The sequence below is a fragment of the Caballeronia sp. GAFFF2 genome (assembly GCF_023631485.1).
Classification (GTDB): Bacteria; Pseudomonadota; Gammaproteobacteria; order Burkholderiales; family Burkholderiaceae; genus Caballeronia.
Window position 1 is genome coordinate 1 of record NZ_JALQDA010000003.1, and the last position, 57,135, is coordinate 57,135.

A 57,135-nucleotide genomic window follows, 5' to 3' on the forward strand; every position below is an offset into this window, starting at 1 on the left:
CCCCACCACCCCCCCCCCCCCCCCCCCCCCCCCCCCCCCCCCCCCCCCCCCCCCCACCCCCCCCCCCCCCCCCCCCCCCCCGCCCGCGCGGGCGCCCCCCCCCCCCCCCCGCGCCGCGCCGATCCATCGCGCGATCGAAGCGGGCGACGCCGAATCGGGCATTACGCTCATGCAAATGGACGCGGGCCTCGACACCGGCGCGATGATCCGCGAGGGCCGCACGGCTATTGGCGCGGACGACACCACCGCCACGCTGCACGACCGCCTTGCGAAACTTGGCGCGGATCTGATCGTCGCGGCTCTCCGCGACCTCGAACGCGACGGCGCGCTGCCATCGACACCGCAGCCTGACGACGGCACGACCTACGCACAGAAAATCGCCAAGAACGAGGCCGCGCTCGACTGGCGGCGTCCGGCGGAAACGCTTGCGCGTCAGGTGCGCGCGTTCGACCCGTTCCCCGGCGCGTTCGGCACGCTCGATGGCGTCGCGATCAAGATCTGGTCCGCGCAGCCGGTGAGCGGCGAGTGGCAAGCCGATCCGGGCACCATCGTGGATGTGTCGGCGGAAGGAATCGTCGTCGCCTGCGGAACGGGCGCGCTCAGGCTCACGCAGTTGCAAAAGCCCGGTGGCAAGCGCCTGCCCGTGCGCGAGTTTCTCGCGGGCGCGCCGCTTACCCGAGGTCAGCGTTTCGCGCTGCAGGAAACCGATTCGGACGCTTGACCCAGGCTTGAAGCACGCGCGACGGACATGTAACGCATGCGTCGCGCGGCGCTAGAATCGTGAATCTTCAACACGCGCACGCTTGGAGTTTCCGATGCTCGGCATTACCGGTTTTGCCTTCTTTCTCGTCGCCGTCTTTCTGCTGAATGTCACGCCCGGCCCCGATACCGCCTATATCGTCGGGCGCAGTGTCGCGCAGGGACGCGGCGCGGGAATCGTATCCGCGCTCGGCATCTCGGCGGGCTGCATCGTTCATACGCTCGCGTGCGCATTCGGATTGACGGCGATTCTCGCGGCATCGGCCACGGCGTTCACCGTCGTCAAGATCGCTGGCGCGATCTACCTGATTTATCTCGGCGTGCGGCTCATTCTCACGAAGCACGACAAGGCCGTAGACGCCCACGCAGCTCGAACCAGCGCGCAAGCCGCGCCAAAATCACTGCATCAATTGTTCGCGCAAGGCTTCGTCACGAACGTGCTGAATCCGAAAGTCGTGCTGTTTTTCGTCTCGTTCTTTCCTCAATTCGTCGCGGCGGACAGCCAGCACAAGACGCTCGCGTTTCTCACACTCGGACTCGTGTTTATCGCCATGAGCACGGTCTGGAACAGCTTCGTTGCGTGGATCGCGGGCAGCGTCACCGAACGTTTTTCGGGCAAACCGGGGATGAAAAAGTGGCTGGATCGCGGTGTGGGCACGGCGTTCGTCGGCCTGGGACTGAAGCTCGCGACGTCACATCGCTGAACGCAACAACCCGATTGAATTTTTCGCGGATGCCCCTATCTAACGATTTGCTTACAATGAGCGTCCTGGCCAGTGTGGCCGGGACCATCGCGCAAATTGCGCACCGTATTAGGGATAGGAGTTCCTGACATGTTCAATTGGGTCAAAACCGCGATGCTGATGGCTGCGATCACGGCCCTCTTCGTCGTGATCGGCGGGATGATCGGCGGGTCGAAGGGCATGATGCTCGCGCTCGTCGTCGCGCTCGGCATGAATTTCTTTTCGTATTGGTTCTCGGACAAGATGGTCCTGCGCATGTACAACGCGCAGGAGGTCGACGAAACCACTGCGCCGCAGTTTTATCGCATGGTGCGCGACCTGGCCACGCGCGCTCAGTTGCCGATGCCGCGTGTCTACCTCATCAACGAAGACGCGCCGAACGCGTTTGCAACCGGTCGCAATCCGGAACACGCGGCCGTCGCGGCGACCACCGGCATCCTGCGCGTGCTGTCCGAGCGCGAAATGCGCGGCGTGATGGCGCACGAACTGGCGCACGTGAAGCATCGCGACATTCTCATCTCGACCATTTCGGCGACGATGGCCGGTGCAATCTCCGCGCTAGCTAACTTCGCCATGTTCTTCGGTGGCCGCGATGACGAAGGGCGCCCGTCGAACCCGATTGCGAGCATCGCGGTGGCTATCCTCGCGCCTATTGCGGGCGCGTTGATCCAGATGGCCATTTCTCGCGCGCGTGAATTCGAGGCGGATCGCGGCGGCGCGGAGATTTCCGGCGATCCACAGGCGCTCGCCAGCGCGCTCGAGAAAATCCACGCGTACGCGTCCGGCGTGCCGTTCCCCACGGCGGAAGCGCACCCGGCCACGGCGCAGATGATGATCATGAATCCGCTGTCGGGCGGCAGCATCGCGAACTGGTTCTCGACGCACCCGGCGACGGAAGAACGCGTCGCGCGCTTGATGGAAATGGCGCGCACCGGGCGCATGTAATCCGGGGCGTCGTTACGACGCGTAACACCGAAGGCCGTTCCAGTCACGCTGGCGCGGCCTTTTTCCTTTTGTGGTGCGAAACGCGCAAGCACCGGGCCACGAAGCCTTGCACGTTACAATCGTCGTTCGAATCGATGTTCACACGAAGTCGCACGACCTTACACATGACCGACAAGCCTTCCCGGCGACCTTCCACCGCGCCGCACTCGGCGCGCGGAGCGACTCATTTGAGCGCGCTGCATCTTGCTCCCGATTCCCTTGCGTTCGCGCTCGACGGCGCGGCGCAGGCGGTCGGCGCCGTGCGCGCGGGATCGGCGTTGCCGGCCGCCTTGCAGACGGTTATCGCCGCGGGCAGACAGCCGGCGGCGCGGGGCGCGATTCAGGACATTGCGTATCGCGCGATGCGCCGTCTCGCACTTGCCGATGCGCTTTTGCATAAGCTCGTCCGCAAGGCGCCGCCGCCGCACGTGGCCAACGTGCTGGTCTGCGCGTTCACGCTGCTCACCGACGACGAAGCGCACGCGGCCTACGCGCCGTTCACCGTCGTCGATCAGGCGGTGACCGCCATCGCCACGCGCCGCGAGTTTGCTTTCGCGAAGGGCCTCGTCAACGCCGTGCTGCGCGGCTTTCTGCGCGAACGCGATGCGCTCCTCGAAGAAGCGCGTGTGAGCGAAGTCGCGCGCTGGAATTATCCGCAATGGTGGATCGACGCCGTGAAGCGCGGTCAGCCGGACGCGTGGCAAGAGATTCTCGATGCGGGCAACGTGCAGGCGCCGCTCACGCTGCGTGTGAACGCGCGTCACGCCACCGTCGATGCCTATCTCGAACGCTTGCGGCAGGAACATATCCAAGCGGAAGCCGCCGGTCTGCACGCGGTGCGCCTTGAAACACCGCTGCCGGTCGAGCGTATTCCGGGCTTCGCGGATGGCGTCGTGTCCGTGCAGGACGCGGGCGCGCAACTCGCGGCACAAGCGCTCGACGCGCGTGACGGCATGCGCGTGCTCGACGCGTGCGCCGCGCCTGGCGGCAAGACCGGTCATATCCTCGAACGCGCGAATGTCGAACTCGTCGCGCTGGAAAGCGATGCGACTCGCGCGGGACGTATCGGCGAAAATCTCGCGCGCCTCAAGCTGCACGCCGAGATTTGCGTAGGCGATGCCGGCGATCCTTCGCAATGGTTCGATGGCGCGCCGTTCGATCGCATTCTCGCGGACGTGCCGTGTTCGGCCTCGGGCATCGTGCGGCGTCATCCGGACATCCGCTGGTTGCGGCGGCCCTCGGACATCGCGACGCTCGTCGAAGAACAGCGGCGCATTCTCACGGCGCTCTGGCCGCTCGTCGCCAAGGGTGGCGAGTTGCTCTACGTGACTTGCTCGATCTTTCCCGAGGAAGGCGAAGAGCAGGCTCGCTGGTTTGGAAGCACGCATGAAGATGCGGTACGATTGGACGCGCCGGGCCAGTTGCTGCCGACCAGGGCGCGTGCCGGTGCGGGCGCGGGCGCGGCAAACGGGTCACGGGACAGCACACAAGTGGCCGGCCAGCCATCGAACGGGAACGCGGAAGCTGCATCGAGTTACCGCGCGGACCACGACGGATTCTTCTACGCGCGCTTTCAGAAACGGTGACGATCAAACGCCTTTTTCCGCTTCGGCTCGCGCTCGTCGTCTGGACCGCGCTGACGTTCTGCCTGTATTTCGCGGCAGCGGATTCTGCCTTCGCCGAAACCATTTCCGTGCAGCGGGCTTCGTTGCAGTCGGACAATAACGGCTGGAATCTCGATGCCCATTTCGACTTCGACCTCAACAGCAGCCTCGAAGAAGCCGTGAACCGCAGCGTGCCGCTCTATTTCACCATCGACTTCAACTTGTCCCGGCCGCGCTGGTACTGGTTCGACGAGGAGCCGGTGAATGTTTCGCAGAGCATCCGGCTGTCTTATCAGCCGTTGACCAATGAATATCGCGTGTCGACAGGCGGCCTGCAATTGCGCTTTGCATCGCTCAACGAAGCCATGGCGGTGATCAAGCACGTGACATCGTGGCATGTCTTCGACCGCAATCAGGTGCATCCCGGCGAAACCTATAACGCATCGGTGCGCATGCAACTCGACATCGCGCTGATGCCCAAGCCGTTCCAGATCGACGCGGTGAACAACCGCGACTGGAACCTCTCATCGGACTGGAAGCGTTTTACTTTTACGGCGGCAGAACGTGCGAAATAGATTTCGACGCGGCCGCACGGACATGAAAAGTCTCGTCGTCCGGTTGCTGGTCTCGACAGTGGCGGTCACGGCGGTTCTGCTGCTCGTGATGCTCGCGCTCGCCAGCGCCAATACCGAATTCTTCGACCGCTATTACGGCTGGCTCTACGCGGCGAACGTGGCGATTGCGCTCATCTTCATGCTGATCGTGATCAGCCTCACGGCGATCATCGTGGCGCGCGTGCGGCAGGGCCGCTTCGGCACGCGGCTACTGGCCAAGCTCGCGTTGATCTTCGCGCTGGTCGGCGTGCTGCCGGGCGCGATCATCTACGTCGTGTCGTATCAGTTCGTGTCGCGCAGTATCGAATCTTGGTTCGACGTGAACGTCGAGACCGCGCTCACGTCGGGTCTCACGCTCGGGCGCGGCATGTTGCAGACATCGCTCGCCGACTTCAAGGCGCGCGGCCGGCAAATGAGCGATCAGCTTGCTAGCGCGGATCAGTCGAGTCTCACGCTTTCGCTCCTGCGGTTGCGCGATCAATACAACATTCAGGACGCGGTCGTGTTCGAGCGTCCGCGCGATCAGTACAACCGCGAGGATCTGTCCGCGAATAACGGCACGCAGCGCGTGTCGGGATTGCGCACTATCGCGCAGGCCTCGGGCAACTACTATTCGCTGTTGCCGACGAACGAGCCGACCGGCTCGATGCTGAAGGAGGCGCAAGATCATCCATATGGCGCGATCGAAGGCGAGATCGACGGCGATCCATCGTCCACCGGGCCGAAAGGCGCGTTGCGATTGCGGGTGATCACGAAGATCCCCGATCCCACGACGACCACGGAGTTTCAGCACGTCGATCGCTTCCTGCAGATCGAGCAGCCGGTGAGTCAGGAACTCGCGCGCAACGCGGATGCCGTGCAGCGCGCGTATCGTGAATATCAGGAAAAGCGGCTGGGGCGCACGGGCTTGCGCAAGATGTATATCGGCACGCTGACGCTCGCGCTCTTTCTCGCCACGTTCATCGCGATGATGCTCGCGCTCGCGCTTGGCAATCAGCTCGCGCGACCGCTGTTTCTGCTCGCGCAAGGCACGAAGGAGGTAGCCGAAGGCGACTACACGCCAAAACGCGAGATTAATTCGCGCGATGAACTCGGCTTTCTCACGCAGTCGTTCAACGCGATGACGCGGCAGCTTTCCGAGGCGCGCGCGGCGGTGGAAAACAACCGCATCGCGCTGGAGCATTCGAAGGCGTATCTGGAAAGCATTCTCGCGAATCTCACGGCGGGCGTGTTCGTGTTCGACCGGCAGTTTCGGCTCACCACTGTCAATCGCGGCGCGGAACGCATCTTCCGGCAGCGCTTTATCGGCTTGCTGAATCAGCCGCTCGATCAGATCGATGCCCTCGGCGAGTTCGGCGCGATGGTCAAGAAAGCCTTCGCCGAACGCGATGCCGCCGCTGTCGGCAGCGGGCATCCCATTGGCGATCGTGGACACTGGCAGCAGCAAGTCGCGGTGACGGTGCCTGGCGAGAACGAGCCGCTCACCTTGCTCGTGCGCGGCACGCAGTTGCTGAGCGCCACCGACGCCGACTCCGACGACGCGGAAACCACCGGCTATGTCGTCGTGTTCGACGATATCTCCGACGTGATCTCCGCGCAGCGTTCCGTGGCTTGGGGCGAAGTGGCGCGGCGCCTTGCGCATGAGATCAAGAATCCGCTCACGCCCATTCAGCTTTCCGCCGAACGTCTGCAAATGAAGCTCGCGGACAAACTTGCCGCGCCGGACGCCGAAGTGCTGAGGCGCGCATCGACGACCATCGTCAATCAGGTGCAGGCGATGAAGCAGATGGTCGACGATTTCCGCGAATACGCGCGTACGCCGCCGGCCGTCCTCGGTAATCTGCAATTGAACGAACTGGTCGCCGAAGTGCTGACCTTGTATGGCATCGAGGAAGGCAAGAGCGCGATCAAGGTGGACCTCACGAAACTGCCGGTAATTCGCGGCGATGCCACGCAGATAAGACAGGTGATTCACAACCTGTTGCAGAACGCGCAGGACGCCGTGGCCGATGTCGCGGAGCCGCGCGTGCTTCTCGAAACGAGAACAGTAGAATATGGCGAGCCTGACGCATCGGGCCATGCGCGTGTCGCGGTACGGCTCACGGTGTCGGACAACGGTTCGGGCTTCCCGGCGCGCATCTTGTCACGCGCTTTCGAGCCGTACGTCACGACGAAAGCAAAGGGCACGGGACTAGGACTTGCAACGGTGAAGAAGATCGTCGACGAGCACGGCGCGCGCATCGACATTCGCAATCGGTCGAAGAACGCGGATGTCATCGAAGGCGCGCAGATATCGATTCTGTTTCTTCAACTCGCGGACGATACCGCCGCTCCCGGCGCGACGACGCGGGGAACGGGCACGGCAGCGAATCACGGAACGACAAAAGCAACAGTGCAGACAAGGGCAGCTTAAATGGCGACCATCCTGGTAGTAGACGATGAAATGGGGATCCGGGAACTGCTCTCCGAGATCCTGAGCGACGAAGGCCACGTGGTGGACGTGGCGGAGAACGCGCAACACGCGCGCGACTACCGCTTGCAGCAAACGCCCGACCTCGTGCTGCTCGACATCTGGATGCCCGACACCGACGGCGTAACGCTGCTGAAGGAGTGGGCCGCGCAGGGCAAGCTCACGATGCCGGTCATCATGATGTCGGGGCACGCGACCATCGACACGGCCGTCGAAGCGACGAAGATCGGCGCGCTCAATTTTCTCGAGAAGCCGATCGCGTTGCAGAAACTGCTGAAGGCGGTCGAGCAGGGCCTGGCGCATGGAAGCGCGGCGCCCGCGGTCGTGTCATCGACCAAGCCGCTGACGAGCGCGGGGGCATCCGGCGTGCCGGTGGCCGCTGCGCTGCCGAGCGCGTCGGCGTTGAACGCCACACCCGGCGACGCGGCTTCGGGCGGGGCATCGCCGAACGCGGGACAGACGGCATCGATCTCGTTCGATATTCCCTTGCGCGACGCCCGCGATGCTTTCGAGCGCGCGTACTTCGAATATCACCTCGCGCGCGAGAACGGCAGCATGACGCGCGTCGCCGAAAAGACGGGGCTCGAACGTACACACTTGTACCGCAAGCTCAAGCAATTGGGCGTCGATCTCGGAAAGAACAAGAACGACGTTTGACCCGCGGCATCGAGCCGATTGCGTCGAATTGGAGAAAAATTCGGCTCAAGGCTTGAGCCTCGTGCATCACTCTGATATAGTCTCACTTCTCCGATGGCCCGGTAGCTCAGTTGGTAGAGCAGCGGATTGAAAATCCGCGTGTCGATGGTTCGATTCCGTCCCAGGCCACCAGAATTAAGAAGCCCGAGAGTGTCATCACTCTCGGGCTTTTTCTTTTGCGGTCGGGCTTTCGTCAGGCTCGGTATCTGCACGAAACAAGCGAAAAAGCGGACAGGCGTTTGATTTGCCTGTCCGCTTTTTTTTGCTTCATGCGACCCCGACTGCGAGCCGCTTGGAAGAACATCTTTACTTCGGGTTTGCCGTGACGAAATTCTTGAATGCCGTGTAAGCCGCCTTCACCGTCTTGCCGTCGTTCTTGATCAGACCGTAAGCACCTTCGCCGCCCGCCGGATCGTCGTACAGTTCGTACGTCTGGATAGCCTGAATGTTGTACTTCGTCGCCACCGAGACGAACTGCGCCATCATCTTGTTGCCAACGAGGTACGACGCGATCTGTTGATCCGTGCCCATGTTCGGACGCACGCCAAATTCGTTAATCCAGATCGGCTTGCCCATTGCCTGCAGCGTCGCGAGGATGTCGTGGCAACCCGTGCCGCCGCATGCGTTCGTGATGTCGCCCTGGTCCGAGTACCAGTGCCATGCGGTGACGTCCCAGCTCACAACAGGGTGACCCGTCGTGCCGTCCGGCTGCGTGCCGGCCGCGAGCATCTGGTCGAAGCCGTAGTGCATCCACGCGCCGCCGCCCATGATGATCTTGCCCGCCGTATCCACCGACTTCACGCCGGCGATCATGCCGCGGATCACGCCACGCGCAATCTGGAACTTCTTGTTGTCGAAGTGCTGGGGATAGACGCCATCCACGTTGCCCGTAAGGCAGTCCGCTTCGAGTTCGTTGCTGACTTCATAGTACGGATACTTGCTCGCGGCGGCCGTCTGCTGGCCAAGCGCGAAGCCTGCGTTATAAGCATCGGTTTCGCTGTTGAAGTCGATACCCATCAGCATCACCGGATACACGGTCACGCCGCCTGCCGCCATCGTCTTCGCAATGCCCGCGAGCTTCGTCGCCGCCGCCTGGCTATAGACCTCGTTGCGGTACAGCTTCACGCCGAGATCCTGCAGTTGCGACAGTTGCAGCGCGGGGCTGGAAATGTCGTATGCGCCGCCTTCGTTATTGTGGCCGTTCGCGCCGTAGAAGATCTTGGTGGTGGTCGGCGTGGCAGGCGTCGTGGCCTTCGTGTTCGACACCGTCACGCTGACGTTTTGCACCGAGCGCACGCTGTTCGATGCATTCGCCGCCGTGATCTGCCACGTATGCACGCCGTTGACCTGACGCGTGGTATCGACGGTCGTCGAGAATGCGCCGCTTGCGGGTACGGCATCGCGCGCTACCTTGTTGCCCGTCGTCATGTCGACGACGGAAACCGTGGTCCATTTCGATCCGGTCGTGCCTTTCACGGTCACGGTGCCGGTCGCGGTTGCGTTGACCGTCGGCGCCGTCACGACGAATGCCGATGTGTTGCGCTTCGAAGCTTCCGCGGTCGATGCGAGGTCGAAGGCGTCGTTGCCGGCCCCGCCGCACGCGGTGAGCAGCACGCTGGCGACGATCGTGGCGGCAATCAGACTTGCCTTGGGAGCGGTGAAGGCGAAACGGGCAGGGGTATGGGTCGAATTCTTCATATTATTAGTTAGCGTTACTAATGATGTGTTGTGCGTCGGCTCAGAAAATGAGTGCGTTGACCAAAGCGCCGGAAATGAATCGGCAAATCGGTTACGGACCTGCGTCCCGCTTAACCCTGCGGATGGGTGCCGGGAGCGAGTTCATTCGGATGCCGAATGAAATTGCCCCGAAGGGTGGGCAGATCAGTCCAACGGCAATGCCGGACGCTGCCAGACAGCCGGACCCGCGCCGGTCGTCCACACGTTTCGAGCGCCTGGAGCGATTGCGGCGTATTACCTAAGGGCCGGCACGAAGAAAAAGCCACGCGCTTGCTGCGTTTGAACGTTTGCGCGTTGAATTCGCCTTCAGGCGCGAATTCTGTTAAGGCGGAACTTGTTACTTAACGCAAACCGTCTTTCTAGACGATTACCTAGAATTACGGCTCCTCGGCGCAAACCTTTAAGCTTTTAAAGACAGTTTTGCCGATGTGATTTTGGCAAGTAAGTATATATTGCCGAATTTGAGTGTGTCGTACGCAGTTGCAACGGGCAACCGGAAGGTCATCCACGACCGCGTGTGTGGAGAGATGATTTATTCAAGTGACGGCATTTTCATCAAAGACGAATGACCTGAGCCGCGTGGTGGGATGTCTCCAACAACCACAATTCGGTGCGTATCGCCGGCTTTTACCGATAATCCGTGCTGAATCTTCGGAGCGTTTTGGGTGACTCTTCGCTCGACGCAGCCTGCCTAACGATCGGCAAACAATCGCGCTGCGTGATAAAATCCGCATCGAATTAAGGACTTGCCTGTCCTCGGACCGCAGGTCCTTTTTGTTTTTCGACGTTGTGGCTCACAGGTGCGGCCGGTCAAAAGCGTGCGAATTCTGGCGACGCCTTCGTATATGGGACATAAGAGTCGCCGCACGTGGGGAAAGGGTCGTCGGCCTATACTGAAACGTCGGGGTAAAAAGCATGTCTCTCTTACCGACCGGCGACATGGCCCGCAGGCCAATCTCAAACACGGAGTTTCACGGTGACTCGTACAGACGCTAAGGACAGCGCGCTCGTGCTGTTTTCCGGCGGACAGGACTCGGCCACATGCCTTGCCTGGGCGCTCGAACGCTATAAGACCGTCGAGACGCTGGGTTTCGACTACGGTCAGCGGCATCGCGTCGAACTCGAGTGTCGTGACGGTTTTCGCGCCGCCGTGCTGCGCGATTTTCCGCATTGGGCTGAGCGGCTCGGCGAAGACCACACAATCGATCTATCGGTTCTCGGCGCCATCAGCGATACCGCGATGACACGCGAAATCGAGATTCAGTCGACCGCAAGCGGCCTGCCGAACACCTTCGTGCCCGGACGCAATCTGTTGTTCATGACGATCGCGGCGGCGGTGGCATATCGGCGCGGATTGAAAGTTCTCGTCGGCGGCATGTGCGAGACGGATTTCTCCGGCTATCCCGATTGCCGTGATGACACCATGAAAGCGCTGCAAGTGGCGCTCAATCTCGGCATGGAGACGCGTTACGCGCTGGAAACGCCGTTGATGTGGCTCGACAAGGCCGACACGTGGCGTCTAGCTGAAACGCTCGGCGGCGACGCGCTCGTCGAATTGATCCGCGTCGAAACGCACACGTGCTATGTAGGCGAGCGCGCCGAGCTACACGACTGGGGCTTCGGCTGCGGCCAATGCCCGGCGTGCAAGCTGCGCAAGCGCGGTTACGAGGCATACCGCGCGGGCGAGCAAGTCACTATCGCGCCGGTTTGAACTTCAATTGATCACAGAGCAGTCATGACGTACGCAGTGAAGGAAATCTTCTACACGTTGCAAGGCGAGGGCGCGAACGCCGGGCGTCCGGCCGTGTTTTGCCGCTTTGCCGGCTGCAATCTGTGGTCGGGTCGCGAGCAGGATCGCGCTGAAGCCGTCTGCCAGTTCTGCGATACCGACTTCGTCGGCACCGATGGCGAGAACGGCGGCAAATACCGCACGCCCGCCGAACTCGTCGCGATGATCGCCTCGCTCTGGCCCGAAGGCGAGGCGAACAAGTTCGTCGTCTGCACGGGCGGCGAGCCGATGCTGCAAATCGACCAGCCTTTCGTCGATGCCCTTCACGGCGCCGGCTTCGAAATGGCTATCGAAACGAATGGCTCGCTGCCGGTACTCGACAGCATTGACTGGATTTGCGTGAGTCCGAAAGCCGACGCACCGCTCGTCGTGACCAAGGGCCATGAGCTGAAGGTCGTCGTGCCGCAGGACAACCAGCGCCTCGCCGATTACGAAAAGCTCGATTTCGAGTACTTCCTCGTCCAGCCAATGGACGGCCCGTCGCGCGACATCAACACGAAGCTCGCGGTCGACTGGTGCAAGCGGCATCCCAAGTGGCGGCTGTCGATGCAGACGCATAAATATTTGAACATTCCCTGACAGACGGTCCCGCCGACGTGCAGACGATTACCCGAAAACTCGAATTCGATGCGGGCCACCGCATCCCCGATCACCGCAGTCAGTGCCGCAATTTGCACGGGCATCGTTACGTGCTCGAAATCACGCTGCAAGGCGATCTCGTGGATGTCGAAGGCGCGCCCGATCGCGGCATGGTCATGGACTTCGCGGATGTGAAGTCGCTCGCCATGGAGCATCTCGTCAACAAGTGGGATCACGCTTTCATCGTCTACGAAGGCGACGTGAAAGTACGCGATTTCTTGCAGTCGATGGCCGATCACAAGACCGTCGTGTTCGACCGCATTCCGACGGTCGAGAATATGGCGGCGGTCGCGTTCAAGATTCTCGCGGAAGTCTACGACGCGCATTACGGCGTCAATCTCAAGCTCAAGCGCCTTCGCTTGTACGAAACGCCCAATTGTTGGGCCGACGTGGAACACGCCTGACGCATCCGGCGGCGCGGCCCACGCCTGCGTCGCCGTCACGGTATCATCGCTCGTTGAATCGCCCGTCTTCCGCGGCGACACAAACGGAGCGCGAGTAATGCCGTCATTCCTTCCGCCGTTTTTCTGCTTCTCGAAGCGCGCCCAACTTACAGGAGCCGCGCTATGAGCACCTTCACGAATCCCCTCAAGCAACGTCTCGCCGAACCCGGCGCGCTCTTCGGCCTGTGGCTGTCGCTCGGCAGCGCCGATGCCGCCGAAGCGCTCGCGCACGCGGGCTTCGACTGGCTGTGTATCGACATGGAGCACTCGCCGAACGATAGCCGCGACGTCGTCGATCAGTTGCGCGCGATCGCGGCGGCGCATCTGCCGAGCGAGCCGATCGTGCGCGTGCCGTTCTCGGATGGCTGGCTCGTTAAGCGCGTGCTCGACGCGGGCGCGCGCACGCTGATGTTCCCCAACGTGCAATCCGCCGACGATGCCGCGCGCATCGTGCAGCTCACGCAGTATCCGACCGAAGCCCAGCTCGACGGCTTGCGCGGCGTCGCGGGCATGGTGCGCGCGGCTGCGTACGGCATGCGGCGCGACTACGTGACCGGCGCTAACGCGCAGATCGCGACCATCGTGCAGATCGAATCGGTGGCGGCGCTCGAAGCCGTCGACGAGATCGCGGCGACGCCGGGCATAGACTGCCTCTTCATCGGGCCCGCGGATCTCGCGGCAAGCCTCGGCCATCTCGGCGACATGAAGCACCCGGATGTGCAGGCAGCCATCGACAAGGTTGCGGCAGCCGCGAAGCGCGCGGGCATCGCGAGCGGCATTTTCGCGATCGATGTCGCTGGCGCGCGGCAATATGCGCAAGCCGGCATCAACCTGATCGCGCTCGCCGCCGATGTCATGTGGCTCCTGAAGGCGACGCGTCAGGCTTTGCAGGAGGCGAGAGCATGAACACGGCTTGGCGTGGCGGCATCGCTGCGGCCTGTTTGATGTTCGGCGTGGCGTTCGCGGCCAACGCGCAGTCGCAGACGATGCCAAAGCCGACGGACCTCGCGACGCAAAACGCCGTCGCCGATTACAACGCGGGCAATCTCGTCTCAGCGCGTTCGCAGTTCCGTCGCGCCGCGCAAAAGGGCAGCCGCCTCGCCGAATTCAATTACGCGATGATGCTGCTGAACGGCGAAGGCGGTCCCGCCAATGTCCCCGAAGGCAAGAAGTGGTTGCGTAGCGCCGCCGACGCCAACATGTCTCATGCGCAGTTCGTGTACGGCAAGATGTACGACGACGGCCAGTTCGTGGACAAGGACCCGGCGGAAGCGCATCGCTGGTTCTTGCGCGCCGCGAGTCAGGGACACGTGCAGGCGGAACTCGCGCTCGCCAACCAGTTTCTCGATGGACGCGGCACCACGCGCGACAACGAGCAGGCCTTCAACTGGTACAAGAAGGCGGCGGAAGGCGGCGACATGACCGCGCAATACGTGGCGGGATCGTTCTACGAACGTGGCGGCGATGGCGTCGAGCGCAATCTCAACGTCGCGCGTGCTTATTACGCGGCGGCGGCCGCACAAGGCGATCCGGCGGCGAAGCTCAAGTACCTGCAACTGAGCGCGGAGCTGGAAAAGCAAAAGCCGCAGTGAACATGACACTGCGGCTTTTTCGGGACACGAGGATTGAGGCTAGCCTTGCATCAATCGCTTCTGTCGCGCGACGCTCATGATGAGTCCAACAGCGACGCCGAGCGTGGTGAGCGCCGTCCCGCCGTAACTCATGAACGGCAACGGCACGCCGACCACGGGCAGAATTCCGCTCACCATGCCGATATTGACGAACGCGTAGGTGAAGAACGCGAGCGTGAGCGAACCGGCCAATAATCGCCCGAAGAAGGTGGCGCCGTTTGCCGCGATGAACAGTCCGCGCGCGATCAGCGCCATATAGAGAAAGAGCAGCACGAGCCCGCCCGCGAGGCCGAATTCCTCGGCGAACACCGCGAAGATGAAGTCCGTGTGCTTTTCGGGGATGAATTCCAGGTGCGCCTGCGTGCCCTTCAGCCAGCCCTTGCCGAGCGTGCCGCCGGAGCCGATGGCAATCACCGCCTGAATGGTGTGAAAGCCTTTGCCGAGCGGGTCTGAAGTCGGATCGAGCAGCGTGCAGATACGATGCTTTTGATAGTCGTGCATCATCGGCCAGTTCACTTCGGGCTGGCAGATGCGGTTTTGGAACACCGCTACGCACGCGATGACGACCACGGCCGCCGCGAGCACCGGCACGATCAGCTTGAAACTGAGCCCGGCGAAATAAATCACGAACATGCCCGCGGCGAACACGAGCACTGCCGTCCCGAGGTCCGGCTGCTTGGCGATCAACGCAACGGGCAGCAGCAGAATGACGAACCCGGCAACGTAATCCCACCAGCGAATGTTGCCTTCACGCCGCTGGTAATACCACGCGAGCATGAGCGGCATCGCTATCTTCATGATTTCCGACGGCTGGATCACCACGCCGACATTGAGCCAGCGTTTTGCACCCTTGCGCGTGAGCCCGAACGCCGCGACCGCTATCAGCAGCGCCACGCCGACGGTGTACAGCGGGACGGCGAAGCGCATCAGCGTTTGCGGCGGGATATTGGCGAGCACCCACATCAACCCGAAGGTCAGCATGATGTTGCGCAGTTGGTCTTCCACGCGGCCCGGCATGTCGATACTCGCGCTATACAGGGTCACGATTCCCACGCACAGCAACAAGAAGACGATCAGCGCGAGCGGCTTGTCGAAGCCCGCGAACATGCGCTTTGCGTGCTCTTTCCAGACGTGCTTGTCGAAGGTGAGTTGCATGCCGGTCATCCTTTATTCGTCGATACCGCCGGACGGCGCTAGCGTGCGCACGGCGTCGTTCGGGTTGCTGCGGACCATCGTCGGCGTGGGCTCGGCGGGTCGTTTGTTCGGCGCGGGCTTGCGGCCCGGCGCGGACGCGGGCAACGCCGCGGCAGGCGCCGAAGCGACGCGCGCGTTCGCGGCCCGTGCTGCAGACGCCGCCGCTGGCGCCGAAGCGATGCGCGCGTTCGCTGCTCTCGGCGATGATGCAGGCAACGCCGGCGCCGATGCAGCCCGAGCCACCGCCGGATTCGACGCCGCCAGCGGCGAGAACGCCGGCGACGCGTTCACCACCGAGGCCGGCAGCGCCGCCGCGACGGGCGATTGCGTGCCGCCGATCATCGGCAGGCCGGCGTCCGTGGTCGCGGATGCGGCGGCTTCGATCGCGGCCGCCTCGGCGCCAGGCTTCATACGATCGACCAGATAATAGTCGAGCACCTTGCGCGCGACCGGCCCGGCCGATTCCGCGCCCCAGCCGCCGTTTTCGACGATCAGCGCAAGCGCGATCTTCGGCTGCTCGGCCGGCGCAAACGCGATGAACAACGCGTGGTCGCGCAAATGCTCGGCCGTCGCGTGACCGTGATAGTTCGCGCCCTGCAGCGAGTAAACCTGCGCGGTTCCGGTCTTGCCCGCTGCCTGATAAGGCGCGCCCACGAAGAGCTTCGCGGCCGTACCGTTCGTGATGACGCCTTCCATTGCGCGCTTGATGAAGTCGACGTCTTGCTGGCGCACGGAAATCTTGTCGCTCGGGTCGCGCACCACGACGCGCATGGCCTTCGTCAGCGGATTCTCGATGTCGCGCACCAGGTGCGGCTTCATCACGACGCCGTTATTGGCAAGCGTCGCCGTGGCGTGCGCGAGCTGCAGGATGGTGAACGAGTTGTAGCCCTGCCCGATGCCAAGGCTGATCGTTTCGCCCTCGTACCAGCGTTGCTGCTCCGGCTTGCGATACGCCTTGCGCTTCCATTCCGTCGACGGAAGAATGCCGCGCGCCTCACCCGAAATGTCGATCCCGGTAATTTGGCCGAATCCCCACGGCTTCATGAAGCCGGCCATCGCGTTCACGCCGAGGTCGCGCGCGAGCATGTAGAAGTACGTGTCGTTCGACACGACGATCGCGCGATTCATGTCCACCCAGCCCTGACCCGAGCGCACGTCGTTGCGGAACGTGTGACCGCCGAACGTGAAGAACCCGGGGTCCTGAAAGCCCCAGCCGGGCGTGCGCTTGTGCAGCGTGAGCGCGGCGAGCGCCATGAACGGCTTATAGGTCGAGCCCGGCGGATACGTGCCATGCAGCGGACGATTCAGCAACGGATGATCGGGCGAGTTGTTGAGCGCGTCCCACGTCTGCTGATCGATACCATCGACGAAGGAATTCGGATCGAAGCTCGGCGCGGACACGAACGCGAGCACGTCGCCCGTCGATGGCTCGATTGCCACGAGCGCGCCGCGCTTGCCCGCGAATGCTTGCTCGGCGACCTGCTGCAGCCCGATATCGAGCGACAGTACGAGGTTGTTGCCGGGCGTCGCCTGCGTGCGCGACATCGTGCGGACCGGGCGGCCGCCCGCCGTGACTTCGACTTCCTCGAAACCTGTCAGACCATGCAGCTCGGTTTCGTAACTCTGCTCGACCCCGATCTTGCCGACGTAATCCGTCCCCTTGTAGTTGTTGGCGTCGAGACGCGGATCGTAGTGATCGGAGGCTTCGTCGTTGGCGTCGCTCGCGTCGTCGATACGCTCCTGATCGCGCTGCGAAATTCGCCCGATATAGCCGATGACGTGCGCGGCCGTCATGCCGAGCGGATATTGCCGGAAGAGCCGCGCGCGCACTTCGACGCCTGGAAAGCGGTAATGCTGCGCGGTGAACTTGGCGACTTCGTCGTCGGTGAGACGCGTGCGGATTGGCAGGCTTTCGAAGTTCTTCGAGTCTTCCAGCAGCTTCTTGAAACGCCGGCGATCGCGTGAATCGATAGGAATGACTTGCGAGAGTGCGTCGATAGTGTCGTCGAGCGACGCGGTGATCTTGGACGGCGTGATTTCGAGCGTGTAAGCGGAATAGTTCTTCGCCAGCACCACGCCGTTGCGATCGGTGATGATGCCGCGGTTCGGCACGATCGGCGCCACGGAGATGCGGTTCTCGTTTGCCTGCAACGAGTATTTGCTGAAGTTCCAGACCTGCAGATAGAGGAAACGCAGGCCGATCAAACCGAAGCAGACGAACACGAACATTCCCGCCGCCGCGACGCGCAGGCGGAATCTGGACAACTGTTGCTCGGTGTTCTTTATTTCGGTCATGCAGCTTTCGCGGTGGGTCGCGATTCAAGTGTAGTCCGCGCGCGTTCGCATCGGGGGCGGCACGCGCGCGGTGGCGCTCAGATCGGGCGCGTATCGTCGGGATCGGCAGCGCGTCGTTGCGGTATCAGCAGCAGAAAACTCGTGACCGGCCAGAGCGCGGCTTCGACAAATCCGTTGACGAGATAACTCCAGCCGGGAAACGCGGCGCCCGTCATCAGGCGGATTACGAACGGCACGAGATGCGCGCCCACCAAAAGCGGCGCGACGACGAAGGTTTGTACAGGCAGGGACATCCACAGGACACGCCTGTGAATGGTAATCGCGCCATAAGACAACAAGGTATAAGCCAGCGCATGTTCGCCGAGCAGATTCGCGTTATGCACGTCCATCAACAGCCCAAGCAGAAACGCGATGCCCATGCCCACCTTGCGCGGCTGATGGACGTTCCAGAACAGCAGCACGAGCGCGACGAAATCCGGTATGCCGATAAGCCGGCCCCAAGGCACCAGATTCAGCAGAAACCCTGCAGCGAGGCTGAAGGTGATGAAGTACGGATTGACCGGCTGAAGAATGTATTGCGGGCGGTTCATTGCGCGGCCCTCGCGGATGCGGGCTTAGGCATATGCGCTTTTCGCGATGGCCGGGCGGTAGCGGCCGAGGCGGCTTTCGGCGCGGCAGGTTTCGCGCCGGGCTTTTCCACGGCAGCGGGAGCGGATACCGGAGCGGCAGCCGACGCGGCCGACGTCGCCGATGCGCCGCTTGCGCCTTCGACGGAGACCGTGGCCTTCGCCGTAGGCTTCTTCTTGCCCTTGTTCTCTTTCGCTTCCTTTGCAGCGGCGGCGGCTTCGACTTCGATCGGATTCGGCGGCACGTTCACGTTGTAATGCAGTACGAGCAACTGACGCGCGCCGCGAACAGCGGCGATAGGCACGCAGACGACGCGCGCGAATGCCGTATCCGCCTGCTTGTCGACGCGCAACACTTTGGCCACCGCGAGTCCCGGCGGATAGATGCCATCGAGACCGCTCGTCACGAGCTCGTCGCCAGCTTGGACGTCGGCGCTGATCGGCACGAAGCGCAGGTCGAGCGTGTCGCCTTTCGGCGTGCCGTAGATCACGCTGCGCAAACCCGTGCGCGCGATCTGCACCGGCACCGCTTGATCCTTGTCCGTCAGCAGCGTGACTTCCGATTGCAACGGAAACACGCGCGTGACCTGACCGATCACGCCGTCTTCTGTCACGACGGGCGCGCCATCCTGGATGTTTTGCTGCGAACCCTTGCCGATCACGACTTTCTGCGTGAAAGGATCGCGCGTGTCGTATTGGATTTCGACGGGCGTGGTTTGCGTCGTCGCGCGCGATTGCAGATTCAGCAATGCACGCAGATGCGCGTTCTCAGCCGAAAGCTGAGAGGCATCGCCCGCCTTGACGGACAGGTCCAGATTCTTGTCGGAGAGCTTGCGGTTCTCGCTGCGCAGGGTAGCGCTCGTAACCGCGAGGTCGGCCGCGCCCATGAAGATGTCGCGTGGCACGAGCGCCGCGCGTTGCAGCGGATAGAGGCCGGCGCCGAGCATGCCGCGCGCAATTTCCAGCGTATTGAACCGCGCATCCGAAACGAGCAATGCGATGGCGAGCACCACAAAGAAGATCAGTCGCGCGAGCGCGGAAGGGCCTTGCTTGAAAAGTGGCGGCGGACTGTATTCCATGGTCGGCGCCGAGGGCGTGAGCGGGTGGATCGATGCTGCAGGTTTGCCGGTTTCGGCTGAGCCTGCCCTACGCTGTTTCAACAACGGCCCGGACATGAGCCGGGCCGTGTGCGCGTCGCGTTACGCGGGTGCGTTCAGACTGCGCGTTGAAGACCGTGAGGTCGTGGAACAGCAAAGTCTGAAGGTCACGGCCGTATCACTCGTAGGAGAAGATGCTGCCGAGCTTGTCCATGCGTTCGAGCGCCATGCCCGAACCGCGCACGACGCAGGTCAGCGGATCTTCCGCGACTAGCACCGGCAAGCCGGTTTCTTCCGCGAGCAGACGGTCGAGATCGCGCAACAGCGCGCCGCCGCCAGTCAGCATCATGCCGCGTTCGGCGATATCCGCGCCGAGTTCCGGCGGAGTTTGTTCCAGCGCGATCTTCACCGACGAGACGATCTGATTCAGCGGGTCGGTCAGCGCTTCGAGAATTTCGTTGCTGGAAATGGTGAAGCTGCGCGGAATGCCTTCGGAAAGATTGCGGCCCTTGACTTCCATCTCCTTCACTTCGGAGCCGGGGAACGCCGAACCGATTTCCTTCTTGATGGCTTCAGCCGTTTGCTCGCCGATCAACATGCCGTAGTTGCGACGGATGTAGTTGACGATGGCTTCATCGAACTTGTCGCCGCCGACGCGCACCGAGCCTTTGTACACGATGCCGCCAAGCGAGATGACGCCGACTTCCGTCGTGCCGCCGCCGATGTCGACGACCATGGAACCCGTGGCTTCCGAGACCGGCAGACCCGCGCCGATGGCAGCGGCCATGGGTTCTTCAATGAGATAAACCTGCGAGGCGCCCGCGCCGTGCGCTGCTTCCTTGATGGCGCGGCGCTCGACTTGCGTGGACCCGCACGGCACGCAGATGATGATGCGCGGCGACGGCGAGAACATGCGGGATTCATGTGCAGTCTTGATGAACTGCTTGATCATCTGCTCGGTAACGGTGAAGTCGGCGATCACGCCGTCCTTCATCGGGCGGATGGCCTCGATGTTGCCCGGCACTTTCCCGAGCATCTGTTTGGCTTCCTTGCCGACTGCCTGAATGGTCTTCTTGCCGTTCGGGCCGCCTTCCTGGCGAATTGAAACGACCGATGGCTCGTCGAGAACGATGCCCTTGCCGCGCATGTAGATCAGCGTGTTGGCGGTGCCGAGGTCAATCGCCAGGTCGTTGGAAAAGTAGCTGCGCAAAAAACCGAACATTCAAAAATCCTGTCTCGCTGGGTGGCCGTGCGTCGCTATGAGCGCCGGGGACGGCAGCGGAAAAAATAACGGTTTGCCGGGGCGGCGAAGGTTCGCCGTGAAGTGCAAATCCGCGAGGAAATCTACCGCAGGATGAGACGTGTCGCGTAAACGTTTCTCGCAATTTAACGATTCAAGGAGAAAGCCGCTGGCAGGTCAATCCAGATGTGAGTCGAACGTGTAATGATACCTTATAATTTGGGCGTATCTATAGGAAAAGGATGGCACTTTTTGCCGTCGCCAGTCTGCTTTTTAGCGCTTTTCCCAGGATCGCAACGCGCGCCGCAAACGATCGCGGCGCAGTGTGTTTTCGAGATTGGGAAGTCCACGCTTATCTCCGGTGATTTTCATGTCTTTGACCCTGACCGACGTAAAACGTATCGCGCATCTCGCGCGGCTCGAGTTGCCCGAACACGAGGCAGAACCCACGCTCGCGCGCCTGAATGACTTCTTCGGTCTCGTCGAACAGATGCAGGCCGTGGATACCTCCGGCATCGAACCGCTTGCGCATCCGATCGAACAGATCGAGGAAGTCGCGCTGCGCCTGCGCGACGACGCAGTTTCAGAGCGCGTCGAGCGCGAAGAGTTCCAGCGCAGTGCGCCAGCCGTTCAAGACGGGCTGTATCTGGTGCCGAAGGTCATCGAATAACGCAATCGAACAAGTAACGCGTCGGGCGTATCCAGCGCCGAAACGACACTCCCGCGCGGCGTTCACCGCCGCGCTCATCAGGGAACTGCAATGCATCAAAAAAGTTTGACCGAACTGCGCGCCGCGCTCGACTCCAAGGAAATCTCCGCGGTCGAGCTGGCGCAGTCGTATCTGCAGCGCATCGAGGCCGCGAAGAATCTGAACGCCTTCATCGGCATGGACCGCGACCTCACGCTCGCTCAGGCTAAAGCCGCCGACGCGCTCATCGCGGAAGGAAAGGCTGGCGCGCTCACCGGTTTGCCGATTGCGCACAAGGACGTGTTCGTGACGCGCGGCTGGGCATCCACGGCCGGTTCGCACATGCTCGAAAACTACGCAAGCCCGTTTGATGCCACCGTCGTCGATCGCTTGAAGCAAGCGGGCATGGTCTGTCTCGGCAAGACCAACATGGACGAGTTCGCCATGGGTTCGTCCAACGAGAATTCGTACTTCGGCGCGGTGAAAAATCCGTGGGACTTGAAGGCCGTGCCGGGCGGTTCGTCGGGCGGTTCGGCCGCTGCCGTCGCCGCGCGTCTTGCACCCGCCGCGACCGGCACCGACACGGGCGGCTCCATTCGCCAGCCCGCGTCGTTCACCGGCATCACCGGTATCAAGCCGACTTACGGCCGCGTGTCGCGTTACGGCATGATCGCGTTCGCGTCGTCGCTGGATCAGGGCGGGCCGATGGCTCAGACCGCCGCGGACTGCGCGCTCTTGCTCAACGCAATGGGCGGCTTCGACGAACGCGACTCCACCAGCCTGCAACGCGACAACGAAGACTACACGCGCCATCTCGGCCAGACGTGGAATGGCGGTGATGCGCAAAAGCCGCTCGCCGGATTGCGTATCGGCATGCCGAAGGAGTACTTCGGCGCAGGGCTTGCCGACGACGTGCGCGCCGCCATCGACGCCGCGTTGAAGCAATACGAAGCGCTCGGCGCGACGCTCGTCGAAGTATCGTTGCCGAAGACCGAGCTTTCCATTCCCGTGTACTACATCATCGCGCCGGCGGAGGCCTCGTCGAATCTGTCGCGTTTCGACGGCGTGCGCTACGGGCATCGCGCGGCACACTACACGGACTTGCTCGACATGTACAAGAAGTCGCGCGCGGAAGGCTTCGGTCCCGAAGTGAAGCGGCGCATTCTGGTTGGCACGTACGTGTTGTCGCATGGCTACTACGACGCGTATTACCTTCAGGCGCAGAAGATTCGCCGCATCATCGCGCGCGATTTCCAGGAAGCGTTCAAGCGGTGCGACGTCATCATGGGACCGGTCGCGCCGTCGGTCGCGTGGAATCTTGGCGAGAAGGCCGACGATCCCGTGCAGATGTATCTCGCCGATATCTACACGCTCTCCGTGAGCCTCGCGGGTCTGCCCGGCATGAGCGTGCCGTGCGGTTTCGGCGCAGGCCCGAATGCGAATCGGCCGGTCGGTCTGCAGATCGTCGGCAACTATTTCAACGAAGCCCGGATGCTTCAGGTCGCCGACGCGTTCCAGCGCGCGACCGACTGGCATGCCAAGGCACCATCGGCAGCGGGAGTATGAGCATGCAGTGGGAAGTCGTCATCGGTCTGGAAACGCATGCGCAGTTATCCACCGTTTCCAAGATTTTCTCGGGCGCGGCAACGCAGTTCGGCGCGGCGCCGAACACGCAAGCCTGTCCCGTCGATCTCGCGTTGCCGGGCGTGCTGCCCGTGATGAATCGCGGCGCGGTCGAACGCGCGATTCGCTTCGGCTTGTCGATCGGCGCTCATATCGCGCCGCGCAGCGTCTTCGCGCGCAAGAACTACTTCTATCCGGATCTGCCGAAGGGCTATCAGATCAGCCAGTACGAGATTCCTGTCGTGCAGGGCGGCCAGCTCACCATCCAGGTTCCGGCCAATGAAAAGGCCGGCAAGGACGCGTACGAGAAGACCGTCAATCTTACGCGCGCTCACCTCGAGGAAGACGCGGGCAAGTCGCTGCACGAAGACTTCGCGGGCATGACGGGCATCGATTTGAATCGCGCGGGCACGCCGCTGCTCGAGATCGTCACCGAGCCGGAAATGCGCAGCGCGGCGGAAGCGGTTGCGTATGCGAAGGCGTTGCATGGTCTCGTCGTGTGGCTCGGCATCTGCGACGGCAACATGCAGGAAGGCTCGTTCCGTTGCGATGCCAACGTGTCGGTGCGCCCGGTTGGTCAGAAGGAATTCGGCACGCGCGCGGAGATCAAGAACCTGAACTCGTTCCGGTTCCTCGAAGAAGCGATTCAATATGAAGTGCGCCGTCAGATCGAACTGATCGAAGACGGCGGCACCGTCGTGCAAGAGACGCGTCTTTACGATCCCGACAAGCGCGAAACGCGCTCCATGCGCAGTAAGGAAGACGCGCACGACTACCGCTATTTCCCAGACCCGGACTTGATGCCCCTGGTTATCGAGGAAAGCTGGGTGGCGCGCGTGAAGTCGGAACTGCCGGAGTTGCCAGCCGACATGCAGAAGCGTTTCGCCGAAACGTACGGCTTGACGCCTTACGACGCCGGCGTGCTCACGTCGTCGAAGGCAATGGCTTCATATTTCGAAGCCATCGTGCAGGCGGCGGGCGCGGCGCAGGCGAAGATCGCCGCCAATTGGCTCATGGGCGACGTCTCCGCGCAACTGAACCGCGAATCGCTCGACATCGGCGAGTCGCCGGTCGCGGCGGCGCAACTCGCGCTGCTTCTGCAACGCATTGCGGATGGCACCATCTCCAACAAGATCGCGAAGGACATTTTCCAGGCGATCTGGGACGAGAAGGCGACCGATGTGGGCGCGGCGGACCGCATCATCGAGGCGAAGGGGCTCAAGCAGATTTCCGATACCGGCGCGCTCGAAGCGATCATCGACGAGGTGCTCGCGGCGAACCAGAAATCGGTGGAAGAATTCCGCGCGGGCAAGGAAAAGGCGTTCAACGCGCTGATCGGCCAGGCAATGAAGGCGACCAAGGGCAAGGCGAACCCGCAGCAGGTAAACGAGCTTCTGAAGAAAAAGCTATCCTGAGCGAGCACTTGGGCGAACTCCTCCGCGTCGACGGAGAACCGGTCGCCTGGAAGTAGCACGACGAACGGGCTGTTGCCGTCTAGCTTGGCAGCGGCCCGTTTTCATTGGCGTTTCGGGATAGAACAAAAGGTTGGCGACATGGCAAAGAAACCGTCTCTGGACGACTTCCTCGTCCCGTATTTCGATGACGACAAGAAGCTCAAGCCTTTCGATCTGAGTTCGATCGATCCATCCGGCAAGCCGTTTTCGAACGGCTCGAAAGACGAAGACCGCGACCGGCTCGCGGCAATCGGCGCGCAGCTCGACGACCTGCAGGAGAAGCTGCACGCGCAGCGTCTTCGGCGCGTGCTGCTCGTGCTGCAAGGCATGGACACGAGCGGCAAGGACGGTACGGTGCGCGCGGTGTTCCATGACGTCGATCCGCTCGGCTTGCGCATCGTGCCGTTTCGCGCGCCTTCCGAGCGCGAGGCCTCGCACGATTTCCTCTGGCGCGTGCACGCGCAGGCGCCAATGGCCGGCGAGTTCGCTGTCTTCAATCGCAGCCACTATGAAGACGTGCTCGTGCCGCGGGTGATGAAGTCTATCGACGATGACGAATGCGAGCGCCGTTACCGGCATATTCGCGAGTTCGAGGCGTTGCTCGCGGATAGCGGTACGACCATCGTCAAATGCTTTTTGCATATCTCGAAGGACGAGCAGCGCGAGCGCTTGCAAGCGCGTATCGACGATCCGACCAAGCACTGGAAGTTCGATGTCTCCGATCTCGACGCGCGCAAGCTGTGGGACGAATATCAGCGCTCGTATGAGCTGGCGTTAGGCGCGACCTCGACCGAATACGCGCCGTGGTACATCATTCCCGGCGATTCGAAACCGCATCGCAACGTGATGGTCGCGGAGCTTTTGCTGCGCACCATGCAGGGCATGAAACTCGAATTTCCGGCCGCCAAGGAATCGCTCAAGGGCGTGAAGGTCGAATAAACAAGGAAAGAGGACAAGTATGTTTCGGGTGATTACCGCCAATCTGAATGGCATCCGTTCGGCGGCCAAGAAAGGTTTCTTCGACTGGTTTGGCGAGCAGAAATCGGACGTCGTGTGCGTGCAAGAAATCAAGTGTTCGCAGGACGATCTCACGCCGGAGTTTCTCGCGCCGCATGGTTTCAAGGGTTATTTCCAGCACGCGGTGAAGAAGGGTTATAGCGGCGCGGGTTTGTACACGCGTCACGAGCCGGACGATGTCGTGATCGGCTTCGGCAGTGCGGAGTTCGATCCCGAAGGACGTTACGTGGAAGCGCGTTTCGGCAAGCTGTCCGTGGTGTCGGTGTATGTCCCGTCCGGGTCGAGCGGCGAAGAGCGGCAGCAGGCGAAGTATCGTTTCATGGACGAATTCATGCCGCATCTCGCCGGGCTTTCGCAAGAGCGTGAGGTGATCGTGTGCGGTGACGTGAATATCGTGCACAAGGAAATCGACATCAAGAACTGGAAGAGCAACCAGAAGAACTCGGGTTGTCTGCCGCAAGAGCGCGAGTGGCTCACGAAGCTTTTCGACGATGTCGGTTACGTCGATGTCTTTCGCACGCTCGACCAGCGTGCCGAGCAATACACGTGGTGGAGCAATCGCGGGCAGGCGTACGCGAAGAACGTGGGGTGGCGTATCGACTATCAAATCGCGACGCAGGAAGTCGCGGCGACCGCCAAGAAGACTTCCATTTTCCGCGACATCAAATTCAGCGATCACGCGCCGCTGACTATCGATTACAACTGGAAGATTGGGAAGAAGTAGGCTAACGCCCACCCTTCTTAAACCGCCCCAAACCGCCGTAATTCGGCAACTGGTCGATGCTCTTTCCCACCGCTTTGGCATACAGCGGCATCATGTCCGGCAGGCGCTTGAGCAAGTCCTGCCGGCGCTCCGGCCCATACGGATGCATCCAGATGAAACCGTTGTCGGAGTGTCGCGTGGCGGTATCGATCTTGTTCCACAAGGTGACGGCCGCGCGCGGATCGTAACCTGCGCGCGAAGCAATCTCGCTGCCGATGACATCCGCTTCGGTCTCGTCGGCGGGGGCGTATTTCATGGCCAGCAACTGATCGCCGATGCCAAGCGGCTGCGAACCGTAATCGGTAAAGCCGAAAAGCTGCGGCATCGTACCCGACGACAACTGCTGCGCCTGCTGCCGCCCGAGCCGCTCGCGCGCATGTTCGCGCAGCGCGTGCGCGATTTCATGGCCGATCATCATGCCGATCTCGTTGTCGTTCAGATGCAGCTTGTCGATGAGCCCGCTATACACCACGATCTTGCCGCCCGGCAAACAGTACATGCGCACTTCGGGCGACTTGATGACGTTGATTTCCCACTTCCAGTTCTTCGCGCGGTCATTCCACTTGAGCGCGAACGGAATCTCGTGAGTGGTGATATCGCGCACGCGCTTGACGAGCGGATTGTCATTGCCGAGCAGTGTCTTGTTGCGCTCGGCGTCGTGGATAATCTGCGCATATTCATCGCTCGCCTGCTGTTCGAGCGTCGCGGGCGGAATCAGATTGCGGAACAACGCCGAGTTGCCGAAGCGGATCTGGCTGTTCGGCGCCGTGTAAGGCGGCGCGCGCTCTTCGTCCTGCGCGCGCGCGGACATGGGCGCGAGCGTCGCCAGCATGAGCGCGCAGATGAGCGCGCCAAGCGTGGGCCGGGCCGGCATCGATACCGTCATCGTGGCGTTCTCCATGGCGCGATCTTCGGCAACAGTAGCATGCCGGGTATGGACAGCGCGACGCACACCATGAAGTACGGAAACCATCCTGTTTCACTCACGATAAAGCCGCTGCCCGCCGCCGCGAAAGTCCGTGGCACGGCGGCGAGGCTCGTGAAGAGCGCGAACTGAGTCGCGGTGTAGCGCGGATCGGTCGTGCTCGCGATATACGCCGTGAATGTGGCGAGCGTGAGGCCCGTCGCGAACGTTTCGAAGCCGTAAAGCACCGCGAGCGCGGCGGGCGACGGCCCGATTTTCGTGAGCCACGCAAAGCCGAGCGTCGCGATGATCTGCAAGAAGCCGAAGACCCAGAGTCCGCGCGCAATGCCGATCTTTACGAGGCAGATACCGCCGATCAGGCCGCCCGCGATGCTCGCCCAGAACGCCACCGCTTTCGCTATCACGCCGATCTGCGTGAGCGTGAAGCCTACGTCGATGAAGAACTTCGTGGCAAGCGCGGTCGCCATGGTGTCGCCGAGCTTGTAGAGGAAGATGAAGCCCAGCACCAGCAGCGCGGATTGCCAGCCATTGCGCGTGATGAACTCGTGGAACGGCTCGACGATCGCCTCGCGCAACGTCTTGGGTGGCGCGCCGTGAATGGCCGGCTCCTTGACCACGAGCGTCATGATGAGGCCCGGCAGCATGAACGCGGCGGTGATCAGAAACACGGTCTTCCACGGAAGAACGTTCGTGAGAATCAGCGAAAGCGAGCCAGGCACGAGCCCCGCCACTTTGTACGCGTTGACATGAACCGCGTTGCCGAGACCTTGCTCGGTATCGGCGAGCAGCTCGCGGCGGTAGGCATCGATGACGATATCCTGACTCGCGCTGAAGAACGCGACGAGCGCGGCGATGGCCGCAACCGCCCACAGGTTCTGCGCGGGCGAAAAGAACCCGAAGGAGCCGATGGCCACCATCACGAGCACTTGCGTGACGAACATCCAGCCGCGCCGCCGGCCCGGACGCCAGCCCGGAAAGCGCGGAATGAAGCGGTCCATCAGCGGCGACCAGACGAACTTCCACGTATAGGGAAGCCCGATCAGCGCGAAGAGGCCGATCTCCTTGACGTTGACGCCCGCAGTCGAGAGCCACGCCTGCAACAGGCTATAGAGCGTGAAGAGCGGCAGTCCGGACGTGAAGCCCAGAAAGACGCAAATGAGGATGCGCGCGTTGAGGAACGCGTGCAAGCCGGGATCTTCTTCGTGAGCTGTAAGAGCGGGCGCCTCGCGTGGCGTTTCGGGCATATCGATGTGGGTAATACGTCGTGGTGGTGCGTTTCGATGCGTGACGGGCCGATTCGAACTCAACGGCGCTTCACGCGATAGACCGCAAGACTACCACGCCAGTTCGCGCCCCAACGGACCGTTTGCCCGTCGTGCAGCACCACGCGGTCCAGTATCTCGATGCCCACTTCGGGCGCGAGCGCCTCGAAGTCCTTGATGGTCAGAACGCGCACGTTCGGCGTGTTATGCCATTGATACGGCAGCGATTTCGAAACCGGCATGCGCCCTTGAATAACCGAGAGCCGATGCTGCCAGTACCCGAAGTTCGGGAACGAGACAATGCATTCGCGACCCACGCGAACGGTTTCACGCAGGATCGCCGCAGTCTGATGAATGGTCTGCAGCGTCTGCGAAAGCACGGCGAAATCGAAGCTGTCGTCTTCGAAGAGACGCAGGCCGTCTTCGAGATTCTGCTGGATCACGTTCACGCCTTTTTGCGCGCATGCGAGCACGCCGGCGTCATTGATTTCGATGCCGTAACCATGCACTTCGAGTTCTTCGCCGAGCAGCGAGAGCAGCGAACCGTCGCCACAACCGAGATCGAGCACGGAGGAACGCGGTTCGACCCAGCGCGCGATGGCGCGAAAGTCCGAACGCAGCGCGAGGGAATCGAGAGTGTGCTGGTTCATGCGCCGATCTCCGTGGCAATTCGTTCGTAATAGGCGCGCATCAAGTTGTGATAGCGCGCGTCGTCGAGTAGGAAGGCGTCGTGGCCGTGCGGCGCGTCGATCTCCGCGTAGCTCACGGTGCGCTTGTTGTCGAGCAGCGCTTTGACGATCTCGCGGGAACGCGCGGGCGCGAAACGCCAGTCGGTCGTAAAGCTCGCGATCAGATACTTCGCCGTGGTGTTGGCGAGCGCGCGGCGCAGGTCGCCTTCGAAGGCCTTGGCGGGATCGAAATAGTCGAGCGCGCGCGTGATGAGCAAGTACGTATTGGCGTCGAAGTATTCGGCGAACTTGTCGGCCTGATAGCGCAGATACGACTCCACTTCGAACTCGACGTCGAAGTTGAAGTTGTACGCGTCGAGCGCGCCTTCGGCACGGCGCAGCGCGCGGCCGAACTTCACGGCCATGTCGTCATCCGACAGATAGGTGATATGGCCGATCATGCGTGCCACGCGCAAGCCGCGGCGCGGCTTCACGTCGTGTGCGTAGTAGTCGCCGCCGTGGAAGTCGGGGTCGGAGAGAATCGCCGAGCGCGCCGTTTCGTTGAACGCGATGTTCTGCGCCGAAAGCTTCGGCGTCGATGCCACCACGATGCAATGCCCGAGCCGCTCCGGATACATCGTGCTCCAGGCAAGCGCCTGCATGCCGCCGAGACTGCCGCCCATCACCGCCGCGAAGCGTTCGATGCCGAAGCGGTCGGCCACGCGCGCCTGCGCATGCACCCAGTCTTCCACCGTCACCACGGGAAAGCTCTTGCCGTAGGGCTTACCGCTTGTACGGTCGATGCTCATCGGCCCGGTCGAGCCGAAACACGAACCGAGATTGTTCACGCCGATCACGAAGAAGCGGTCGGTATCGAGCGGCTTGCCCGGACCAACCATGTTGTCCCACCAGCCTACGTCTTTCGGGTTGTCGGCGTAGACGCCCGCCACGTGATGCGACGCATTGAGCGCGTGGCAAACGAGCACGGCGTTCGAGCGCGCGGCGTTAAGTTCGCCGTAGGTTTCGACGACGAGTTCGTAGTCGTTGAGCGTCGAGCCGCTTTGCATGACGAGCGGCTCGGTGAAGCGCAAGGTTTGGGGAGTGACGATGCCGATTGATTCCATTCATTCCGCCTTGAAATAGCGGCTAAACGGGTGTCGGCGATGCGCGTGTGGATTGACGGCGCGGCTGACGACCTCTTTAGCCGCATTTGTATTGAACCTCCCCGCAATACCGCTTGGGAAGGTTCGCGCGCCCGCAATCGAGTCAGCAAATCGGCGCGTGTTCGAATTTAGATTGAGCGAAGAAGTATAGCGGAAAACGTAATAAAGCCGCCAATAGCGGTGCCCGCGCGTTCTGGATATGGCCCGAGTTTGTGTCTATATTGTCTAATCTGCGCGTGGGCCCTGGAGCGGAAATGAAACCGAGTCGTGTGAGGCCGCTGAGCCATCTCAAGAGCCGCGCGGCCGAAATGATCCGCAACGTCGTCGAGAGCCGCGAGCCCATGCTCATCACGCAAAACGGCGAAGGCCGGGTGGTCGTGCAGGACGTGCAGTCTTATGAAGACCTGCATCAGACCGTGGCTTTGCTCAAGATTCTGGCGATGGGGCAGAAGTACATCGAGGCCGGGCATTGCATAGACGCAATCGACCTCTTCGGCGAACTCGAACGGCTCGACAGGGAAGAAGGCGTCAAGTGAAAACCGTCTTTCTCGATCCGGTGCAGCAGGAGTTGCGCGACTACAGACGCTATGTCATCAACAAGTTCGGCAAGATGGCATGGAAGGCCACGCGCGACGGCCTGGCCGACACCATCGCCGAGATAGAAGCGTCACCGCGTCGTGGCGCGACGCCGCCCGAACTGGTCGACTTCCGCATGACGGGATACTACGAAGTGGCGAGCGGCACCAACCGCGTCATCTACAAGGTGGATGGCGAAACCATCTACGTGCATCTCGTCGTCGATCAGCGCTCGGACCTCGAAGACATGCTCGCGCGGCGCCTCTTCAGGATGTAGCCGCTTTCGCCGCTCGAAAGCCGCCGCCGCGCATGCCGAGCGTGAGCGCGCGCAACGAACGCACGGTGCGATCCACGTAATGCGGCCGGCCCGAGCCGGGCAAGCGCTGCGAAATGCCGCCACTTGACGTGCGCGCCATCGGCAAATGGCCGACGATCCACACCGTGCGAATGCCGAGCCGCCGGTAACGCTTCAGATGCCCGCGCGTGTCTTCCACCAGAATCGCGTCTTGCAGATGCACGTGCGCGCGGCGCATCGCGCGACGGAGCATGGGCGCATCGGGCTTGGCGCGCCAGCGTTCGCCGTCGCGCATGTCCTCGATGGCGATCACGCGCTCGAACAGCTTGCCGATACCCAGTTCCGCGAGCACCGAGCGCGCGTAGAGCGTCGGTCCGTTGGTGAGCACGATCTTGCGGCCCGGCAGCGCGCGCACGATGCGCTTCAGGCCGCGCTCGGCGCGCAGCATGGACGGCAGATCGGGGAAGGTGTGGACTTCGCGCAGGAAATCGGCGGGATCGATGCCGTGATGCCGCACGAGTCCGAGCAAGGTCGCGCCGTATCGCACCGTGTAGCCGACGCGCAGCCGGTTCGCTTCGTCGATATCCACGCCCAGCCGGTCGATGATGTACTGCGTCATCGCGCGATTGATCGCCGGAAAAATCTCGTGCGACGCGTGATGCAGCGTGTTGTCGAGATCGAAGAGCCAAACTGGGCCGCGCGTTTTGACATGACGGCGGCGAGCACTGCGAGATGAACTCATGCGCGATTACGTTCGGCAAATAAAAACGCCCGCGCGGAGCAAACCGCAGCGGGCGTTGGAGGAAGAGTGACGAAGCTCAATGCGAGCGGATCATCGTGCCGAACGGCTGCTCGGTCAGAATTTCGAGCAACACCGAATGCTCGATACGCCCGTCGATGATATGCACCGAACGCACGCCGCTTTTCGCCGCATCCAGCGCGGAGGAAATTTTCGGCAACATGCCACCGGAGATGGTGCCGTCGGCGAAGAGGGCGTCGATCTCGCGCGCGGAAAGGTCGGTGAGAAGATTGCCTTCCTTGTCCATCACGCCGGGAATGTTGGTCATCATCACGAGCTTTTCGGCGTTCAGGACGACCGCCAGCTTGCCCGCGACCAGATCCGCGTTGATGTTGTAGGAGAGTCCGTCTTCGCCGAAACCGATAGGCGAGATGACCGGAATGAACGCGTCGTCCTGCAGCGCCTTCACCACCGCCGGGTTGATGGACTCCACTTCGCCCACCTGACCGATGTCGATGAACTGGCCCGGATTATCGCGATCCGGCATCATCAGCTTGCGCGCGTGGATGAGCCCGCCGTCCTTGCCGGTCAAGCCGACCGCCTGACCGCCGAAATGGTTGATGAGCGTGACGATGTCCTGCTGTACCTCGCCGCCGAGCACCCATTCGACCACTTCCATGGTCTCTTCGTCGGTGACGCGCATGCCCTGAATGAAGGTGCCCTGCTTGCCGATCTTCTTGAGCGCCTGGTCGATCTGCGGACCGCCGCCGTGCACGATCACCGGATTGATGCCGACGAGCTTCAGGAGGATCACGTCGCGCGCGAAGCCTTGCTTGAGGCGCTCTTCGGTCATTGCGTTGCCGCCGTATTTGATCACGACCGTCTTGCCGTGATACTGACGGATATAAGGCAGCGCCTCGGCCAGAATTTCGGCTTTCAGCGTAGGCGCGATCTGCGTGAGGTCAGGTAGCTCGGACATGGCGGCAAATGAGGCGAGGAGCGTTTAAACACGCGGATTGTACAGGAGTGACGCTACACGACAGGTCGTTTTTCCCCGCGCGCCGTCTCGTTTTCCGGCATGGCGGCCGGGCATGCGATCATCGCTTATCAATGTCGATGACACGATGATGAACGTATCGCTTCAATCAGGCTCCGACGCGACGCAACGGTGCACGCGCTGCGGCGCGGCGTTTCATTGCGGCGCGCTCGCCGGCGCTGCGACGTGCTGGTGCGCAACCTTGCCCGCGCTGCCGCGCGAACGCTTGCGGCCGGACTCGACTTGCCTGTGCCGCGCATGCCTGGCGGCCGAGATGGGCCAAGCGTCACGCTGATATTAGGGTGCGACAAATCGCGCCACGTTCGGTTTCACTATAGGCGCAAGCGGGATAATGTCGCATGGACCGCACGCACTCAATCACCCGATGCATCGCATAACCAATACCGGACGGGTCAACCTCGGTCACCTCTTCTGGCTTCGCTCGCTGGCGATCATCGGCCAGTTGACGACCATCGCCGTCGTGCAGATTTTCTACAGCGCGAAGCTGCCCTTGCCGGCCATGCTCCTCGTCGTCGCGCTCGAAATGTTTTTCAACGGGCTGACGTGGCTGCGCGTGGCGCGGGCGCAGCCGGAAACCAATGTCGAACTCTTCGGCCAGATGTGGGTCGACTTAGGCGCGCTCTCCGCGCTTCTGTTTCTCTCGGGCGGCTCGACCAATCCGTTCGTCACCTTGTATCTGCCGTCGCTGGCCATTTCCGCGGCCATTCTGCCGTGGACCATGACCGCGTGGCTCGCGCTCTTCGCGGTCTCTTGTTATGCGCTCCTGAGCTACAACTACGTGCCGCTCAACATAGAGAATCCATCGAATCTGTTCGACTACTTCCGCACGGGTCTGTGGGTGAACTTCATGGTGAGCGTCGGGCTGATCGGCTGGTTCGTCGCACGCATGTCGCGGGCGCTGCGCGTGCGTGACGCTGCGCTCGCCGACGCCCAGCAACGCCATCTGCGCGACGAACGCGCCGTTGCGCTTGGCGTGCAGGCGGCCACGGTTGCGCACGAAATGGGCACGCCGCTGTCCACCATTGCAATGCTGAGCGAGGAATTGCGCGATTCCGCTGCGCACGACCGCAACCTCGCGCCTTACGCGGCCGACTTCGAATTGCTCGAACAGCAGATGGCGCTGTGCACCTCGGCGCTCGCGCGCTTGCGCAGCCGCGCGACGGGGCCGTCGAATCGCCAGCCGCTTCGCGAATGGCTCGCGAGCTTCATCGAGCAATGGCGGCTGCGGCATCCGCAAGTGAAGTTCGAGCACGCGGGCAAGACGCCGGAGTCCATGTCCATCGACGATTCCGTTGCCATCGGTCAGATTCTCACGATCTTGCTGGACAACGCAGCGCGCGCGAGCAGCGAGCTCGTGACCTTGCAGGCATCGGCTGAACGGGTGGAAGGCGTGCAGATGGTGCGCTTCGATATCTGCGATCGCGGGCCGGGCATTCCGCCCGCGCTGCGTTCGAGCCTGGGCGCCGCGCCAGTGGACAGCACGCAGGGCGGCCACGGCGTCGGGCTATACCTTGCGTTCGCGGCGGCGGCGCGCCTGCAGGGATCGATAGAACTCGCGGCGGATCAGCCACGCGGCACGCGCGCGATCTTGCGCCTGCCAAATTTCGGCGCATCGCCCGCCGATGAAGCACGAACCGAATCAAGCGGCGCGGCGTGAGCACGACGCCGGCCAACATTGGAGAAAGAAGCATGAGCGACATGAATTTCCTGATCATCGACGACGACGAGGTTTTTTCGGGCATTCTCGCGCGCGGCCTGGTTCGGCGCGGCTACACCGCGCATCAGGCGCACGACGCGAGCGAAGCGCTGAAGCTCGCCAATCAGCACAAGTTCGGCCAGATCACGGTCGATCTTCACCTCGGCAACGATTCCGGTTTGCGTCTTGTCTCGCCGCTGCGCGACTTGCAGCCGGACGCGCGCATTCTCGTGCTGACGGGCTACGCGAGCATTGCGACGGCGGTTCAGGCGGTAAAGGACGGTGCGGACAATTATCTGGCGAAGCCCGCGAACGTCGAGTCCATTCTCGCCGCGCTGCATGAACAGGCGAGCGAGCAGACGGCGGAAGAAGCGATTGAGAATCCGACTTTGCTTTCCGTGGCGCGGCTCGAGTGGGAGCACATTCAGCGGGCGCTGGCCGAGAACAACGGCAATATTTCGGCGACGGCGCGTGCGCTCAACATGCACCGGCGGACGTTGCAGCGGAAGCTGGCGAAGAAGCCCGTGCGCCAATAAAAAAAGAACCGCCCAAGCCGGGGGAACGAGGGCGGTAATCGGAGAGTTACAACGACTACGTGCATATACAGGGGAATACGCACAGGGAAAGAATACGTCGACTCGTTGCGGCCAAATATACGATTATTCCGAATCTAGGAAGACTCCTAGAAAGCTGCGATTCAGCAGGAACTTGAAGGCGGCGAGCATCCTCGGCGCAGCACTGAACGACAGCGAGCGCGCACGCGCAACGCAAGCGTCCAGCGCTTGCATGACAACGCCAGTTTTCGTCCGCCTTTCGCCTCACATCTCATCCGCCGTATTCTCCGCATTCGATCTCAAGAAGGCCGCAACCCGCGCCGTAAAGCTCTCTATGCGCGAACCTGAGTTCGCACCACGCCGTCCGTGGGCGTCGTCTGCGGGGCGTGGGACCAGACGGACCGGCGCGGAAGCTCGACGCTCGAACGCCGGTCGATGAAGCGCTGGTCGACAGAGGAGACATCGATGAACTGGTTTGACCGCCTTTCCGTGTTTGGCAAGCTCGTGCTGTCATTCGCGGTGGTGATTGTATTTACCGCATGCGTGGGCGTGACCGGCGTCGTATCGCTGGCGAAGATGAACAGCTTGATCGGCGAGATCGGCGCGAAACACATGGACGGCCTTTACTGGGTCGAGGAAGCCAACAAGCACAAGCTGAACACCGACCTCGCCGCCGCGAATCTCACCTTCGCCGACGATGCCGGCAAGGCCAAGCTCAAGGAAGGCATGACCGCCTCGCTCGCAAGCATGCATCAGGCGCTCGACAACCTGCGCCCCACGATGACGACGACGGATGGCCGCGCGCTCTACGACTCGGCGGCGCAGGCTATCGCCGGATGGGAAGACATCGTGCATATGCAGATCGGCACGAAACCCATGCCGACGGACGTCGATCAGATGGGTCTCATTGCCCGTGCGATCGATGCCAGCGAGAAAGCGCGCGCATCGCTCGAACGTCTCGCCGACTTCAAGCGTGAGCGCGCAACCGGCGCACGCAACAACGCGGCGTCCGAATACCAGACGATGCGCGTCGTGATGCTCGCACTCGTGCTCGGCGCGATGGCGGCCGGCGGCTTGCTCGCGGTCTTGATCGGCAGGCGGCTGTCGGCGCAGCTCGGCGGCGAGCCGGGCTATGCGGCGCAAATTGCGAACCGTATCGCGGAAGGCGATCTCACGGCGCGCGTGCAAACGCGTCCGGGCGACGACAGCAGCATGCTTCACAGCCTCGGCAACATGAGCGTGAAGCTGGCGGAGATCGTCGGCGGCATCCGGCATTCGAGCGAATCGATTCTGTTCGCATCGCGTGAAATCGCACAAGGCAACACCGACTTGTCGCAACGCACGGAAGAGCAGGCGGCGTCGCTGGAAGAAACCGCGTCGAGCATGGAGCAGCTCACTGCGACCGTGCGTCAGAACGCCAGCAACGCCGATGAAGCCAGCGGCCTGGCGCGCGGCGCATCGGATGTCTCGACGCGCGGAAGCGAACTCGTCGGCGAAGTGGTGGACAACATGCGCGAACTCGCGGCGGGCTCGAAGCGAATGACGGACATCATCGCGGTGATCGAAGGCATCGCGTTTCAGACCAATATCCTGGCGCTGAATGCCGCTGTCGAAGCGGCGCGCGCGGGCGAGGAAGGACGCGGTTTCGCGGTCGTCGCCGGTGAAGTGCGTTCGCTTGCGCAACGCAGCGCGATGTCGGCGAAGGAGATCAAGGAACTGATCGAAGCGTCGACGGCGCGGGTGGACAGCGGCGCGGCGATCGCCGAGCGCGCGGGTTCGACCATGGCCGAAGTGACGGAAGCCGTGCAGCGCGTGACGGACATCATGGCGCAGATTTCGGCGGCCTCGCACGAGCAGAGCGCGGGCATCGAACAGGTGAATCGCGCGGTGGCGCAAATGGACCAGGTGACGCAGCAGAACGCGGCGTTGGTCGAGCAAGCGGCGGCCGCTGCGGGCGCGATGGCCGATCAGGCCGAGCAACTGAAGGGCGCGGTCGCGGTGTTCGAACTGGACGGGCGCGGGTAATTCGGTTCGCGCTGGCCGCTTGCGATGGGGGCCAGCGTCGAATGTCGCCGACGGCGAGCAGCGGACGCGCTAGCGTTTCGGTGCTCATCGTGCGGTCGCGTTCGAGCGGGCCGCGCATGAATCTCGGCGCCAATGCGCCTTTCGCAACGATGCGTGCGAAGCGCTCATCGCCGCAAGCCTCCCGTAATATCACCTCGCTTGCCACCCTGCATCCCACTCCGTAAACTCGCGCCAGTTTCCAGAACACCCGCGCCGCACGAAACGGCGTCAATGTCGAGAAGGAGTTGTTTCCCATGTCCAATCCCTATTTCCCGCGCTGGCCCGTCCAGCCGGATGCGCAAGGCGGCCGCGTCGTCGGCCCCGATGAGCGCCTGCCCTGGCCGCAGATGTTCGCCATGGGCATTCAGCACGTCGTCGCCATGTTCGGCTCGACCGTGCTCGCGCCGCTTCTCATGGGCTTCGATCCCAATCTGTGCATTTTCATGTCGGGCATCGGCACGCTGCTCTTCTTCGTGCTGGTCGGCGGACGCGTGCCTAGCTATCTCGGTTCGAGCTTCGCGTTCATCGGGCTCGTCATAGCGGTGACGGGCTACAGCGGCCACGGCCCGAACATGAACATTCCCGTTGCGCTCGGCGGCATCGTGGCGTGCGGCGTGGCTTACGCGATCATCGGTGCAATCGTCACGGCGGTCGGCACGAAGTGGATCGAAGCGCTGATGCCGCCCGTCGTCACCGGTGCGATCGTCTGCGTGATCGGACTGAATCTCGCGCCTATCGCCGTGAAAGGCGTGAGCGCCAGCAATTTCGATTCGTGGATGGCGCTTGTCACCGTGCTTTGCGTGGGCGGCGTGGCCGTGTTCGCGCGCGGCATGGCGCAGCGCCTGTTGATTCTGATCGGGCTGGCGATTGCCTACATCATCTACGCGGTGCTGACCAATGGCATGAGCATGGGCAAACCGATCGACTTCTCGATCGTCGCGAACGCCGCGTGGTTCGGCATGCCGCACTTCACCGCGCCCGTGTTCGAACCGCAGGCGATGACCCTGCTCGCGCCCATCGCGATCATTCTCGTCGCCGAGAACCTCGGCCACATCAAGGCGGTCGGCGCGATGACGGGACAGAGTCTCGACCGTTACATCGGACGCGCGTTCATCGGCGACGGACTGGCGACCATCGTCTCCGGTTTCGCGGGCGGCACGGGCGTGACGACTTATGCCGAGAACATCGGCGTGATGGCCGTCACGAAGATTTATTCGACGCTCGTGTTCGCCATCGCGGCATTGTTCGCCATCGTGCTCGGCTTCTCGCCGAAGTTCGGCGCGGTCATTCAAACCATTCCGGGGCCGGTGCTCGGTGGCGTGTCGATCGTGGTGTTCGGGCTGATCGCGGTGACGGGCGCGCGCATCTGGGTGGTCAACAAGGTGGACTTCTCGGATAACCGCAATCTGATCGTCGCGGCCGTCACGCTCGTGCTCGGCGCGGGCGACTTCACGCTCAAACTCGGCGGTTTCGCGCTTGGCGGGATTGGCACCGCGACGTTCGGCGCGATCATTCTGTATGCGCTGCTGCGCCGGCGTGGGTCGGGCGTGGTCTGATGACAAAGCGCCTGCGCGCCCGGTGGAACGCACGCGCAGGCAAGAGAGCATGCTCTCAAGCCGACAACCCCCGCTTCCGATTCACCAGCGCGGTCTCCGCCAGATCGATCTCCCGGATGAGCTTGTTCAACGTCTCGTCGTTGATCGTCTGAGCCGCGCGTAACCTGAACAACTCGGCCCGCTCGGCGCGCATCGCGGCCATGCGCAGCCGTGTCTCGACCATTTCGCTTCTCTTCGCGGCCACGCGTGGCGCTTCCTCATCGCCGAGGGATTCCAGCCTTCGCCGGTAAATGCCCATCACACGCGCGGATGAATCCGTGCAGCGCGCCGCCGCCGTTTCGTCCATCTGCTCGATCAGCGTCTCGTGCGTGTCGTCGATAGCGCGTATCGCCGCCTGCGCGATGCGCCGCCGCGCCATGCGCTCCTCCGCCGCGTAGGGCTTGTCGATGCGCGCGGTGCCGCGCAAGAGAATAGGCAAGCCGATGACCGCGATGACGAGCGAAACCAGGATCACCGCCGACGCGATGAAGATTGCCACGTCGCGACCCGCGAGCGGCGTGCCGTTATCGAGCGTGACCGGCAGCGAGAGCACGCCCGCGAGTGTGACCGCGCCGCGCACGCCGCCAATCGTGGTCATGGCGAGCGTGCGAAAACCGGGCGCCGCGCCAATGCCCTGTTTCGCGGCGTTGCGGCTCGCCACCCAGCGCAGGCAATACACCCACACGAAGCGCAACGCATACAACGCGACGACGGTCGCAAGCACATAGCCGATCAAAAGGCCCACTTGAGCGTCGCCATCGTGATGTGCTTCGATCAGCGCCTGCCCGATCACGTGCGGCAACTGCAGGCCGAGCAGAATGAACACCATTCCGTTGAAGACGAACTCGATCATCGCCCAGGTGCTCGTCATGCGGATACGCACCGCGCTCGGAATGCTGTCGCGCAGGCTCTGGATGTTCATCATCATCCCCGCCGATACCGCCGCCAGAATGCCCGAGCAACCCGCGCGCTCGGCGATCACGTAGGCGGCGAACGGAATCAGCACGGTGAGAATGACGCCCGCCGCGGGGTCGTCGTCCTCGGAAAACTTGAGGATGCGCGCGGGTATCTCCGTGATCGCCCAACTGATCGCCGCGCCGATGGCGAGCCCGCCCGCCGCGATGATGAAGAAGCTGATGGTCGCGTCGCGCAGGGAGAACACGCCGGTGAGCGCCGCCGCGATGGCGAACTTCAGCGCGACGAGGCCGGACGCGTCGTTCATCAGCGCTTCGCCTTCGAGGATATGCATGAGGTTCGGCGGAATGCGATTGCGCCCGGCAATGCCCGTCAGCGCGACGGCATCCGTCGGCGAAAGTACGGCCGCGAGCGCAAACGCGACGGGCAGCGGCATCTCGGGAATCATCGCGTGCAGGAAGTAGCCGAGCAGCCCGACCGTGATGAACACGAGGCCGAGCGCGAGCATGAGGATCGCGCGGCGCTGCATGTAGAGCTCGCGCTTCGGAATGCGCCAGCCATCCGCGAAAAGCAGCGGCGGAATGAACAGCAGCATGAAGAGTTCGGGATCGAACGTGACGTGAAGCCCGAAGCCGTGCCACGCCAGCACCGCGCCGATGGCGATCTGGATCAGCGGCAGCGGCAGCTTGACCGGAAGCAGGCTCAGTCCGAAGCCGGACAGCGCGACCACCATCAGAAGAATGAGTACGGTGAAGACGATTTCCATATGTGCGGTACTGCACGACGCAAAGAGGCGAAAGCCCTTGATGCCGTCTAGCATTGTTCGGGCGACGCGAAAGTTTATCGCGTGAGCCGGTCAGGGTTGATATACGGTGATATACGACGCTCGCACCGCGGAGGTGCGCATGCACGGGAAATCGCCTGATAGCGGTGCACATTCCACCTAAAACGCCGACAAATCCACATGCATTGCTCGCATGGAGCTTGCTTTATCGTCAGCCACGGGGGACGCAAGACTCCCGGCAGATCAACGAGGGCTGTTCTATGAAATCGGTATTGGACGGGGCCGGGGCGGGACCGGTCAGGCTTGGCCAGGCAAGAGATTCGGCGTTTTGCGGGAGGGCACGGACATGGTGATCGCGAATCCGGAAAAGGCGACGGTCACCACGCGTAGCTTCGAACTGGGCGTGACCTCGGGCTTCGACCGCTATTCCGTCGAACATGGCGACCTGACGCTCTCGAGCGTCTTCCAGCCGGTCTTCAGCCTTTCGCATATGCGCGCGGTCGGCTACGAAGGCTTGTTGCGCGCGCATGACTCGCTCGATCGTCCGGTTCCTCCGGTCGATGTTTTCGGGCAGGCATCGCGTATTGGCGAAGCCATGCTGATCGACCGGCTGGCGCAGGCGCTGCATCTGGAAAACTTCAAGATGCTGGGCGCGCAGACCGAATGGCTCTTTCTCAACGTGCATCCCGGCGCGCTGACCGAGCCGTATCACGCCGCCGCGTTGATGGCCAACCTCAAGCGGCTGCATATCGAGCCGCGCCGCGTCGTGCTCGAAGTGCTGGAGCAGAGCGCCGAAGACATGGAACGGCTCGCGCTCGCCGTGCAGCAGTTCCGCGATCAGGGCTTTCTCATTGCGCTGGACGACTTCGGCGCGGGACATACGAACATCGAACGCATCTGGCAACTCGATCCGGATATCGTGAAGCTAGATCGCGTGATGCTGTCGCACGCCGGGCAGAACGTGCACGCGCCTTCGTCGTCGCGCACGATCAAGCAGCGGCAGAACATGGAAGCGGTGCTCTCGGGCATCGTGTCCTTGCTGCACGAAGCAGGCAAGCTCGTGCTGATAGAAGGCGTCGAGACCGAACACGAGGCGCAATTGGCGCTTGCGAGCGGCGCGGACTTCGTGCAGGGCTTCTTCTTCGCGCGGCCGCATCCGGGTCTCGCGGATGGCGACCACGCGAAAACCGTCATCGGCGAACTCACCGAGCGCTACCGCTTGCAGACCGAGGCGCGCGAACGGCGCGTGGCGACGCGGCTGCAACCCTACGTGCGTGCCTTCGAGCGCGCGGCGGAACGGCTTGCGGCGGGCGAGCCGCTCGACGAAGTGTGCTGGAACTTCCTCGCGCTCGATAACGCCGCCCGCTGCTTCCTGCTCGACGCCAACGGTCGCCAGGCGGGCCGCAATGTCGTGCTGCGCGCCGACCGCGCGGCGCACGAAGCACGATTTCTCCCGCTGATCGACGCGCAAGGCGCGAACTGGCTGCGCCGACCATATTTTCGGGCGGCGCTCGGCGAGCCGGAGCGCGTGCACGTGACGAAGCCGTATCTGTCGATCAACGAGGCGATGCCTTGCGTCACGTTGTCGGTGGAGACGCGGCTCGACGGCAAGCGCTGCGTGCTGTGCGGCGACATCGACTGGATCTCGGACGACGAGCTCGTCTGAGAGCCGAGGCGTCACACGTCCCGATCATTTCGCCACGACGACCGAAATCACCTTCAGGCTCGATGCGCCCTTCATCGTTTCGATGGACGCGCGCACCGCGTCGCCCGTCGCCGCTTCAATGCCGATGCGCGCCGCGATATCGCGTTCGCCGCGCTTGACCATCGCGAGGCTGGCGAGCTTCACGTGACCGTAGCCGCGCACGCGTTCGAATAGCGCGGCAAGCGCCAGCACGTCTTGCGCGTTGTGCGTATCGCGTTTGGCGAGCGCGCGTTGCATCGTGAGTTCGTAATCGCTGGCGAGTTGACGCTCCATGCGCCGTTCGAGCGTCTTGCCGAACGGATCGAGCACCGTGCCGCGCAGCGCGCGAAATCTCGACAAGCCGCCGAGCACGGACCACATCCATTGACCGAACACCTTCTTTTTCGGCGCGCGTGACATGGCGGGCGGCGCGAGATTGAACTTCACGGTGTAGTCGTCGCCGGCCGCGCCTTCGAACTGCGCGGCGAGCGCGGCGCGAAACGCCGGGTCCGTGTAGAGGCGCGCGACTTCGTACTCGTCCTTTACCGCGAGCAGCTTGTAGAACGTGACCGCAACGGCGCGCGTGAGGACGTCATCGCCCGATGCGGCCTCGACGAGCGTGCGATAACGCGCGACATACTTCGGGCCGCCATACGCGAGAAGCCGTTCCTCGCGGTCGCGGATCAGCTCGCGCAAGGGCATGTCCGCCATCGCGACACGCTTGTTTTCCTTCGATGCCGCCAGCGCTTCCAGCGCGCTCGCATCCGCCGCCGCGAGCCGTCCGATGGCAAAGGCCAGCTTGTTCGCGGCCACCGCCACGTTGTTCAGTTCGAGCGCGCGCATGAGCGCCGCGTGCGACAACGGCACGAGCCCCAACTGCCACGCGAAGCCCAGCATCAGAATGTTCGCGCCGATGGTGTCGCCGAGAAAGCGCGTGGCGAGCGCCTGTGCATCGCAGCTTCGGAGCGCGTCGGCGGCATGGGGCCCGGCTGCGTGCCGCATCTTGTCGATGAGCGCATCCGCGTGAAGATTCGCCTCGGGGTTCTGCACGAAGCTCGCGTTGGCGATAGCGTGCGTGTTCACGACGATCTTCGTTCTGTCGTGCCGCACCGTTTGCAAGGCTTCGGGACTCGCGCCCACCACCATGTCGCAAGCGAGCAGCAAGTCGGCCTGTTGCGTGTCGATGCGCACCTGGTTCAGAAGCGCATCGGTCGCGGCGAAGCGCACGAACGACAGCACCGAGCCGCCTTTCTGCGCGAAGCCCATGAAGTCGAGCACCGACGCGCTCTTGCCTTCCAGATGCGCCGCCATGCTGATGAGCGCACCCACGGTGACCACGCCCGTGCCGCCTACGCCCGTGACCAGGATGTCATAGGGCGCAGCGTCGAGGTGCGCTTGCGGCAAGGGCAGGGAATCGACCTTTCGCGCGAGTTCGGCTGGATCGAACGCGTGGCCTTCCGCCTTCTTGAGCTTCGCGCCTTCGAGCGTGACGAAGCTCGGGCAGAAGCCATTCACGCACGAATAGTCCTTGTTGCAGGACGACTGATCGATGCGGCGCTTTCTTCCCAACTCCGTTTCCACCGGTTCGACCGATAGACAGTTCGACTTCACGCCGCAGTCGCCGCAACCTTCGCACACCGCTTCGTTGATGAAGAGCCGCTTGTCTGGATCGGGAAATTCGCCTTTCTTGCGGCGGCGGCGCTTTTCGGCGGCGCAGGTCTGGTCGTAGATGAGCACGGTGACGCCCGGCGTGTCGCGCAGACGGCGCTGCACGGCATCGAGTTCGTCGCGATGATGAAACGTCGTGCCGCGCGGAAACTGATCTTCGTGGCCGTCGTACTTTTCGGGCTCGTCGCTGACCACGACGAGCAGCGCAATGCCTTCGGCTTCCACTTGCCGCGCGATTTGCGGCACGGAAATGCTGCCATCGACGGGCTGGCCGCCGGTCATCGCGACGGCGTCGTTATAGAGAATCTTGTACGTGATGTTCGCCTTCGCGGCCACGGCTTGACGAATCGCGAGAATGCCCGAGTGGAAATAGGTGCCGTCGCCCAGGTTCTGAAACACGTGCGGCGTTTTCGTGAACATGGAATGCGAAGCCCAATCGACGCCTTCGCCACCCATCTGAATGAGACCGGTCGTGTCGCGCTCCATCCACGAAGCCATGAAGTGACAGCCGATGCCCGCCTGCGCCACCGACCCTTCGGGCACCTTCGTCGACGTGTTGTGCGGACAGCCCGAGCAGAAGTAGGGCGTGCGCTTCACGGCATCGGCGATATTGGACAGAATTTGCGGCGCGACGAGATCCACCACTTTGTCGCGGCGATCGAGCGCGGGCTTGTGACGCGCGAGCCATTGCGCGAACACCGGCAGCACGCGCGAGGGCCGCAACTCGCCGAGCGCGGACAGAAGCGGCGCGCCATCTTGCGCTGTCTTGCCGATCACCACGGGACGCGCACCTTGCGCGCGGTTGTAGAGATGGTCCTTGATCTGCTGCTCGATGACCGGCCCTTTTTCCTCGATCACGAGCACTTCCGCGAGCCCTTCGACGAACGATTCGAGCCGCGTCGTTTCGAGCGGATACGAGAGCCCGACCTTGTAGATGCGCACGCCCGCCGCATCCAGATCGGCGATGGTGAGATCGAGGCGGCGCAGCGCTTCCATTAGATCGAGATGCGCCTTGCCGCACGTCACGATTCCCACGTTGGCGCGCGGGCTCGGCGCAATCCATTTGTCGATGCTGTTTTCGCGCGCGAAGTGCCGCGCCGCTTCTATCTTCGCGGCGAGGCGCGATTCGATGGTGAGACTCGGCAGATCGGGCCAGCGGTTGTGCAGTCCGCCCGGCGGCGGCGTGAAGTCTTGCGGCGCTGGCCAGTCACGGCGGATGCCGTCCAGATCGACGGTCGAGCCGGATTCGACCGTCTCCGAAATCGCCTTGAAGCCGACCCACGCGCCCGAAAAGCGCGACAGCGCCCAGCCGTAGAGACCGAACTCCAGCATGTCGGCCACGTTCGACGGATTCACCACCGGCATGTGCCACGCGATCATCGCCTGATCGCTCTGATGCGGCATCGACGAAGACACGCAGCCGTGATCGTCGCCGGCGACGACGAGCACGCCTCCATGCGGCGAAGAACCGTAGGCGTTGCCGTGCTTGAGCGCATCGCCCGCGCGGTCCACGCCAGGGCCTTTGCCGTACCACATCGCGAAGACGCCATCGACGGTGCGCTCCGGGTCCGATTCAACGCGCTGCGTGCCGAGCACCGCCGTGCCGCCGAGTTCCTCGTTGATCGCGGGCAGAAAGCGCACGTCGTGCGACGCGAGCAGTTTCTTCGCCTTCCACAATTGCTGATCGACCATGCCAAGCGGCGAGCCTCGATAGCCGCTCACGAAACCGGCCGTGTTGAGATTCGCCGCGCGGTCGAGTTCGCGCTGCATCAGGACGAGCCGCACGAGCGCCTGCGTGCCGGTAAGGAAGATGCGGCCGCTCGTGGCGCTCAGGTTGTCGGTCAGTCGATAGCCCGACAATGCCGGTTCTTTAGAGTGCGAGGCGAATGAGTCAGCGGGAACACGCGCGTTCATGGAGTCTCCGTTCTTTTAGGTACGCGGGGCAGGTCTCCATTTTTCGCTGTCGAAGGCGGAAAGTTTTTGCGCACTTCCCGACTATCGCGCTCTCTCGGAAAGTAATTGGATTAATTTCGAGATAACCGAGCGGAATCTCCTCGATTGCCCGGGTCCTCACGTATACCCGAAGCGGGATCGCGCATGCTTTGGGTCTAACCTGAACGCCCGACGATCGCCCCAAGAAGGATGCCGATGAAGCTCTATTACTGGCCGAAGACCCGCGCTTTTCGCGCGCTGTGGATGCTCGAGGAAATGCGCGTGCCTTACGACCTCGAGTTCGTGAACATCCGCGCGGGCGTACAGAACGAGCCCGCGTTCTGCCGCGTCAATCCGATGTCGAAACTGCCCGCGCTGGAAGACGGCGACGTCAAGGTGGCGGAGTCGGGCGCGCTGCTGCTGTATCTCGCGGATCGCTATCCGGAAACGAAGCTCGGCGCTTCGCCGCACGACCCGTTGCGCGGCCGCTTTCTGCAGTGGATGTTCTTCACCGGTTCATGTCTCGAACCCGCGATGGCCGAACGCATGACCGGCGCACAAGGCAACACGGTGAGCTTCGGATGGGGCGATCTGGCGCGCGTGGAGCGCGCCATCGAAGGCGCGCTCGAAGAAGGCCCGTGGCTGCTCGGCGAACAGTTCAGCGCCGCCGACATCCTCGCGGCGAGCACGCTGCAGATTGCGTTCATGGCGAAGCTGATCGCGCCGCAGGGCGTGCTCTTCGATTATGTCGAACGGGCGGTGGCGCGCGATGGTCATGAACGCGCGGCGGCGATCGATCATCGGGAAGCGGAGCGGCTCGCGTTACGGCCGCATACCGGCGCGATCACGCCGCCCGCGCATTGAATGAGATTTAGGGAAACGTGCGCGGCTTAGGAATTCCCGCACCGGCTTCGATGTCCGCTACCGCGCGTCGATGCGCAAGCTCGACCGCGGCGGCGGAATCGGCAAGGCCGTCGCCGCCGACCGTGGACCACGCTTGCACGGGTTTGTCGTTATGACGGATTTCGTACTCCGCATCCCAGCGCGCGCCCTGCAATTCGAGCGGCTTGACGTGGATGGCGTAGACGCCATAGAGGAAGACCTGCTCCGGCATGATGCCCTCCCGATCAGGATAAGCAGCGGCGCGCCGCTGCTCCTACAGTTCGATTTCCCCGAGAATTCGATGCGCAAGCGCGCGCGCTTCTTCCAGCGCTTCGTGCTCGTTTTCCGATGCGGCTTCCACTTCGTAGAGTGTCGGCTCGGTGTCTTCGCCGTCGTCGCGTTCGAGTGAGACGAGACCCTGATACTTGTCCCCGTCGATGGCGCGCACGCCGATCGTCGCGGTATAGATGCCTTTCGTGTACGTCGTGTCTTCCATGAGCGCCTCCGGCAAGGACGAAATCATGCTAGCACGCGGTCATGGAACGCGTATGACGCCGTGCTACCGGAGCAACTCCTCCACTTCTTCGAGCGATGGCGAATGCCCGCCCGAATGCCGGCATGCCGCCGCGCCTGCCGCCAGCGCGAACTTCAGGTGATCGGGCCATTGGCCGTGACGCGCCATCAGGCTATAGAGCAAGCCGCCGATGGACGCATCGCCGGCGCCGACCGTATCCGCCACTTCGACGCTTGGCGGCCGCGCGCGATATTCCTGGCCATCCGCATAAAGCGTGGCTTCGTCCGAACCGCGCGTGACGAGCACGGTGGCTTGCGGGTTCATCGCGCGGATTTGCGCGAGCGCGTCCGCTTCGGACAAGCCCTTGAACAGCATGTGCAGGTCTTCGTCGGAGACCTTGATAAGATCGGCGAGGGCGGCCATCTTGCGCAGCGTCGGCTCGTAGCCGTGCTCCATCAAGTTCCGATAGTTCGGATCGAAGCTGATCTTCACGCCGTGCTGACGCAGTTGCGCGGCGAGCGCGGCGAGCGTGTTGCCGAGCGGTTGACGCACGAGGCTGATGCAGCCGAAATGCGCCCACTTCACGCGCTCCATCCAGCCTTGCGGCAGCTTCGACGGATCGAACGCGAGGTCCGCGCCGTTCTCGCCCATGAAGTAGTAAGTGGGCGGCTGCGTCTTGTGGACGATGGCGAGCAGCGGCGGACGTTCCACTCGCTGCAGGAAACGCATGTCGAGGCCGGCGGCGACGCTTGCGTCCCAGAGATCGTCGGAGAAATTATCGGTGCCGAGCGACCCGGCCGCCGCCGTCGGCAACCCGAGACGCGCAACCGCGCGCGCCACGTTCCAGCCCGCGCCGCCCGGACGCGAAAGCCAGCTCGACACGTCGGTGCGGATCATGTCCGTGAGGATGTCGCCTGCGGAAACGAATTGCGGAAAGGTCTCGGAGGTCTTCTCGGTTGCCATGCGCGTCACCGTTGTGTCGAATGGGACCCGAGCGCGTTCAGCACTTCGTAGCACGCGCCCATGGTGTGATAGTCGGTCTTGCCGGCGGGACTTTTCTCGTCGCCGTACTTGCGGTTGTCGCACGTGAGGATGCGATACCACGCGCCGTATTCGTGATCGACGAAGTGTTCCCAGCTATAGCGCCAGAGTTCGTCGTAGCTGTCCCAGAAGCGCTCGCGGCCCGTGCGCGCGCCGAGCAGCGCCGCCGCCGCGAAGCTTTCGGCCTGCACCCAGAAGTACTTGTCGTGATCGCAGATGGTGTCGTCGGGGCCGAAGCCGTAGTAGAGGCCGCCATGACGATCGTCCCAGGCGCGGCAGAAGCCTGCATCGAACAATTCGATGGCGCGCGGCGCAAGCCACGGCAGCGCGCGATGCCGCTCCAGGATCAGCAGCAGCTTCGCCCATTCGGTCTGATGCCCCGGCTGAAAACCCCACGGACGAAAAATGTTCGAGCTGTCGGATTCGTTGTAATGCCAGTCCACCGACCAGTCGCGCTTGAAGTGTTCCCAGACGAGGCCGTGCGAAAGCTTCGCCTGCCGCAGCGTGATGTTGCCCGCGATCTTCTCCGCGCGATCCAGATAAATCACGTGGCCGGTGGCTTCATACGCGGCAAGCAGCGCCTCGGTCGCGTGCATGTTGGCGTTCTGCCCGCGATAGTCGGACAACTGCCAGTCGGGCGTGGCTTCGTCGGCGTAGAGACCTGCTTCGGCGTCCCAGAAGCGGCGCTCCATCAGCGCGAAAGTCTCGTCGATGAACGGCTTCGCTTCGTCGATGCCCGCCATGGCTGCGTGCGCGCAAGCAAGCAGCACGAACGCATGGCCATAGCAATGACGCGTGCCGTCGAGCGTGTTCGCCTGGCCGTCGCGCCATTCGATTTCCCAGTCGTAGCCTTCGTGCTTCGCGTCCCAGTGGGCGTCGCGCAGGAATTGGAACGCGTGGCGCGCCCAATCCTGATACGACGGATCGCCGAAATGGCGATAAGCCATCGCGTAATTGAAGACGAAGCGCGTGCTGCTGACGAGATGGCGCGTGGTGCGGTCGTAGACGCGGCCGTCGTCCTTGAAGAAGTGGAAAAAGCCGCCTGACTCGTCGCGCGCGGTGGGCGCGTAGAACGCGAGCGTGTCGCGCACGTGCGAGAGCAGGAAGTCGCGGCTGCGGAAATCGACGCTCGCTTGCGGCGCGGTTTCCACGGGGGATGCGGTCAGGTTCATGTATCGCTCATCTCATATCTGGCCGGAGCTCGCGCGGGCGATGAAATCGACGCCCACCAGCGTGTCGGCCTGCCCCGGCGGGTTCGCATTGTCCTCCAGCAACAAGTCGACGCCACGACGGCCGAGCGCTTCCTTGTCGACCGTCACGGTCGAAAGCGGCGGCGTGCTCTGCGCGGCGGCCGGGATATCGTCGAAACCGACGAAGGCGATGTCCTCCGGCACGCGCATACCGTGCGCGAGGCATACGCGCATGGCGGCGAGGGCCGCTGCATCGTTATAGGCGAAAACCGCGTCGGGCAAAGGAATGGATTGCGCGCGCGACTCGCCGATCAGCCGCTGCATGGCGTCGGCGGCGGCGAGATCGGGAGGCGATCCAGGGTGCGTGACGAGTTCCAGCATTGGGTCGAACAGCAGGCCGGCATCGAAATACGCCTTGCGATAGCCAAGCGCGCGCTGCGCGATGCTGTAATGCGCGAGCGATCCGCCGATGAACGCCACGCGCCGCCGCCCCTGCGCGAACAGATGCTGCATTGCAAGCGACGCGCCCCTTACGTTGTCGATGTTTACCGAGCGAAAGCCCGGCGCGCGCAGGTCGATGAGCACCGTGGGGCGCGCCAGCGAATGCAGATGCGCAAGCAGTTCCGGCTCGACGAAGCCCGCGACCGCGATGGCGTCGGGAGCGTGCAGGCGCATTTGCTGCGCGAGATCGAGCGTGGGACCCGCGGTCAACACCGACGGCACTAGCCGATGTTCGCGGCAGGCTTCCTCGAAGCCATGCAGCACATGCGAGAAAAACGGGCTGGCGGCGAAGTTGTTGTGCTGCCTATGCAGCAAAAACGTGACACGGCGAATGCGCGTGCGCAATTGCGCGGCATCGTAACCGAGTTGCTGCGCGACTTCGATGACGCGCACGCGCGTGGCTTCCGACAGCCCCGGCTGGTTCTTGAGCGCGCGTGACACCGTCCCGATCGAGACGCTTGCCGCGCGCGCGACATCGCGAATGGTGGTGGCCATCGTGGTGATTCTGTCTCCGCGGATTTCCTGCGGCGCGCGCGGTGTTTAGCGCAAACCGGCTACATTCGTTTTGCGGCGATTGTATAGTAAAAAACCGCAAAACAAACCGTGGAGACAGGGTGGGGAAACCACTAAGACCAATGCTGTATGGCGTTTGAAGCCTTTTTGTTTGTTTAGTAAAAAGCAGAAAACATTTACATCGAGCCTTCGCGCTCGTGTACCGAACGCTTGTCGGGCGTCCAAACGTCGAGCAAAAGGTCGTCGTCCCAGTAGTGGCACAAGAGTGGCAAGCCCATTCGACCGCGCAAGCGCGCGTGCACGTCTTCGCCGGTATGCGTCCAGCCTTCCATGGGTTTTCGCCAGTGGCATGCCACGACCGTTCCGTCCGGCGTAAGCGTGCGGCGCACATGTTCGACGATATGCCACAGCTGCGGCTCGTCGAGGTAGTAGCCGATTTCGCTGAGGAGCACGAGATCGAACTTGCCTTCGGGCCACGCGTCCGGAAGCAGCATGTGCTCGACCGTCACGTTGTCGAATTGCGCGATGCGCTGCCGCGTTAGCTCGACGGCGTCCGCGCTGATGTCCGTGGCGACGACTTCGTCGCAGCGCGCCGCAAGCAGCGCCGTTAGTTCACCGTTGCCGCAGCCCGGTTCGAACGCGCGCGCGTAGCGGTCGTTGGGAAGCGTGGCTAGCGTCAACGCGCGCTTGCGGCGTTCGTACCAACGGTTCCTGATCTTCCAGGGATCGTCGTTGTCCTTGTAAAGCTGGTCAAAGTACTGCTTCGGATCGTTGATGTTGCTCATATGAGAATGACTTCGAAGGGCCTCGTCAGGCGGGCCAGGACATGCTCGGGCAGAACCGGCGCTTGTCCGGTCGTTTTATCCGGCTCGGTCTGGCTTCTGAAGGCTTGCACGGCCCGGAGCTTCCTGGTGTGCGTTGCCGCGTCCAGGGCGATGCGCCGCGCGCGGCTCCACGGCACGCGCGAATCGTCCGGCGACGCCCAGTGCCAGGTCCAAAGCGGCACTTCGACAAACGGCAAACCAAGCTCGTTCGCGGCCAGACACGTGGCGCGCCCGACGGCCTCGTGATCGGGATGGCCATCGTACCGCCACGTAGTGAAAACGATGTCACCAGGCTGAAGAAATTTAGCCAGAAGTACTGATAGATCCGCTTCGATTTGTCGCGCCCCGCCATCCGGCAAGCCCAGCCGGACGACTTGCGCGTTACGCAGATGCAGCCGCTGCAAGGCGTCCCGCGTTTCTTGCGGACGTACGCTGGCAAGGCGATCCGGCGTCCATTCGGTCGATTCCGGATGGCTCGCGGTGCCGTCCGTCACGGCGACGATCAACACGTTTCGGCTTAATTCCGAGAGGCGTGAAAGTAATCCGCCCGTACCGAGCACTTCGTCGTCCGGGTGTGGCGCCACGACGACAGCGCGGCCGCCCAGCGGGACGAGATCGGCGGGATCGACTTCCGGTAGCGCGCTCAGCTTGCCCCAGTCCTGCCAGCTTTTCTCGGGCGTGCCTCGCCCTTCGATTACCCTGTCGTGCTCCGGCGCACCGGTTTCGGCGAGCGCCTTCGGCTCTTGCGTCGTCAAACTTTCCATGAGTCAGGCTCCCGTTCGAGCAGATGTTCCGCGAGCGATGCCTCGTCGCGTTCCGCGTGGCTTTGTCTGATGAAGACCGGCAAATCCGCCATCAAGTGAGCGAAGTGATCGTCGCGACAGAGCGGCGCCGCTCCGAGCGCGCGGCCCGCATGCTCGATGACATGCGCGGCGCAGCGTTCGGCCGCCAGACGCGCGCGCATGGCGGCGAGCATGGCGTTGGCCTGCGGCTCGCGGTCGATGAATGCCGCCGTTTCGCGCAGCAGCGCGGCCGTGGCGCAAAGCGTGGTGTCGATGGCGCCGAGATGCGCGAGCTTGTGCGGATCGGCGCCGCGTCGCGCGCCCTTTTCGACGAAGCGCGCAATGCCCGCCGCCGCGCCGAACCAGCACGCTGCAATGCCCGCGCCGCCTTGCCAGAAGCCAGGGCGCTCGACATAGCTTCCCGGCTTGCCGATTCGCCGCGCAGGCACGTTGTCGAAGTGGACATCGACGCTCGCGCTTGCTTGCATGCCGACGGCAAACCAGCCTTCGCGCGTCACCTTGACGCCCGGCTGGCGGATATCGACGGCGGCGAGCATCGGCTCTCCGCGCTCGTTCCAAGCCGTCACGAGCGCGTGTGTCACCGAAGCCGCACCGGAACACCACGCCTTGACGCCGTGAAGAAGCACGTCGTCCGACTCCAGGTTGCCGATGGCCGCAAGGCGGGCGTTCGGCGGCTCGGCGGCCCATACGCCCCACGCTTCGTTCGAGGCGTGATGCTCTTCGTCGAGTTCGGCGAGGATGGCGAGCGCGTCCGTATGGCCTTCGTACAGTTTGACGAGCGCGAGGTCGAAAGCGGCGACGGCGCCGAGCGCGCGCCAGCGCTCGCGCGTGGCGCCGCGGCCGGGCAAGGGCAGCCGGTCGAGGCGCGCGTCGATCAGAACGCGTAGGGCGCGCGCCGTGTCGTCTGCGTTGCCGCGCTGAAAAGACAAATCTCCGAGACATGCTTGCAGGGCGGATGCCGATACAAGCGGCTCGGCGGCCGAGGCGAGTGACATGGCGTGACTCACTCCCAATCTTCGCTGTGCTGGAGGGCGCTAGCGTTCCGCATGGACATCTCCTGTTCTCGTTTGCGCATTACTTGGACAAGAGTGTGGCAAGCGACATGCCCGGACGCCATTCAGCCAGACGGGATAAGCAAAGGCGCCGGACAGGAGTCAGGCAAATCGACTTACGCCGTCCGGCCGAGTCGACGGTATCGATCAGACGGGTTCAAATGCACAAAGGCCGCACGAGGCGGCCTTTGTCGGGAAACGATGATGGATGTGTCAGCGCCGCGCGGTTGCGGCGATGTTCTTGCCTTCGCGCGGGGGGTCAGCCGCGGTCTTGCGCGCGCCCCAGCGTTGCGCCAGGACCGCGCACACCATTAACTGAATTTGATGGAACAACATCAACGGGAGCACGACCGCGCCAACCGTATGGGACGCGAAAATCACCTTCGCCATTGGAATGCCGGAAGCAAGGCTCTTCTTCGAACCGCAGAAGATGATGGTGATCTGATCGGCGCGGCTGAAACCGAGACGCCGCGCGGTAAAGGCCGTTACCAGGAGCGCGACGGTGAGCAGCAGCACGTTGACGACGAGAAGGCCCAAAAGCGTGGAAGCGGAAATCGAATGCCAGATGCCTTCGTTCACGGCTTCGCTGAACGCGACATAGACCACGAGCAGAATCGAGCCTTGATCGACGAACTTGAGCACCGCCTTGCGCCGGTCGATCCACTTGCCGATAGCCGGACGCAGCAACTGCCCCGCCACGAACGGCACGAGCAATTGCATGACGATACTGCCAACCGTATGCCACGGCGAACCCGTTGTCGCCCCATTGCTCGTCACGAGCAAGCCGACGAGCGCAGGCGTGATGAAGATGCCAAGCAGGCTGGACGCCGACGCGCTGCACACCGCCGCAGGCACGTTGCCTTTTGCCATCGATGTGAACGCGATCGACGACTGCACCGTGGAGGGCAATGTGCACAGGAACAGAATGCCGGTGTAGAGAGCAGGCGTGACAAGCGGCATGAGCAACGGCTTGAGCGCGAAGCCAAGCAACGGGAACAGCACGAAAGTGCTCAACAGAACGAGCAGATGCAGCCGCCAGTGTGTTGCGCCAGCGACGATCGCCTCGCGGGATAGCTTTGCGCCATGCAGAAAGAACAGCAGCCCGATAGCAACGTTAGTGATCCAGTTGAACGCCGTGGCCACGTTGCCGCGACAAGGCAAAAAGCTCGCGAGGATGACCGTGCTGACGAGCGCCAGCGTGAAGTTATCGGGAAGAAGTTTGGGCCGCGCCATCGGTTGGATCTCGCACTCGTGCTTACGGGCCGAAGTATTCGGGTACCGTGCGCGTCAAGTCAGTAAAAACCATGATTTTCGCTCGTAGGCGATTGAAAAGGCAAATTCATTTACAGGATTGATTGATTACCACCGCGCATGAGCGCGCTTGTTTTCCTTCGATGCAGAAGCACCAACCGGGCCGCCAGACCGGTCACTTCGACAGTGCGCAAATCCTCGGTGAGCGACTTTTTTCATCGGACGATTTGTCTTTCAAATCAGCAGGATGCAGCGGAAAAACTCCGACGTAACATGGTGTTACAACCATGAATCGGGCCTAACACTTTTTGGCTCGACGGCCGACGCCGGGCGAAATAAATTGTGGAACATGCCGGTCGACGAGTGCGCGCGAGATCTCCTCGCCGTCGCCATTGGTCCGACTTTGACCGGTTGTCCGTTGGGCGTCGACTTCTCTTTTTGCGTCGCCAGCGGGCAGGAATGGTGTCGGACACTGGCTGTTTTCTCGACATGGCGCTCATCGGCATACGCACTACGACTCGCTTTCTTGCAGCCACCGCGATCTCTTCGCTGGCGGTCGCGGGTTCGCTCGCGCTTGCCGGTCCGCGTGTCGAATGGCTGTCGTCGGCGGTGTTTCAAGATTCCGCGAGCAGCCGTCAGTCGCTGCACCATACGCCGGTTGCCGCCAAGGACGGTCTCACGCCAGTGAGCGCTGAAGTGCGGCCCGTGCCGCGCGCCGAACAGGCGGCGTCGCTCAGAGGCGCGGGTTCCATTCGCGCGGACATCGCCCGCTATAACGAAGAGCGCAGCCTGCCACGTCAACCCGGCCGCCCGGTCGATGACGGCCGCACCTCCGGCAACGCCAACTTCCGCAACTGAGTTTCATCTGCTGCGACGTCTTGTTGCAAATCCGCAATGCTTGCGCGTTAACTTCGTGGTTAACTAAAAATTAATTGCGCGTCTAGTTGCGCCGTGACGGTGACGCAATCACGCCACAGTTGTTCATTCGTGACCGCATAAACATTCCTCTCTTTTCGCGCTGAAAGGACAATGCGCCCTGCGCGGGATTTCGCAATCCAAAGCAGTTTCGATTTCCCTTTCATCGCCTTCAAAGGCGCGCCGTTGCTCGGCTTCCTATAAAGACCGCTCGGAACGATTCGGCTTTGACGCGAGAAGCGACGCGCATCGAAGCGTGAAAAGGCGCGCCTGCCTATTCAAACCGTGATACCCGCAATAACCAAAAACATTTTTGACCGGAAAAATGGTCCGTAAAGATGGTGCCGCTCCACTAGCGACACCGCTCTCGCCGAAATCATTAGCCGACAGAAGAGGCGAGTGCACCGTTCCTCGCCCGCCAAGCATTCAATTTTTGACAAACGACAGGAGAGTTCATGAAGCCAACCGTCAACCGTGCGATGAAGACCACGGTCAAGGCCACCGTAGTCGCCGCCATGTTCGGCTTTCTCGCCGCGGGCGCGGCGCAGGCGCAATCGAGCGTCTCGCTTTACGGTCAGGTCGACGAATGGGTCGGCGCACAAAAGTTTCCCGGCGGCGATCGCGCCTGGAATGTGAGCGGCGGCGGTATGTCCACGTCGTACTGGGGCTTGAAGGGCGCTGAAGATCTGGGCAACGGCTACAAGGCGATCTTCACCCTGGAAAGCTTCTTCCGCGCGCAGAACGGCCAATACGGCCGCTTCCAGGGCGACACGTTCTTTGCACGTAACTCGTATGTCGGTATCCAAGGGCCGATCGGTACGTTCACCGCTGGCCGCCTGACGACGCAGTTGTTCGTTTCGACGATTCTGTTCAACCCGTTCGTCGACTCGTATGTCTTCTCGCCGATGGTCTATCACGTGTTCCTCGGTCAGGGCACGTTCCCGACCTACACGACGGATCAGGGCGTGACGGGCGATTCGGGCTGGAACAACTCGTTGCAGTACACGACGCCCGACTTCAACGGCTTGTCCGGCAGCGCGATGTACAGCTTCGGCAACAACGCGGGCGATGGCCGCTCCAAGAAGTACAGCGCGCAGTTCCTGTACTTCCACGGCCCGTTCGCCGCGACCGGCGTTTATCAATATGTGAACTTCAACAACACGCCGGGCGATCTGGTCACCTCGAACGCCTTCGCCATTCCCGGCTACAAGAGCCAGAGCGTTGCTCAGTTGGGTGCGTCGTACGACTTGAAGTACGTGAAGTTCTTCGCCCAGTACATGTACACGAAGAACGACATCGACCCCGGCACGTTCCACGTGAACACGGGGCAGGGCGGTGTGACGGTGCCGCTCGGCCCGGGCCTGGTAATGGCGTCCTATGCGTATTCGCGCAGCAACGGCGGTCTGGACCAGACGCATAAGAGCTGGGCCGTAGGCTACGACTACCCGCTGTCGAAGCGCACCGACGTCTATGCCGCGTACCTGAACGACAAGTACACGAGCATGTCTTCGGGCGATACCTTCGGCGTCGGCATCCGCGCCAAGTTCTGAGTCTTGCGGCAGCAAACGAAAAGCGCGTTCCGGATAATCACCGGAACGCGCTTTTTTTCATCTGAATCTCTGCGACGAGCGTTTCAGCCGATCCGCAAACGCGACTTCGCCTCGTCGTATTCCTGACGCAAGCGCGCGACCAGTTGCGCGACGCTCGGTACATCGTCCATCAGGCCGACGCCTTGGCCCGCGCCCCAGATGTCCTTCCACGCTTTCGCCTTGGCCGCGCTGTCACCGAAATTCATCGCGGTCTTGTCGGACTGCGGCAGCGCTTCGGGATCGAGTCCCGCATTCACGATGCTCTGGCGAATGTAGTTGCCATGCACGCCGGTGAAGAGGTTCGTATAGATGATGTCGGCGGCGTTGGCATCGACGATAGCCTGCTTGTAGCTGTCGAGCGCGTGCGCCTCGCGCGT

At 62.7% G+C, this 57,135-nt stretch carries 51 protein-coding genes, 1 tRNA gene and 1 pseudogene (1 of these 53 only partly in view); 29 read left to right on the plus strand and 24 right to left on the minus strand.

All coding sequences use genetic code 11. The annotated features are described in order from the left end of the window. Positions 1-112: 112 nt before the first annotated feature. The 8 genes and pseudogenes from NCT04_RS00515 to NCT04_RS00550 all read left to right on the plus strand — a co-directional run. A pseudogene (locus NCT04_RS00515) lies at positions 113-721 on the plus strand (methionyl-tRNA formyltransferase); the annotation flags it as partial. 94 nt (positions 722-815) lie between these two features. Next, positions 816-1,463: a LysE family translocator gene (locus NCT04_RS00520; RefSeq protein ID WP_250462559.1), complete on the plus strand. Its 648-nt coding sequence runs from the start codon at positions 816-818 to the stop codon at positions 1,461-1,463. A 129-nt stretch (positions 1,464-1,592) separates the two neighbouring features. Beyond that, on the plus strand, positions 1,593-2,447 hold the full coding sequence (gene htpX, locus NCT04_RS00525) for a zinc metalloprotease HtpX (protein ID WP_244826731.1): 855 nt from the start codon (positions 1,593-1,595) through the stop codon (positions 2,445-2,447). Between the two features lie 164 nt (positions 2,448-2,611). Then, on the plus strand, positions 2,612-4,072 hold the full coding sequence (rsmB, locus tag NCT04_RS00530) for a 16S rRNA (cytosine(967)-C(5))-methyltransferase RsmB (RefSeq protein ID WP_250462561.1): 1,461 nt from the start codon (positions 2,612-2,614) through the stop codon (positions 4,070-4,072). Then, positions 4,069-4,665 carry a DUF4390 domain-containing protein gene (locus tag NCT04_RS00535; RefSeq protein WP_250462564.1) on the plus strand — a complete coding sequence of 199 codons (597 nt, stop codon included), beginning with the start codon at positions 4,069-4,071 and terminating at the stop codon, positions 4,663-4,665. Before rsmB ends, NCT04_RS00535 begins: the two co-directional genes overlap by 4 nt. 22 nt (positions 4,666-4,687) lie before the next feature. Next, positions 4,688-7,117, plus strand: coding sequence for a sensor histidine kinase (locus NCT04_RS00540; protein WP_284502940.1), 2,430 nt, complete (start codon positions 4,688-4,690; stop codon positions 7,115-7,117). Then, entirely contained in the window at positions 7,118-7,831 is a 714-nt protein-coding gene (gene esaR, locus NCT04_RS00545) for a response regulator transcription factor EsaR (RefSeq protein ID WP_250462569.1), read from the plus strand. Positions 7,832-7,926: 95 nt separating this feature from the next. Then, positions 7,927-8,002: transfer RNA gene (locus NCT04_RS00550), tRNA-Phe, on the plus strand. Positions 8,003-8,176: 174 nt separating this feature from the next. On the opposite strand, the gene NCT04_RS00555 is transcribed toward NCT04_RS00550, so the two are convergent. Continuing rightward, a complete protein-coding gene (locus NCT04_RS00555; protein WP_250462896.1) occupies positions 8,177-9,088 on the minus strand; it encodes a glycoside hydrolase 5 family protein in 912 nt (303 codons plus the stop codon). Between the two features lie 1,495 nt (positions 9,089-10,583). Here NCT04_RS00555 and queC point away from each other — a divergent pair. The 5 genes from queC to NCT04_RS00580 all read left to right on the plus strand — a co-directional run bounded on the left by queC (position 10,584) and on the right by NCT04_RS00580 (position 14,070). After that, positions 10,584-11,318: a 7-cyano-7-deazaguanine synthase QueC gene (gene queC / locus NCT04_RS00560; protein ID WP_244826736.1), complete on the plus strand. Its 735-nt coding sequence runs from the start codon at positions 10,584-10,586 to the stop codon at positions 11,316-11,318. A gap of 24 nt (positions 11,319-11,342) precedes the next feature. Beyond that, positions 11,343-11,975, plus strand: a complete 633-nt coding sequence (queE, locus tag NCT04_RS00565; protein ID WP_244826737.1) for a 7-carboxy-7-deazaguanine synthase — start codon at positions 11,343-11,345, stop codon at positions 11,973-11,975. Positions 11,976-11,992: 17 nt separating this feature from the next. After that, positions 11,993-12,439 (plus strand): 6-carboxytetrahydropterin synthase QueD, encoded by a 447-nt coding sequence (gene queD / locus NCT04_RS00570; RefSeq protein WP_244826738.1) that lies wholly within the window; start codon positions 11,993-11,995, stop codon positions 12,437-12,439. Between the two features lie 162 nt (positions 12,440-12,601). Then, a complete protein-coding gene (locus tag NCT04_RS00575) occupies positions 12,602-13,384 on the plus strand; it encodes an HpcH/HpaI aldolase family protein (RefSeq protein ID WP_250462571.1) in 783 nt (260 codons plus the stop codon). Beyond that, complete coding sequence (locus NCT04_RS00580; RefSeq protein ID WP_250462574.1) at positions 13,381-14,070, plus strand: tetratricopeptide repeat protein; 690 nt, start codon at positions 13,381-13,383, stop codon at positions 14,068-14,070. Before NCT04_RS00575 ends, NCT04_RS00580 begins: the two co-directional genes overlap by 4 nt. 39 nt (positions 14,071-14,109) lie before the next feature. Here the strand turns inward: NCT04_RS00580 and rodA are convergent, their stop codons facing one another. From rodA to NCT04_RS00605, 5 genes are all read right to left on the minus strand, one after another. Beyond that, the gene (gene rodA / locus NCT04_RS00585; RefSeq protein WP_244826741.1) at positions 14,110-15,264 is read right to left on the minus strand and encodes a rod shape-determining protein RodA; all 1,155 of its coding nucleotides are present in this window, start codon (positions 15,262-15,264) and stop codon (positions 14,110-14,112) included. A 12-nt stretch (positions 15,265-15,276) separates the two neighbouring features. After that, entirely contained in the window at positions 15,277-17,598 is a 2,322-nt protein-coding gene (gene mrdA, locus NCT04_RS00590; RefSeq protein WP_250462577.1) for a penicillin-binding protein 2, read from the minus strand. Between the two features lie 77 nt (positions 17,599-17,675). Further along, a complete protein-coding gene (gene mreD, locus NCT04_RS00595) occupies positions 17,676-18,188 on the minus strand; it encodes a rod shape-determining protein MreD (RefSeq protein ID WP_250462580.1) in 513 nt (170 codons plus the stop codon). After that, a complete protein-coding gene (gene mreC / locus NCT04_RS00600; protein WP_250462584.1) occupies positions 18,185-19,303 on the minus strand; it encodes a rod shape-determining protein MreC in 1,119 nt (372 codons plus the stop codon). The genes mreD and mreC overlap by 4 nt, the downstream gene beginning before the upstream one ends. Before the next feature lie 196 nt (positions 19,304-19,499). After that, complete coding sequence (locus NCT04_RS00605; protein WP_004189550.1) at positions 19,500-20,543, minus strand: rod shape-determining protein; 1,044 nt, start codon at positions 20,541-20,543, stop codon at positions 19,500-19,502. 388 nt (positions 20,544-20,931) lie between these two features. On the opposite strand from NCT04_RS00605, the gene gatC reads away from it, so the two are divergent. The 5 genes from gatC (at position 20,932) to NCT04_RS00630 (ending at position 26,067) form a co-directional block, all read left to right on the plus strand. After that, positions 20,932-21,231, plus strand: coding sequence for an Asp-tRNA(Asn)/Glu-tRNA(Gln) amidotransferase subunit GatC (gene gatC, locus NCT04_RS00610; RefSeq protein WP_244826745.1), 300 nt, complete (start codon positions 20,932-20,934; stop codon positions 21,229-21,231). A gap of 90 nt (positions 21,232-21,321) precedes the next feature. Beyond that, on the plus strand, positions 21,322-22,815 hold the full coding sequence (gene gatA / locus NCT04_RS00615; protein ID WP_250462587.1) for an Asp-tRNA(Asn)/Glu-tRNA(Gln) amidotransferase subunit GatA: 1,494 nt from the start codon (positions 21,322-21,324) through the stop codon (positions 22,813-22,815). Then, entirely contained in the window at positions 22,812-24,287 is a 1,476-nt protein-coding gene (gene gatB, locus NCT04_RS00620; protein WP_250462590.1) for an Asp-tRNA(Asn)/Glu-tRNA(Gln) amidotransferase subunit GatB, read from the plus strand. The genes gatA and gatB overlap by 4 nt, the downstream gene beginning before the upstream one ends. A gap of 138 nt (positions 24,288-24,425) precedes the next feature. Then, positions 24,426-25,265: a PPK2 family polyphosphate kinase gene (locus NCT04_RS00625; protein WP_250462594.1), complete on the plus strand. Its 840-nt coding sequence runs from the start codon at positions 24,426-24,428 to the stop codon at positions 25,263-25,265. A 19-nt stretch (positions 25,266-25,284) separates the two neighbouring features. Next, positions 25,285-26,067: an exodeoxyribonuclease III gene (locus NCT04_RS00630; protein WP_244826749.1), complete on the plus strand. Its 783-nt coding sequence runs from the start codon at positions 25,285-25,287 to the stop codon at positions 26,065-26,067. A 1-nt stretch (position 26,068) separates the two neighbouring features. Here the strand turns inward: NCT04_RS00630 and NCT04_RS00635 are convergent, their stop codons facing one another. From NCT04_RS00635 to metX, 4 genes are read right to left on the minus strand one after another with little or no spacing between them, the layout of a single operon-like run. Next, positions 26,069-27,007, minus strand: a complete 939-nt coding sequence (locus NCT04_RS00635; protein ID WP_350029987.1) for a M48 family metallopeptidase — start codon at positions 27,005-27,007, stop codon at positions 26,069-26,071. Continuing rightward, on the minus strand, positions 26,989-28,275 hold the full coding sequence (locus NCT04_RS00640; protein ID WP_250462597.1) for an AmpG family muropeptide MFS transporter: 1,287 nt from the start codon (positions 28,273-28,275) through the stop codon (positions 26,989-26,991). The genes NCT04_RS00635 and NCT04_RS00640 overlap by 19 nt, the downstream gene beginning before the upstream one ends. 59 nt (positions 28,276-28,334) lie before the next feature. Continuing rightward, positions 28,335-28,943, minus strand: coding sequence for a methionine biosynthesis protein MetW (metW, locus tag NCT04_RS00645; protein WP_250462600.1), 609 nt, complete (start codon positions 28,941-28,943; stop codon positions 28,335-28,337). After that, positions 28,940-30,085: a homoserine O-succinyltransferase MetX gene (metX, locus tag NCT04_RS00650; RefSeq protein ID WP_244826752.1), complete on the minus strand. Its 1,146-nt coding sequence runs from the start codon at positions 30,083-30,085 to the stop codon at positions 28,940-28,942. Before metX ends, metW begins: the two co-directional genes overlap by 4 nt. Before the next feature lie 293 nt (positions 30,086-30,378). Here metX and NCT04_RS00655 point away from each other — a divergent pair, with 293 nt between their 5' ends. Continuing rightward, the gene (locus NCT04_RS00655; protein ID WP_244826753.1) at positions 30,379-30,660 is read left to right on the plus strand and encodes a type II toxin-antitoxin system Phd/YefM family antitoxin; all 282 of its coding nucleotides are present in this window, start codon (positions 30,379-30,381) and stop codon (positions 30,658-30,660) included. Further along, positions 30,657-30,977 (plus strand): type II toxin-antitoxin system RelE/ParE family toxin, encoded by a 321-nt coding sequence (locus NCT04_RS00660; protein ID WP_244826754.1) that lies wholly within the window; start codon positions 30,657-30,659, stop codon positions 30,975-30,977. Before NCT04_RS00655 ends, NCT04_RS00660 begins: the two co-directional genes overlap by 4 nt. Here the strand turns inward: NCT04_RS00660 and NCT04_RS00665 are convergent. Then, positions 30,967-31,737: a pyrimidine 5'-nucleotidase gene (locus NCT04_RS00665; RefSeq protein WP_250462603.1), complete on the minus strand. Its 771-nt coding sequence runs from the start codon at positions 31,735-31,737 to the stop codon at positions 30,967-30,969. The genes NCT04_RS00660 and NCT04_RS00665 overlap by 11 nt on opposite strands. 76 nt (positions 31,738-31,813) lie before the next feature. Next, positions 31,814-32,713 (minus strand): acetylglutamate kinase, encoded by a 900-nt coding sequence (argB, locus tag NCT04_RS00670; protein WP_244826756.1) that lies wholly within the window; start codon positions 32,711-32,713, stop codon positions 31,814-31,816. Positions 32,714-32,825: 112 nt separating this feature from the next. Between argB and NCT04_RS00675 the strand changes: the two genes are divergently transcribed. The 5 genes from NCT04_RS00675 (at position 32,826) to NCT04_RS00695 (ending at position 38,661) form a co-directional block, all read left to right on the plus strand. Next, on the plus strand, positions 32,826-33,065 hold the full coding sequence (locus NCT04_RS00675; protein ID WP_250462606.1) for a cysteine-rich CWC family protein: 240 nt from the start codon (positions 32,826-32,828) through the stop codon (positions 33,063-33,065). A gap of 90 nt (positions 33,066-33,155) precedes the next feature. Further along, the gene (locus tag NCT04_RS00680) at positions 33,156-34,448 is read left to right on the plus strand and encodes an ATP-binding protein (RefSeq protein WP_250462609.1); all 1,293 of its coding nucleotides are present in this window, start codon (positions 33,156-33,158) and stop codon (positions 34,446-34,448) included. Positions 34,449-34,480: 32 nt separating this feature from the next. After that, positions 34,481-35,023, plus strand: coding sequence for a response regulator transcription factor (locus NCT04_RS00685; protein ID WP_244826758.1), 543 nt, complete (start codon positions 34,481-34,483; stop codon positions 35,021-35,023). Between the two features lie 483 nt (positions 35,024-35,506). Beyond that, positions 35,507-37,066, plus strand: coding sequence for a methyl-accepting chemotaxis protein (locus tag NCT04_RS00690; RefSeq protein WP_244826759.1), 1,560 nt, complete (start codon positions 35,507-35,509; stop codon positions 37,064-37,066). A gap of 293 nt (positions 37,067-37,359) precedes the next feature. Further along, positions 37,360-38,661 carry a solute carrier family 23 protein gene (locus tag NCT04_RS00695; protein ID WP_250462612.1) on the plus strand — a complete coding sequence of 434 codons (1,302 nt, stop codon included), beginning with the start codon at positions 37,360-37,362 and terminating at the stop codon, positions 38,659-38,661. Positions 38,662-38,716: 55 nt separating this feature from the next. Here the strand turns inward: NCT04_RS00695 and NCT04_RS00700 are convergent, their stop codons facing one another. Beyond that, positions 38,717-40,381: a Na+/H+ antiporter gene (locus NCT04_RS00700; RefSeq protein ID WP_250462615.1), complete on the minus strand. Its 1,665-nt coding sequence runs from the start codon at positions 40,379-40,381 to the stop codon at positions 38,717-38,719. A gap of 364 nt (positions 40,382-40,745) precedes the next feature. On the opposite strand from NCT04_RS00700, the gene NCT04_RS00705 reads away from it, so the two are divergent. After that, the gene (locus NCT04_RS00705; protein WP_244826761.1) at positions 40,746-42,065 is read left to right on the plus strand and encodes a sensor domain-containing phosphodiesterase; all 1,320 of its coding nucleotides are present in this window, start codon (positions 40,746-40,748) and stop codon (positions 42,063-42,065) included. A gap of 24 nt (positions 42,066-42,089) precedes the next feature. On the opposite strand, the gene NCT04_RS00710 is transcribed toward NCT04_RS00705, so the two are convergent. Then, positions 42,090-45,665, minus strand: a complete 3,576-nt coding sequence (locus NCT04_RS00710; RefSeq protein ID WP_250462618.1) for an indolepyruvate ferredoxin oxidoreductase family protein — start codon at positions 45,663-45,665, stop codon at positions 42,090-42,092. A gap of 234 nt (positions 45,666-45,899) precedes the next feature. Here NCT04_RS00710 and NCT04_RS00715 point away from each other — a divergent pair, with 234 nt between their 5' ends. Next, the gene (locus NCT04_RS00715) at positions 45,900-46,547 is read left to right on the plus strand and encodes a glutathione S-transferase family protein (RefSeq protein WP_250462620.1); all 648 of its coding nucleotides are present in this window, start codon (positions 45,900-45,902) and stop codon (positions 46,545-46,547) included. 7 nt (positions 46,548-46,554) lie between these two features. On the opposite strand, the gene NCT04_RS00720 is transcribed toward NCT04_RS00715, so the two are convergent. The 9 genes from NCT04_RS00720 to NCT04_RS00760 form a co-directional block, all read right to left on the minus strand. Beyond that, complete coding sequence (locus tag NCT04_RS00720) at positions 46,555-46,797, minus strand: hypothetical protein (RefSeq protein WP_244826764.1); 243 nt, start codon at positions 46,795-46,797, stop codon at positions 46,555-46,557. A 42-nt stretch (positions 46,798-46,839) separates the two neighbouring features. After that, positions 46,840-47,061, minus strand: a complete 222-nt coding sequence (locus NCT04_RS00725) for a hypothetical protein (protein ID WP_244828154.1) — start codon at positions 47,059-47,061, stop codon at positions 46,840-46,842. Between the two features lie 63 nt (positions 47,062-47,124). Further along, positions 47,125-48,042, minus strand: coding sequence for a carbohydrate kinase family protein (locus tag NCT04_RS00730; RefSeq protein WP_244826765.1), 918 nt, complete (start codon positions 48,040-48,042; stop codon positions 47,125-47,127). Positions 48,043-48,047: 5 nt separating this feature from the next. Continuing rightward, on the minus strand, positions 48,048-49,292 hold the full coding sequence (locus tag NCT04_RS00735) for an AGE family epimerase/isomerase (RefSeq protein WP_250462623.1): 1,245 nt from the start codon (positions 49,290-49,292) through the stop codon (positions 48,048-48,050). A 12-nt stretch (positions 49,293-49,304) separates the two neighbouring features. Beyond that, complete coding sequence (locus tag NCT04_RS00740; protein ID WP_250462624.1) at positions 49,305-50,306, minus strand: LacI family DNA-binding transcriptional regulator; 1,002 nt, start codon at positions 50,304-50,306, stop codon at positions 49,305-49,307. A gap of 194 nt (positions 50,307-50,500) precedes the next feature. Further along, positions 50,501-51,109 carry a class I SAM-dependent DNA methyltransferase gene (locus NCT04_RS00745; protein WP_244826768.1) on the minus strand — a complete coding sequence of 203 codons (609 nt, stop codon included), beginning with the start codon at positions 51,107-51,109 and terminating at the stop codon, positions 50,501-50,503. Beyond that, on the minus strand, positions 51,106-51,912 hold the full coding sequence (locus tag NCT04_RS00750) for a PIG-L deacetylase family protein (protein WP_244826769.1): 807 nt from the start codon (positions 51,910-51,912) through the stop codon (positions 51,106-51,108). The genes NCT04_RS00745 and NCT04_RS00750 overlap by 4 nt, the downstream gene beginning before the upstream one ends. Then, entirely contained in the window at positions 51,900-52,946 is a 1,047-nt protein-coding gene (locus NCT04_RS00755; RefSeq protein ID WP_250462626.1) for an acyl-CoA dehydrogenase family protein, read from the minus strand. The genes NCT04_RS00750 and NCT04_RS00755 overlap by 13 nt, the downstream gene beginning before the upstream one ends. Positions 52,947-53,216: 270 nt before the next feature. After that, positions 53,217-54,236: a bile acid:sodium symporter family protein gene (locus NCT04_RS00760; RefSeq protein ID WP_250462628.1), complete on the minus strand. Its 1,020-nt coding sequence runs from the start codon at positions 54,234-54,236 to the stop codon at positions 53,217-53,219. A 477-nt stretch (positions 54,237-54,713) separates the two neighbouring features. Between NCT04_RS00760 and NCT04_RS00765 the strand changes: the two genes are divergently transcribed. Continuing rightward, positions 54,714-55,112, plus strand: coding sequence for a hypothetical protein (locus NCT04_RS00765; RefSeq protein ID WP_244826772.1), 399 nt, complete (start codon positions 54,714-54,716; stop codon positions 55,110-55,112). Between the two features lie 512 nt (positions 55,113-55,624). Continuing rightward, positions 55,625-56,719 (plus strand): porin, encoded by a 1,095-nt coding sequence (locus tag NCT04_RS00770; RefSeq protein ID WP_244826773.1) that lies wholly within the window; start codon positions 55,625-55,627, stop codon positions 56,717-56,719. An 83-nt stretch (positions 56,720-56,802) separates the two neighbouring features. On the opposite strand, the gene NCT04_RS00775 is transcribed toward NCT04_RS00770, so the two are convergent. After that, on the minus strand, positions 56,803-57,135 hold the end of the coding sequence (locus NCT04_RS00775) for an NAD(P)H-dependent flavin oxidoreductase (RefSeq protein ID WP_250462630.1). It continues 630 nt past the right edge of the window; the window shows 333 of its 963 coding nt (coding positions 631-963); the start codon falls outside the window, past its right edge — the gene reads right to left on this strand; it ends in the stop codon at positions 56,803-56,805.

What these genes read in the sequence shown, in the direction of transcription:
- NCT04_RS00520 (WP_250462559.1), top strand. Translation starts at nt 816, where the DNA reads ATGCTCGGCATTACCGGTTTTGCCTTCTTTCTCGTCGCCGTCTTTCTG.
- htpX (WP_244826731.1), top strand. Translation starts at nt 1,593, where the DNA reads ATGTTCAATTGGGTCAAAACCGCGATGCTGATGGCTGCGATCACGGCC.
- rsmB (WP_250462561.1), top strand. Translation starts at nt 2,612, where the DNA reads ATGACCGACAAGCCTTCCCGGCGACCTTCCACCGCGCCGCACTCGGCG.
- NCT04_RS00540 (WP_284502940.1), top strand. Translation starts at nt 4,688, where the DNA reads ATGAAAAGTCTCGTCGTCCGGTTGCTGGTCTCGACAGTGGCGGTCACG.
- esaR (WP_250462569.1), top strand. Translation starts at nt 7,118, where the DNA reads ATGGCGACCATCCTGGTAGTAGACGATGAAATGGGGATCCGGGAACTG.
- queE (WP_244826737.1), top strand. Translation starts at nt 11,343, where the DNA reads ATGACGTACGCAGTGAAGGAAATCTTCTACACGTTGCAAGGCGAGGGC.
- NCT04_RS00575 (WP_250462571.1), top strand. Translation starts at nt 12,602, where the DNA reads ATGAGCACCTTCACGAATCCCCTCAAGCAACGTCTCGCCGAACCCGGC.
- NCT04_RS00580 (WP_250462574.1), top strand. Translation starts at nt 13,381, where the DNA reads ATGAACACGGCTTGGCGTGGCGGCATCGCTGCGGCCTGTTTGATGTTC.
- rodA (WP_244826741.1), bottom strand. Translation starts at nt 15,264, where the DNA reads ATGCAACTCACCTTCGACAAGCACGTCTGGAAAGAGCACGCAAAGCGC.
- mrdA (WP_250462577.1), bottom strand. Translation starts at nt 17,598, where the DNA reads ATGACCGAAATAAAGAACACCGAGCAACAGTTGTCCAGATTCCGCCTG.
- mreD (WP_250462580.1), bottom strand. Translation starts at nt 18,188, where the DNA reads ATGAACCGCCCGCAATACATTCTTCAGCCGGTCAATCCGTACTTCATC.
- mreC (WP_250462584.1), bottom strand. Translation starts at nt 19,303, where the DNA reads ATGGAATACAGTCCGCCGCCACTTTTCAAGCAAGGCCCTTCCGCGCTC.
- NCT04_RS00605 (WP_004189550.1), bottom strand. Translation starts at nt 20,543, where the DNA reads ATGTTCGGTTTTTTGCGCAGCTACTTTTCCAACGACCTGGCGATTGAC.
- gatC (WP_244826745.1), top strand. Translation starts at nt 20,932, where the DNA reads ATGTCTTTGACCCTGACCGACGTAAAACGTATCGCGCATCTCGCGCGG.
- gatA (WP_250462587.1), top strand. Translation starts at nt 21,322, where the DNA reads ATGCATCAAAAAAGTTTGACCGAACTGCGCGCCGCGCTCGACTCCAAG.
- gatB (WP_250462590.1), top strand. Translation starts at nt 22,812, where the DNA reads ATGAGCATGCAGTGGGAAGTCGTCATCGGTCTGGAAACGCATGCGCAG.
- NCT04_RS00625 (WP_250462594.1), top strand. Translation starts at nt 24,426, where the DNA reads ATGGCAAAGAAACCGTCTCTGGACGACTTCCTCGTCCCGTATTTCGAT.
- NCT04_RS00630 (WP_244826749.1), top strand. Translation starts at nt 25,285, where the DNA reads ATGTTTCGGGTGATTACCGCCAATCTGAATGGCATCCGTTCGGCGGCC.
- NCT04_RS00635 (WP_350029987.1), bottom strand. Translation starts at nt 27,007, where the DNA reads ATGGAGAACGCCACGATGACGGTATCGATGCCGGCCCGGCCCACGCTT.
- NCT04_RS00640 (WP_250462597.1), bottom strand. Translation starts at nt 28,275, where the DNA reads ATGCCCGAAACGCCACGCGAGGCGCCCGCTCTTACAGCTCACGAAGAA.
- metW (WP_250462600.1), bottom strand. Translation starts at nt 28,943, where the DNA reads ATGAACCAGCACACTCTCGATTCCCTCGCGCTGCGTTCGGACTTTCGC.
- metX (WP_244826752.1), bottom strand. Translation starts at nt 30,085, where the DNA reads ATGGAATCAATCGGCATCGTCACTCCCCAAACCTTGCGCTTCACCGAG.
- NCT04_RS00655 (WP_244826753.1), top strand. Translation starts at nt 30,379, where the DNA reads ATGAAACCGAGTCGTGTGAGGCCGCTGAGCCATCTCAAGAGCCGCGCG.
- NCT04_RS00665 (WP_250462603.1), bottom strand. Translation starts at nt 31,737, where the DNA reads ATGAGTTCATCTCGCAGTGCTCGCCGCCGTCATGTCAAAACGCGCGGC.
- argB (WP_244826756.1), bottom strand. Translation starts at nt 32,713, where the DNA reads ATGTCCGAGCTACCTGACCTCACGCAGATCGCGCCTACGCTGAAAGCC.
- NCT04_RS00675 (WP_250462606.1), top strand. Translation starts at nt 32,826, where the DNA reads ATGCGATCATCGCTTATCAATGTCGATGACACGATGATGAACGTATCG.
- NCT04_RS00680 (WP_250462609.1), top strand. Translation starts at nt 33,156, where the DNA reads ATGCATCGCATAACCAATACCGGACGGGTCAACCTCGGTCACCTCTTC.
- NCT04_RS00685 (WP_244826758.1), top strand. Translation starts at nt 34,481, where the DNA reads ATGAGCGACATGAATTTCCTGATCATCGACGACGACGAGGTTTTTTCG.
- NCT04_RS00690 (WP_244826759.1), top strand. Translation starts at nt 35,507, where the DNA reads ATGAACTGGTTTGACCGCCTTTCCGTGTTTGGCAAGCTCGTGCTGTCA.
- NCT04_RS00695 (WP_250462612.1), top strand. Translation starts at nt 37,360, where the DNA reads ATGTCCAATCCCTATTTCCCGCGCTGGCCCGTCCAGCCGGATGCGCAA.
- NCT04_RS00700 (WP_250462615.1), bottom strand. Translation starts at nt 40,381, where the DNA reads ATGGAAATCGTCTTCACCGTACTCATTCTTCTGATGGTGGTCGCGCTG.
- NCT04_RS00705 (WP_244826761.1), top strand. Translation starts at nt 40,746, where the DNA reads ATGGTGATCGCGAATCCGGAAAAGGCGACGGTCACCACGCGTAGCTTC.
- NCT04_RS00710 (WP_250462618.1), bottom strand. Translation starts at nt 45,665, where the DNA reads ATGAACGCGCGTGTTCCCGCTGACTCATTCGCCTCGCACTCTAAAGAA.
- NCT04_RS00715 (WP_250462620.1), top strand. Translation starts at nt 45,900, where the DNA reads ATGAAGCTCTATTACTGGCCGAAGACCCGCGCTTTTCGCGCGCTGTGG.
- NCT04_RS00720 (WP_244826764.1), bottom strand. Translation starts at nt 46,797, where the DNA reads ATGCCGGAGCAGGTCTTCCTCTATGGCGTCTACGCCATCCACGTCAAG.
- NCT04_RS00725 (WP_244828154.1), bottom strand. Translation starts at nt 47,061, where the DNA reads ATGGAAGACACGACGTACACGAAAGGCATCTATACCGCGACGATCGGC.
- NCT04_RS00730 (WP_244826765.1), bottom strand. Translation starts at nt 48,042, where the DNA reads ATGGCAACCGAGAAGACCTCCGAGACCTTTCCGCAATTCGTTTCCGCA.
- NCT04_RS00735 (WP_250462623.1), bottom strand. Translation starts at nt 49,292, where the DNA reads ATGAACCTGACCGCATCCCCCGTGGAAACCGCGCCGCAAGCGAGCGTC.
- NCT04_RS00740 (WP_250462624.1), bottom strand. Translation starts at nt 50,306, where the DNA reads ATGGCCACCACCATTCGCGATGTCGCGCGCGCGGCAAGCGTCTCGATC.
- NCT04_RS00745 (WP_244826768.1), bottom strand. Translation starts at nt 51,109, where the DNA reads ATGAGCAACATCAACGATCCGAAGCAGTACTTTGACCAGCTTTACAAG.
- NCT04_RS00750 (WP_244826769.1), bottom strand. Translation starts at nt 51,912, where the DNA reads ATGGAAAGTTTGACGACGCAAGAGCCGAAGGCGCTCGCCGAAACCGGT.
- NCT04_RS00755 (WP_250462626.1), bottom strand. Translation starts at nt 52,946, where the DNA reads ATGTCACTCGCCTCGGCCGCCGAGCCGCTTGTATCGGCATCCGCCCTG.
- NCT04_RS00760 (WP_250462628.1), bottom strand. Translation starts at nt 54,236, where the DNA reads ATGGCGCGGCCCAAACTTCTTCCCGATAACTTCACGCTGGCGCTCGTC.
- NCT04_RS00765 (WP_244826772.1), top strand. Translation starts at nt 54,714, where the DNA reads ATGGTGTCGGACACTGGCTGTTTTCTCGACATGGCGCTCATCGGCATA.
- NCT04_RS00770 (WP_244826773.1), top strand. Translation starts at nt 55,625, where the DNA reads ATGAAGCCAACCGTCAACCGTGCGATGAAGACCACGGTCAAGGCCACC.